This is a genomic window from Algoriphagus pacificus, from assembly GCF_017254845.1.
Classification (GTDB): Bacteria; Bacteroidota; Bacteroidia; order Cytophagales; family Cyclobacteriaceae; genus Algoriphagus; species Algoriphagus pacificus.
The window spans coordinates 345,195-402,865 of sequence record NZ_JAFKCU010000003.1; the positions used below are offsets into that span (position 1 = coordinate 345,195).

The 57,671-nt window shown below is 38.4% G+C and carries 53 protein-coding genes (2 of these 53 cut by a window edge); 25 read left to right on the forward strand and 28 right to left on the reverse strand.

The window, feature by feature from the left end; genetic code table 11:
- From J0A69_RS14020 to J0A69_RS14045, 6 genes are all read right to left on the reverse strand, one after another.
- Nucleotides 1-610, reverse strand: partial view of a M28 family peptidase gene (locus J0A69_RS14020; protein ID WP_206587237.1) — the 5' portion only. The gene continues 866 nt to the left of window position 1, outside the view; only the first 610 of its 1,476 coding nucleotides appear in the window; it begins with the start codon at nucleotides 608-610; its stop codon lies off the left edge, out of view.
- 49 nt (nucleotides 611-659) lie between these two features.
- On the reverse strand, nucleotides 660-1,373 hold the full coding sequence (locus tag J0A69_RS14025) for a pseudouridine synthase (RefSeq protein ID WP_206587238.1): 714 nt from the start codon (nucleotides 1,371-1,373) through the stop codon (nucleotides 660-662).
- Between the two features lie 46 nt (nucleotides 1,374-1,419).
- Nucleotides 1,420-2,631 (reverse strand): tRNA 2-thiouridine(34) synthase MnmA, encoded by a 1,212-nt coding sequence (gene mnmA / locus J0A69_RS14030; RefSeq protein ID WP_206587239.1) that lies wholly within the window; start codon nucleotides 2,629-2,631, stop codon nucleotides 1,420-1,422.
- Nucleotides 2,632-2,808: 177 nt separating this feature from the next.
- Nucleotides 2,809-4,524 carry a gamma-glutamyltransferase gene (gene ggt, locus J0A69_RS14035; RefSeq protein WP_206587240.1) on the reverse strand — a complete coding sequence of 572 codons (1,716 nt, stop codon included), beginning with the start codon at nucleotides 4,522-4,524 and terminating at the stop codon, nucleotides 2,809-2,811.
- Nucleotides 4,524-6,902 carry a S9 family peptidase gene (locus J0A69_RS14040; protein WP_206587677.1) on the reverse strand — a complete coding sequence of 793 codons (2,379 nt, stop codon included), beginning with the start codon at nucleotides 6,900-6,902 and terminating at the stop codon, nucleotides 4,524-4,526. The genes ggt and J0A69_RS14040 overlap by 1 nt, the downstream gene beginning before the upstream one ends.
- Before the next feature lie 26 nt (nucleotides 6,903-6,928).
- Nucleotides 6,929-7,264, reverse strand: a complete 336-nt coding sequence (locus J0A69_RS14045; protein ID WP_206587241.1) for an Hpt domain-containing protein — start codon at nucleotides 7,262-7,264, stop codon at nucleotides 6,929-6,931.
- Nucleotides 7,265-7,661: 397 nt separating this feature from the next.
- On the opposite strand from J0A69_RS14045, the gene J0A69_RS14050 reads away from it, so the two are divergent.
- Nucleotides 7,662-8,120: a DUF2452 domain-containing protein gene (locus J0A69_RS14050; protein WP_206587242.1), complete on the forward strand. Its 459-nt coding sequence runs from the start codon at nucleotides 7,662-7,664 to the stop codon at nucleotides 8,118-8,120.
- Nucleotides 8,121-8,124: 4 nt separating this feature from the next.
- On the forward strand, nucleotides 8,125-8,769 hold the full coding sequence (locus J0A69_RS14055) for a DUF7255 family protein (protein WP_206587243.1): 645 nt from the start codon (nucleotides 8,125-8,127) through the stop codon (nucleotides 8,767-8,769).
- Between the two features lie 3 nt (nucleotides 8,770-8,772).
- Here J0A69_RS14055 and J0A69_RS14060 read toward each other — a convergent pair whose 3' ends face one another.
- Nucleotides 8,773-9,390: a deoxynucleoside kinase gene (locus J0A69_RS14060; RefSeq protein ID WP_206587244.1), complete on the reverse strand. Its 618-nt coding sequence runs from the start codon at nucleotides 9,388-9,390 to the stop codon at nucleotides 8,773-8,775.
- Between the two features lie 13 nt (nucleotides 9,391-9,403).
- On the reverse strand, nucleotides 9,404-10,294 hold the full coding sequence (locus J0A69_RS14065; protein ID WP_206587245.1) for a 3-hydroxybutyryl-CoA dehydrogenase: 891 nt from the start codon (nucleotides 10,292-10,294) through the stop codon (nucleotides 9,404-9,406).
- Nucleotides 10,295-10,470: 176 nt separating this feature from the next.
- Between J0A69_RS14065 and J0A69_RS14070 the strand changes: the two genes are divergently transcribed.
- A complete protein-coding gene (locus tag J0A69_RS14070) occupies nucleotides 10,471-11,307 on the forward strand; it encodes a CvfB family protein (RefSeq protein WP_206587246.1) in 837 nt (278 codons plus the stop codon).
- On the opposite strand, the gene J0A69_RS14075 is transcribed toward J0A69_RS14070, so the two are convergent.
- Nucleotides 11,300-11,659, reverse strand: coding sequence for an arsenate reductase family protein (locus tag J0A69_RS14075; protein ID WP_206587247.1), 360 nt, complete (start codon nucleotides 11,657-11,659; stop codon nucleotides 11,300-11,302). The genes J0A69_RS14070 and J0A69_RS14075 overlap by 8 nt on opposite strands.
- Nucleotides 11,660-11,756: 97 nt before the next feature.
- Here J0A69_RS14075 and J0A69_RS14080 point away from each other — a divergent pair, with 97 nt between their 5' ends.
- Complete coding sequence (locus J0A69_RS14080) at nucleotides 11,757-12,251, forward strand: YkgJ family cysteine cluster protein (protein WP_206587248.1); 495 nt, start codon at nucleotides 11,757-11,759, stop codon at nucleotides 12,249-12,251.
- A gap of 45 nt (nucleotides 12,252-12,296) precedes the next feature.
- Nucleotides 12,297-13,229 carry an ROK family protein gene (locus tag J0A69_RS14085; RefSeq protein ID WP_206587249.1) on the forward strand — a complete coding sequence of 311 codons (933 nt, stop codon included), beginning with the start codon at nucleotides 12,297-12,299 and terminating at the stop codon, nucleotides 13,227-13,229.
- Here J0A69_RS14085 and J0A69_RS14090 read toward each other — a convergent pair.
- Complete coding sequence (locus J0A69_RS14090; protein WP_206587250.1) at nucleotides 13,210-13,596, reverse strand: hypothetical protein; 387 nt, start codon at nucleotides 13,594-13,596, stop codon at nucleotides 13,210-13,212. The genes J0A69_RS14085 and J0A69_RS14090 overlap by 20 nt on opposite strands.
- A 2-nt stretch (nucleotides 13,597-13,598) precedes the next feature.
- On the reverse strand, nucleotides 13,599-14,831 hold the full coding sequence (locus J0A69_RS14095; protein ID WP_206587251.1) for a sterol desaturase family protein: 1,233 nt from the start codon (nucleotides 14,829-14,831) through the stop codon (nucleotides 13,599-13,601).
- Nucleotides 14,832-14,946: 115 nt separating this feature from the next.
- Between J0A69_RS14095 and J0A69_RS14100 the strand changes: the two genes are divergently transcribed.
- The 4 genes from J0A69_RS14100 to J0A69_RS14115 all read left to right on the forward strand — a co-directional run bounded on the left by J0A69_RS14100 (nucleotide 14,947) and on the right by J0A69_RS14115 (nucleotide 20,752).
- Complete coding sequence (locus tag J0A69_RS14100; protein ID WP_206587252.1) at nucleotides 14,947-15,441, forward strand: DNA topoisomerase IV; 495 nt, start codon at nucleotides 14,947-14,949, stop codon at nucleotides 15,439-15,441.
- 23 nt (nucleotides 15,442-15,464) lie between these two features.
- The gene (locus J0A69_RS14105; RefSeq protein ID WP_206587253.1) at nucleotides 15,465-17,357 is read left to right on the forward strand and encodes a DNA topoisomerase IV subunit B; all 1,893 of its coding nucleotides are present in this window, start codon (nucleotides 15,465-15,467) and stop codon (nucleotides 17,355-17,357) included.
- Between the two features lie 75 nt (nucleotides 17,358-17,432).
- Nucleotides 17,433-20,051 (forward strand): DNA gyrase/topoisomerase IV subunit A, encoded by a 2,619-nt coding sequence (locus J0A69_RS14110; RefSeq protein WP_206587254.1) that lies wholly within the window; start codon nucleotides 17,433-17,435, stop codon nucleotides 20,049-20,051.
- Nucleotides 20,051-20,752: a TrmH family RNA methyltransferase gene (locus tag J0A69_RS14115; RefSeq protein WP_206587255.1), complete on the forward strand. Its 702-nt coding sequence runs from the start codon at nucleotides 20,051-20,053 to the stop codon at nucleotides 20,750-20,752. Before J0A69_RS14110 ends, J0A69_RS14115 begins: the two co-directional genes overlap by 1 nt.
- Before the next feature lie 6 nt (nucleotides 20,753-20,758).
- On the opposite strand, the gene J0A69_RS14120 is transcribed toward J0A69_RS14115, so the two are convergent.
- From J0A69_RS14120 to pckA, 3 genes are all read right to left on the reverse strand, one after another.
- Nucleotides 20,759-21,358: a hypothetical protein gene (locus J0A69_RS14120; RefSeq protein ID WP_206587256.1), complete on the reverse strand. Its 600-nt coding sequence runs from the start codon at nucleotides 21,356-21,358 to the stop codon at nucleotides 20,759-20,761.
- A 112-nt stretch (nucleotides 21,359-21,470) separates the two neighbouring features.
- On the reverse strand, nucleotides 21,471-21,905 hold the full coding sequence (locus J0A69_RS14125) for a peptidylprolyl isomerase (protein WP_206587257.1): 435 nt from the start codon (nucleotides 21,903-21,905) through the stop codon (nucleotides 21,471-21,473).
- A 122-nt stretch (nucleotides 21,906-22,027) separates the two neighbouring features.
- The gene (pckA, locus tag J0A69_RS14130) at nucleotides 22,028-23,602 is read right to left on the reverse strand and encodes a phosphoenolpyruvate carboxykinase (ATP) (protein ID WP_236032943.1); all 1,575 of its coding nucleotides are present in this window, start codon (nucleotides 23,600-23,602) and stop codon (nucleotides 22,028-22,030) included.
- 375 nt (nucleotides 23,603-23,977) lie between these two features.
- Here pckA and J0A69_RS14135 point away from each other — a divergent pair, with 375 nt between their 5' ends.
- The gene (locus tag J0A69_RS14135; RefSeq protein ID WP_236032944.1) at nucleotides 23,978-25,477 is read left to right on the forward strand and encodes a peptide MFS transporter; all 1,500 of its coding nucleotides are present in this window, start codon (nucleotides 23,978-23,980) and stop codon (nucleotides 25,475-25,477) included.
- A gap of 31 nt (nucleotides 25,478-25,508) precedes the next feature.
- Here the strand turns inward: J0A69_RS14135 and J0A69_RS14140 are convergent, their stop codons facing one another.
- The 3 genes from J0A69_RS14140 to tyrS all read right to left on the reverse strand — a co-directional run bounded on the left by J0A69_RS14140 (nucleotide 25,509) and on the right by tyrS (nucleotide 29,079).
- Complete coding sequence (locus tag J0A69_RS14140) at nucleotides 25,509-26,933, reverse strand: amidohydrolase family protein (protein ID WP_206587260.1); 1,425 nt, start codon at nucleotides 26,931-26,933, stop codon at nucleotides 25,509-25,511.
- Between the two features lie 4 nt (nucleotides 26,934-26,937).
- Nucleotides 26,938-27,636 carry a TetR/AcrR family transcriptional regulator gene (locus tag J0A69_RS14145; protein WP_206587261.1) on the reverse strand — a complete coding sequence of 233 codons (699 nt, stop codon included), beginning with the start codon at nucleotides 27,634-27,636 and terminating at the stop codon, nucleotides 26,938-26,940.
- A 150-nt stretch (nucleotides 27,637-27,786) separates the two neighbouring features.
- Nucleotides 27,787-29,079 (reverse strand): tyrosine--tRNA ligase, encoded by a 1,293-nt coding sequence (gene tyrS, locus J0A69_RS14150; RefSeq protein ID WP_206587262.1) that lies wholly within the window; start codon nucleotides 29,077-29,079, stop codon nucleotides 27,787-27,789.
- Nucleotides 29,080-29,271: 192 nt separating this feature from the next.
- On the opposite strand from tyrS, the gene J0A69_RS14155 reads away from it, so the two are divergent.
- Nucleotides 29,272-32,511: a S41 family peptidase gene (locus J0A69_RS14155; RefSeq protein WP_206587263.1), complete on the forward strand. Its 3,240-nt coding sequence runs from the start codon at nucleotides 29,272-29,274 to the stop codon at nucleotides 32,509-32,511.
- A 68-nt stretch (nucleotides 32,512-32,579) separates the two neighbouring features.
- Here the strand turns inward: J0A69_RS14155 and J0A69_RS14160 are convergent, their stop codons facing one another.
- Complete coding sequence (locus tag J0A69_RS14160) at nucleotides 32,580-32,909, reverse strand: BlaI/MecI/CopY family transcriptional regulator (RefSeq protein WP_206587264.1); 330 nt, start codon at nucleotides 32,907-32,909, stop codon at nucleotides 32,580-32,582.
- Between the two features lie 173 nt (nucleotides 32,910-33,082).
- Entirely contained in the window at nucleotides 33,083-33,832 is a 750-nt protein-coding gene (locus tag J0A69_RS14165) for an acyl-CoA desaturase (RefSeq protein ID WP_206587265.1), read from the reverse strand.
- 142 nt (nucleotides 33,833-33,974) lie between these two features.
- Here J0A69_RS14165 and J0A69_RS14170 point away from each other — a divergent pair, with 142 nt between their 5' ends.
- On the forward strand, nucleotides 33,975-34,340 hold the full coding sequence (locus tag J0A69_RS14170; protein WP_206587266.1) for a phage holin family protein: 366 nt from the start codon (nucleotides 33,975-33,977) through the stop codon (nucleotides 34,338-34,340).
- Here the strand turns inward: J0A69_RS14170 and J0A69_RS14175 are convergent.
- Nucleotides 34,323-34,760, reverse strand: a complete 438-nt coding sequence (locus tag J0A69_RS14175; RefSeq protein ID WP_206587267.1) for an AlbA family DNA-binding domain-containing protein — start codon at nucleotides 34,758-34,760, stop codon at nucleotides 34,323-34,325. The genes J0A69_RS14170 and J0A69_RS14175 overlap by 18 nt on opposite strands.
- Before the next feature lie 95 nt (nucleotides 34,761-34,855).
- On the opposite strand from J0A69_RS14175, the gene J0A69_RS14180 reads away from it, so the two are divergent.
- From J0A69_RS14180 to J0A69_RS14200, 5 genes are all read left to right on the forward strand, one after another.
- Nucleotides 34,856-35,422: a hypothetical protein gene (locus tag J0A69_RS14180; protein ID WP_206587268.1), complete on the forward strand. Its 567-nt coding sequence runs from the start codon at nucleotides 34,856-34,858 to the stop codon at nucleotides 35,420-35,422.
- A gap of 55 nt (nucleotides 35,423-35,477) precedes the next feature.
- On the forward strand, nucleotides 35,478-36,380 hold the full coding sequence (locus J0A69_RS14185; protein WP_206587269.1) for a histone deacetylase family protein: 903 nt from the start codon (nucleotides 35,478-35,480) through the stop codon (nucleotides 36,378-36,380).
- 98 nt (nucleotides 36,381-36,478) lie between these two features.
- The gene (locus J0A69_RS14190) at nucleotides 36,479-37,078 is read left to right on the forward strand and encodes an OmpH family outer membrane protein (protein WP_317194871.1); all 600 of its coding nucleotides are present in this window, start codon (nucleotides 36,479-36,481) and stop codon (nucleotides 37,076-37,078) included.
- Nucleotides 37,079-37,178: 100 nt separating this feature from the next.
- A complete protein-coding gene (locus J0A69_RS14195) occupies nucleotides 37,179-38,150 on the forward strand; it encodes a deoxyhypusine synthase family protein (RefSeq protein ID WP_206587270.1) in 972 nt (323 codons plus the stop codon).
- A gap of 17 nt (nucleotides 38,151-38,167) precedes the next feature.
- Nucleotides 38,168-39,817, forward strand: coding sequence for an OmpA family protein (locus J0A69_RS14200; RefSeq protein ID WP_206587271.1), 1,650 nt, complete (start codon nucleotides 38,168-38,170; stop codon nucleotides 39,815-39,817).
- 37 nt (nucleotides 39,818-39,854) lie between these two features.
- Here J0A69_RS14200 and J0A69_RS14205 read toward each other — a convergent pair whose 3' ends face one another.
- Nucleotides 39,855-41,312, reverse strand: coding sequence for a Gfo/Idh/MocA family protein (locus J0A69_RS14205; RefSeq protein ID WP_206587272.1), 1,458 nt, complete (start codon nucleotides 41,310-41,312; stop codon nucleotides 39,855-39,857).
- 210 nt (nucleotides 41,313-41,522) lie between these two features.
- Here J0A69_RS14205 and J0A69_RS14210 point away from each other — a divergent pair, with 210 nt between their 5' ends.
- The 3 genes from J0A69_RS14210 (at nucleotide 41,523) to J0A69_RS14220 (ending at nucleotide 45,761) form a co-directional block, all read left to right on the forward strand.
- The gene (locus J0A69_RS14210; protein ID WP_206587273.1) at nucleotides 41,523-43,118 is read left to right on the forward strand and encodes a beta-N-acetylhexosaminidase; all 1,596 of its coding nucleotides are present in this window, start codon (nucleotides 41,523-41,525) and stop codon (nucleotides 43,116-43,118) included.
- Between the two features lie 162 nt (nucleotides 43,119-43,280).
- Nucleotides 43,281-44,669: an alanine/glycine:cation symporter family protein gene (locus tag J0A69_RS14215; protein ID WP_206587274.1), complete on the forward strand. Its 1,389-nt coding sequence runs from the start codon at nucleotides 43,281-43,283 to the stop codon at nucleotides 44,667-44,669.
- Nucleotides 44,670-44,672: 3 nt separating this feature from the next.
- Nucleotides 44,673-45,761, forward strand: coding sequence for a glycerate kinase family protein (locus J0A69_RS14220; protein ID WP_206587275.1), 1,089 nt, complete (start codon nucleotides 44,673-44,675; stop codon nucleotides 45,759-45,761).
- Between the two features lie 274 nt (nucleotides 45,762-46,035).
- Here J0A69_RS14220 and J0A69_RS14225 read toward each other — a convergent pair whose 3' ends face one another.
- The 4 genes from J0A69_RS14225 to J0A69_RS14240 all read right to left on the reverse strand — a co-directional run bounded on the left by J0A69_RS14225 (nucleotide 46,036) and on the right by J0A69_RS14240 (nucleotide 47,955).
- Nucleotides 46,036-46,224 (reverse strand): hypothetical protein, encoded by a 189-nt coding sequence (locus tag J0A69_RS14225; protein WP_206587276.1) that lies wholly within the window; start codon nucleotides 46,222-46,224, stop codon nucleotides 46,036-46,038.
- A gap of 46 nt (nucleotides 46,225-46,270) precedes the next feature.
- Nucleotides 46,271-46,756 carry a hypothetical protein gene (locus J0A69_RS14230; RefSeq protein ID WP_206587277.1) on the reverse strand — a complete coding sequence of 162 codons (486 nt, stop codon included), beginning with the start codon at nucleotides 46,754-46,756 and terminating at the stop codon, nucleotides 46,271-46,273.
- Between the two features lie 81 nt (nucleotides 46,757-46,837).
- The gene (locus tag J0A69_RS14235) at nucleotides 46,838-47,194 is read right to left on the reverse strand and encodes a response regulator (protein WP_206587278.1); all 357 of its coding nucleotides are present in this window, start codon (nucleotides 47,192-47,194) and stop codon (nucleotides 46,838-46,840) included.
- A gap of 182 nt (nucleotides 47,195-47,376) precedes the next feature.
- On the reverse strand, nucleotides 47,377-47,955 hold the full coding sequence (locus J0A69_RS14240) for a DUF4136 domain-containing protein (protein WP_236032877.1): 579 nt from the start codon (nucleotides 47,953-47,955) through the stop codon (nucleotides 47,377-47,379).
- A gap of 146 nt (nucleotides 47,956-48,101) precedes the next feature.
- Here J0A69_RS14240 and J0A69_RS14245 point away from each other — a divergent pair, with 146 nt between their 5' ends.
- Entirely contained in the window at nucleotides 48,102-48,584 is a 483-nt protein-coding gene (locus J0A69_RS14245) for a deoxycytidylate deaminase (protein ID WP_206587279.1), read from the forward strand.
- On the opposite strand, the gene murB is transcribed toward J0A69_RS14245, so the two are convergent.
- Nucleotides 48,581-49,594: a UDP-N-acetylmuramate dehydrogenase gene (murB, locus tag J0A69_RS14250; protein ID WP_206587280.1), complete on the reverse strand. Its 1,014-nt coding sequence runs from the start codon at nucleotides 49,592-49,594 to the stop codon at nucleotides 48,581-48,583. The genes J0A69_RS14245 and murB overlap by 4 nt on opposite strands.
- 77 nt (nucleotides 49,595-49,671) lie before the next feature.
- Here murB and J0A69_RS14255 point away from each other — a divergent pair, with 77 nt between their 5' ends.
- Genes J0A69_RS14255 through J0A69_RS14265 form a run of 3 tightly spaced genes read left to right on the forward strand, consistent with a single transcriptional unit; the run spans nucleotide 49,672 to nucleotide 52,754 of the window.
- Nucleotides 49,672-50,616 carry a succinylglutamate desuccinylase/aspartoacylase family protein gene (locus J0A69_RS14255; RefSeq protein ID WP_206587281.1) on the forward strand — a complete coding sequence of 315 codons (945 nt, stop codon included), beginning with the start codon at nucleotides 49,672-49,674 and terminating at the stop codon, nucleotides 50,614-50,616.
- 23 nt (nucleotides 50,617-50,639) lie between these two features.
- Complete coding sequence (gene egtB / locus J0A69_RS14260) at nucleotides 50,640-51,785, forward strand: ergothioneine biosynthesis protein EgtB (protein WP_206587282.1); 1,146 nt, start codon at nucleotides 50,640-50,642, stop codon at nucleotides 51,783-51,785.
- Nucleotides 51,786-51,788: 3 nt separating this feature from the next.
- Nucleotides 51,789-52,754, forward strand: coding sequence for an L-histidine N(alpha)-methyltransferase (locus J0A69_RS14265; protein WP_206587283.1), 966 nt, complete (start codon nucleotides 51,789-51,791; stop codon nucleotides 52,752-52,754).
- A 48-nt stretch (nucleotides 52,755-52,802) separates the two neighbouring features.
- Here J0A69_RS14265 and J0A69_RS14270 read toward each other — a convergent pair whose 3' ends face one another.
- Complete coding sequence (locus J0A69_RS14270; protein WP_206587284.1) at nucleotides 52,803-54,533, reverse strand: phospho-sugar mutase; 1,731 nt, start codon at nucleotides 54,531-54,533, stop codon at nucleotides 52,803-52,805.
- 199 nt (nucleotides 54,534-54,732) lie between these two features.
- On the opposite strand from J0A69_RS14270, the gene J0A69_RS14275 reads away from it, so the two are divergent.
- Nucleotides 54,733-57,519: a glycoside hydrolase family 2 protein gene (locus J0A69_RS14275; protein WP_206587285.1), complete on the forward strand. Its 2,787-nt coding sequence runs from the start codon at nucleotides 54,733-54,735 to the stop codon at nucleotides 57,517-57,519.
- Here J0A69_RS14275 and J0A69_RS14280 read toward each other — a convergent pair.
- A protein-coding gene (locus J0A69_RS14280; RefSeq protein ID WP_206587286.1) for a YihY/virulence factor BrkB family protein crosses the window boundary here: on the reverse strand, nucleotides 57,499-57,671 show its end. The gene runs 808 nt beyond the window's last position; the window shows 173 of its 981 coding nt (coding positions 809-981); the start codon falls outside the window, past its right edge — the gene reads right to left on this strand; the stop codon is at nucleotides 57,499-57,501. The genes J0A69_RS14275 and J0A69_RS14280 overlap by 21 nt on opposite strands.

Below are 57,671 nucleotides of genomic sequence, written 5' to 3' on the forward strand. Positions count from 1 at the left end.
TCAATTGGGTTCTGTTTAAGAAACGGGAAACCAATTGCCAAGGAACGGATGGGATATTGAACATTTCAACAAGACCTACTGCACCGTTTTCTTTGGCAAGTTTGATTTTCTCAGCGCCTAATGAAAACAAGGCTGCTGGACTCATTTGATCCGGTGCACCTACATTAGATACTGCTATTTTTCCTTTTAAATCTTTGCCTTCATAATCCGCTTCCAGACCAAAACCTACATCTACGAGCTCATAGGATCCCTCGAGGTCTGGACCACTTAGTACCAAAAGGGTTTCTCCTTGCTCATAAGTTTGACCGTCTATGACTATCTCTCCGGTTTTAGGAGGGGTAGACATCATAAATGGAATTAATTGATAATATCCGGTTGCTCCTGGTACTTGCTTCGCTCCATATTTCTCAAATTCTGAAGCAATGTAACTTGCAGCCATTTCGATTTCGGGACGGATAGGGTCTCTTCCTTTTAGTTCATCAGATGCCAAATAGCTAAAATGAGAAATGGCCTCTTCTCTGTTAAACTTGTTTTCTATATCTGTCGATTGGGCGATAGCGAGTTTGCCTATTGCTAAAAGCATACTCAAGCTGAGGGTAATTTTTTTCATAGGGTTATTGATTTCCTTTCTAAAGTAAATGAATTTCCCTAAATGAGTTCTATTCAACAGCTATTTGGGATGAATCTAATTGGATATCCCGTAGCGTTTTAGTGAAATGGGGAGGGAGAGCGCAATTAAGGCTGATTCTTGAATCGATTAATGGATGTTTGAAAACCAAGCGATGTGCATGAAGTAGCAAGTTCGTTAGGCCAAATTGCTTTTCAAAAAAAATGTTTTGCTTGTTATCCCCGTGCTTTTTATCTCCTATGATGTAATGCCGGATATGTGCCAAATGTCTTCTTATCTGATGAGTTCTCCCAGTTTCTGGTTTTAGTTCAAGAAGACTGTACCTGCTGGTGGGATATCTGCCTGTTGTGTCAAAAGGAATTTCCGTTTCACCAATGACCTGATAACTAGTTTGGGCCTCCTGCATCCTTCCCGATCGCTCGCTTTTCAGCGGATAATCAATCATCGCTTGCTTTACTGTAGGAATACCTCTTACTAAAGCTAAATAAGTTTTCTCTACCTCTCTCTCAGAAAATAAAGCCTTTAATTGGGGAAGAATGGCTTCTTGTTTTGCAAAAAGTAAAATTCCGCTGGTTGGCCTGTCAAGTCTATGAACAGGATGAACATGTTGTCCAATCTGGTCTCTTAGTAATTGCAAGGCAAAAACTGTTTCATCGGCGGCAATAGAAGTACGATGTACCAAAAGACCAGAAGGTTTATTGATAGCAATCAGGTATTCGTCTTCGAAAAGGATTTCTAATAACATAGGGATATAAAAAGAAAGTCAATGGAGACACTGACTTTCTGAATTTTTAGAAGATGGTTCCTGATCCGATTGATTCCTCTTCATCATACCAAGCCACAAACTGACCAGAAGCAACACCTTTTTGGGGCTCGTCAAAAATGACATAAAGCCCGTTTTCTTTTCTGATTAAAGTTGCCCAAGTTAAGGGCTGACGATATCGGATTCTTGCTTTGTATCGAGCGCTTTCTCCAACTGCCAAAGTTAAATCCTCTCTGATCCAATGAATCTGATCGTTTTTCACAAAGAGACCATTTCTAAGCAGTCCAGGATGTGTTTCTCCCAAACCTGTATAAATGATGTTTTCACGAGTGTCTGTGGCTATCACAAACAATGGTTTGCCAGTGCCACCTACATGAAGTCCTTTTCTCTGTCCAACAGTGAAATAATGGGCACCATTATGTTCTCCTAGCACTTTGCCTTGATCAGCTGAATAATGCAAGGGTAGGGAAATAGCATCCAAAGTCTCAGTATCCCAGTCTTCTGCAGGGATATCTGCAGGAATTCTTTGGGATTGATACACTTCCAATTCTTCAGGGATTTGAATGATCTTTCCTTTTTTAGGCTTTAACTGCTGCTGTAGGAAATCAGGAAGTCTGACTTTGCCGATAAAGCAAAGTCCCTGAGAATCCTTTTTATCTGCGGTGATAAAATCTTGCTCTTTGGCAATTTTTCTTACTTCTGGCTTTTGTAAGTGACCAATGGGAAAAAGAGCCTTACTTAATTGTTGCTGGTTAAGTTGGCAAAGGAAATAGCTTTGATCCTTATTTGGGTCTGCTCCGGCAAGAAGTTGGTAAACCGGTTTTCCATCCACTTCTATTTCACCTTTCTGGCAGTAGTGACCTGTCGCTACAAAATCTGCTTTTAGCTTTTCTGCGGCTTTTAGGAAAATATCGAATTTGATTTCTCTGTTACAAAGAATATCCGGGTTGGGAGTTCTACCAGCCTTGTATTCATCAAACATATAATCCACGATTCGCTCGCGGTATTCTTCACTGAGGTCTATAGCTTGGAAAGGGATTCCCAATTTCTCCGCAACTAGCATTGCATCCGTGGAGTCTTCCATCCAAGGACATTCATTGGAAATTGTAACTGATTCATCGTGCCAGTTTTTCATGAACATCCCGATGACTTCATAGCCTTGCTCGATCAATAAATGAGCGGCTACTGAGCTGTCTACTCCTCCAGAAAGGCCGACAACTACTCTAGGTTTTGTTTTCATAGCTTGTAATAATTAATGGATTCAAGGTCCATTAGGTTACAGATAGAGCGAGAACATCAAGCGACTAGCTTTTGGTTCTCTGGAAGCAAAATTAAGTATTCCAAAACTAAAAAAGGGAAAAAGCAAGGCTTCCTTGTGAAGATTGCTTTTTCCCTTTGTCAGGAAGCATTTTCAGGTTTAAAACCCTACTGCTTTATCATCACCTCTTGGATCAGCTCCTCCTTCAAGTTTACCATTGGGTAAAACCAGAATAGCATCGACTTTTCCTATGATAGGATTGTTGTTTTCCAAAATGATATAACCCTTCGCTTTCAACTTGTTAATCAGTGTGCTGTCAAAAGAATTTGGCTCGAAACTGACAAGATCAGGTAACCATTGATGATGGAATCTAGGTGCTTCGACTGCCTCTTGCATGCCCATTCCAAATTCATACACATTAAGAATGGTCTGAAGAACCGAAGTGATAATTGTTGATCCACCTGGTGTTCCTACTACCATCCATAATTTACCGTCTTTTTCCACAAGGGTAGGAGTCATGCTGCTCAACATTCTTTTGCCCGGTTGAATGCTATTCGCTTCTGCGCCGATCAATCCAAACATGTTTGGCACTCCTGGTTTGGAGCTGAAATCGTCCATTTCATTATTCATGAAAAAGCCAAGTTCATCTATATATACCTTCGATCCATAAGCTCCATTCAGGGTTGTAGTGACTGAGATTGCATTTCCCTCTGTATCAATAATTGAGTAATGCGTTGTTTCCATGCTCTCAGCAAAAGCGATTTTTCCTTCAGAAATCTCTTCTGATTTGGTTGCTTTCTCAAAGCTGAATGAGCTCATTCTTTCCTTTAAATATGCAGGATCCTTAAGTTCATCCACTGGAATAGTCACAAAATCAGGATCACCTAAGTAATAGTTCCTATCCGCATAGGCTCTTCTTTCCGCTTCTACTAGGATCTGAATATGTTCTGGGCTGTGGTGGCCAAAGCCTTTTAGATCAAAAGGTTTAATCATTTCAAAAATCTGGGCCAATGTCATTCCTCCAGAACTTGGAGGAGGCATAGAAATTATTTTTAGATCCTTATAATTAAAGACTACTGGTTCACGCCAAACTGCCTCATAAGAAGCCAAATCTTCTTCTGTAATGATTCCGCCCATCGATTGAATATGTGCAGTTAAGGTTTTTGCAGTTTCACCACGGTAAAATTCATCTCTACCATTTGAAGCAATTCTTTGTAAGGTCTCTGCCAAAACAGGTACTTTCAAAGTATCGCCAGTTGCAAAATTTTTGGCAAAGAAGGTTTCGGGACCATTTACTTCCACAACTACATCTCTTACTCTAGCCAGTCGTTCTGCTTGTTTCTCAGTCACAACATATCCTTTCATCGCTAATTCGATGACTGGTTGAATGATTTCTGCTGGGCTCAGTTTTCCAAATTTTCGCTGTGCTTCAAAAATACCTGCAATTGTCCCTGGAACTCCAGATGCCAAAGCTCCTTGAGTACTTAAACCAGGTATAACATTTCCTTCTTCATCTAAATACATGTCGGAAAATGCTGCTGAAGGGGCTTTTTCACGATAATCCAATGAGCCAATAGATCCATCAGCCATTCTATAAACCATGAATCCTCCGCCTCCTAGGTTCCCTGCAAAAGGATAAGTAACCGCCAGCGCCATCTCAGTTGCCATCATGGCGTCAAAGGCATTTCCGCCATTCTTTATAATCTGTAAACCAATGGCTGAAGCTTCCTCTCTAGCTGAAACGACCATTGCATTTTCAGCAATAGTTCCGGTGATCCCTGTGGAAACCTCTTTTTTCTCTTGACATGAGAAAGTTGAAATAAAAAAAGTGGCACCTGCTAAAAAAGCGGATGCCACTCGAAATGATTTTACCATTAATCTTGAAGTAGGGTGGTGTTGAACAATTTAAGAATTCGTTTGTATTCGTCAGTCCACGAACTTGGCTCTACAAATCCATGGTCTTCCACAGGGTAAATTGCCATTTCCCAATTGTCTTTGCCTAGCTCGATCAAGCGTTGTGAAAGTCTGACAACATCTTGAAAATGGACATTGACATCTACCATGCCATGAGCCATCAATAAATTGCCTTTCAATCCTTCAGCAAAATAGATTGGACCAGATCTTCTGTACGCGATAGGATCTTCTTCAGGTGTGTTCAGAATATTGGCGGTATAGCCGTGATTATAATGCGCCCAATCAGTTACAGAACGAAGCGCAGCTCCAGATTTAAATACATCTGGCTCAGTAAATAATGCCATCAGAGTAATAAAACCGCCATAACTTCCACCATAAATCCCGATTCGATCAGCATCAACGCCTTGCGATGCTACTAGATATTTGGCACCATCTACTTGATCAGAAAGGTCTTTTCCACCCATATGTCTATAGATGCCTGTTCTCCAATCTCTGCCATAACCAGAACTTGCTCTATAATCAATATCCAAAACGGTGTATCCAAGATCAGTTAACAGGTTATGGAACATGTATTCTCTGAAATAACTACTCCACCATTTATGGACATTTTGCAAGTAGCCAGCGCCGTGAACAAAAATTACTGCCGCACCATTCTTTTTGGCTGGATCTGGAGCATATAACCTAGCTGGTACTTTCGCTCCATCCTCTGCTGTAAAATGGATGATTTCTGGATCTCTCCAGTTATAAGACTTAAATTCTTCGCTTTGACCAAAAGTCAACTGAGTAGGAGTAGCCCCAACTTTATTGTCTTGGATATATAATTCTTCGGGTTTGTTACTGTAGGAATATATAATAGCAAGCTTTTTCTCGTCAGGGGATAAAGTCACATTATTGTTTCCAGTCATGGAAGTAAGCTTTTCCATTTTGCCACCCATTAAAGGCATTTTATAAAAGTGCCTTTCTCCTGGATCAACCTCAGAAGTAGTCAAATACCAAGACTTTTGATCTTTGGAAATAAATGGATCAAAAACTTCATATTTACCAGAAGTCAACGCTGTTTTCTTACCAGAAGTCACATCCAATAGATATAAATGAGAATACCCACTTTCTTCTGATTGGAAGTAGATGTGCTTGTTATCTGGCAACCAGCCCATCGTTCCTCCGGAGAATGACCAGCCTATACCTGGACCTGCTATCCATGCTTCGTCTCTTTGTCGATCCAGGTTTTTAAGAGCTCCAGTTTTCAGATCAACTTGAGCAATCCATCTGTCTTTGTTGTCTGTAGATCTGATATTGATCACAGCATTTTTTCCATCTGGAGAAAAATATAGTTGCGATAACACCAAATCTCTTTCTTTTTCTTCCCAGGTTTTTTCAGGATAATCTTTTACATAATCTGGAAGATCTTTGATTCCTGGTAGATCACTGGTCTCAATGAAGTAAACCGTGTCTCTGGTCAAATCATAAATCCCTACTTCTACTAACGTAGGTTCTGTACCCACTTTTGATCTAGCATTTAGATCTGTAGTATAGCCAGAGGCATCCACGTAATCAGGGACTTTTGTGGACTTATTGGAAGAAGGTCTTTCGTAGTAAGAGAAAGTGGCAAAATTACCATCTGGAGATAGTGTAAGATTGATAGGGTTTTTACCTTCGGTATAATAAGTGAATTCCTCTTCACCTGAGTCGGCAATGGACTCACGATAAGCTCTGCTTGCTTTTTGGGCTTCTTTTCTCTCATTAACTACCTTGAGCAAGTTAAGATTATCCTTTTCCAGAAATCCCAATTCTTCTGTTTTATCAGAAGATCGCTCTCTGGATTTTGGTTTGGATCCATTAGAGATACGGGTTACTTTATTAACATTTCCTGTGCTTCTATTGACGACAAAAATATTTCCATCTGAAGTAAAAGAAACCAGATTTTCATCTGCTAAAAAACTTGGGTTGGATAGATTTTGAAACCATTCCAAAACCACCGTTTCAGTTCCTTTTGCCAGATCCTCAATCTTTATGGTTTGATCTTCCAAAAACAATCGATGCGTTTTGGCAGCATTCAAGGAAGCAGAGTTTTTTCGAAGAGAGTTTTCTTCTGGCCAATGGACTTTAGTAATGGCCTTAGGGTTATCCAAATTTATTTTATACAGTGAATCCGCGGGATCATTTTCTACATTGTATCTGAAATAAATTTGTTTGCTTGCATCATCCCATCTCGCAGAAGAGGGGAAAGTTCCCATCCACTTGGGATCTCTCATGATGTATTCGACTGATAAGGTACTTTGTGCGTAGGCTTGCGTTAGGGCAATAAATAGCAAGGGCAGAAAAAAGAGTTTTCGCTGCATCATAACTTGTGGTATTTGTTTAATTCTTAATTAATTGTTGTCAAGAACTTATTTAGTTCTGAGATGATTACATCCAATTGAAGCTGGAGGGTCTGATTCAGTTCTTCAGAGTTTTCGAGGTTTGCTTCAATTTCTTCAAGCAGCTTGCGGGTTTTTAGCGCACCGATATAGCTCATAGATGGCTTTGCTTTGTGACATCTTTTTTTGATCGTCACATAATCATTTTCACCGTAGAACACTTCCAACTCTTTTAGATCTTTGATATTCGTATCCAAGATAATTTGGATCATTTCTCGAGTCATCTCAGGATCATCGTCACCAAAATACTGATAAATTGATTGCTCACTGATAAGTTGATACATGGTCGGGTTCAAAACAGTATAGATTGAAAAAAACTAGGATTGGTACACTTCCGATAAAATTAAAAACAATTTTCAATTTGTATAATTTTGGAAGGCTTGAATTCAGCTATTATTTAAATATTTTACGATAATCCTTGAATTTTTCCCATAATTCAAATTCTCTTCGGAACAGTTTTCTTTTTCGTGGGTTCTTTATTCTGATTCCTTAATTTTGCAGAGCAAGTCAAAAAGAACAGCAACTGATGCAGCGAAATAAAAAGATATTCCTTGTTCTCTTTGTGATATTCATGTTGATCATGTGTTGGATCGGCTATGATATTTCGACTAGGACTACTTTCCCTGGCTCAAAACCAAATCTTAAGGAAAGAATCACCACAGAGGAGAATTCCAACTGAAAATGACAGGCAAAAAAATTGATATTGATCGTCTAGATCTGGATGAAATGAAAAAGAAGACCACGGAAAACCCTGGGCTTCTCCCTTATGCTCATCATTCTGGAAGTGCGATTGTAAAACCCGAAGATCAGGGAAAAATTACAGGCAGGGCAGTGGCAGCTATGCAAAGCCAAACTGAAATGCAAATGGCTCAGATTTATGAGCAAATGCAATTATTGGCTGAACAGGCTAAATCCATTCAGGCTAGAGTGGAGTATTCTGAGAGAATTTATCAGGCCACGGTATCATTCGAGCCATTGATCAACCATACTTATTTTCTGTACCAAAAAAATGATGGAACCGATTTTTTGAGCATGATTTCTCCTGAGGAATGGGGAAGAAAGAAGGACTTTGCGATGTTTTTGGCAGAAGTAAAATTATTGGCAGATCATACCTGGCAGATCGTCCGGGAAAATAAATAAGCAAATGGATAACCTAATTACCAGACAGCTCAATCTGATACTTAAAGAAGGGGAAGTTGAGTTTGAAAGGGAATTTGAATTGGATGTAAATCCAAAGTTTCTAGACAAAAAAGGTGAAGATTGGCTCAAAGAAATTTATAAGGATTTAGGTGGTCAAGGGAATTTGCCTTTGTTGAACAAATTGAAATTTGATTTCAAAGTCAACAGGTGTCTATTCTTGTATGACGATGAACTTCACTTTAATCGATATCGCTTAATTACTTTTAGATCAGAGTTTTACTCGGAAATGAATCTGCCATTTTATGAAGCCCAGAAAAGACTTTGTAGGGCTTATGAAAAAGATTGTTTGAAGGAAGGCTTACAAATAAGAGTTTGGAATGGTGTGCCTTTGGCAAAGCATTGCTTTGGAGATGCAAATGAACCAGGAGATTTTTTCGGAAATGGAGCAACGGGTTGGAAGCTAACAGCTTATAATGATGCCCAAATAGACCTTCAGAGTAGAATCCATGGATATAAGCTAATCCGACTAAATCCATATGAAACACTAATGACAGGTGGTTCTTTGAAGCGCTTGGATCATTTGCTAGTCAATCCAAAAGAAGAGCAGCGAAAAATGCTGCTCAACTGGTTACTGCGTAAAATTCAATAAATCTTAGGAGAACAATCCGAAGATCTCACGATCAACTTTCTCCACCACATAGGAAAAATCTGCGGCTCGTTCTACGAAATCGAGATTGTTTACATCTACGATTAAAAGCTTTCCTTCTTTGTATCCAGAAATCCAATCTTCGTAATGCTGATTGAGGTTTTTCAGATAATCAATTCGCATAGTTGTTTCATAACTTCTGCCACGCTTTTCTATTTGCCCGACTAGCTTGGGGATATCAGCTTTCAGATAAATCAAAAGATCTGGAGCTTTGACATGTGCAATCATGCTGTCGAATAGGCTCCTGTAGTTTTCATAATCCCTTTCGGACATCAAACCACTTTTATACAAATTGGCAGCAAAAATATAGGCGTCCTCATAAATCGTCCGATCCTGAATGAAGTCGTATTCATTCTCCTGGATTTTTTTGATTTGGTTGAAACGGGAATTAAGGAAATAAACCTGCAGATGAAAAGCCCATCGCTTCATGTCTTCGTAGAAATCAGGCAAGTAGGGGTTGTTGTCAACCGCCTCAAACTCTGCTTTCCATCCGTAATGTTTTGCAAGTTTTTCTGTCAAAGTGGTTTTTCCACTTCCTATGTTTCCGGAAACAGCGATATGCATTTTACCCTATTTTTTACTTTGAAAACCTAGGAGAAAGCACAAGATCCTTGGACCCTTTGGTGTATTTATAAAAGCCTTCTCCGGATTTGACACCTTTGAAACCAGCTTCTACCATATTTGCCAATAAAGGACAAGGTGCATATTTCGGATTTCCAAAACCTTCGTGAAGTACTTTTAGGATAGAAAGACATACATCCAAGCCAATAAAATCAGCCAGTTGAAGTGGACCCATCGGATGAGCCATCCCTAATTTCATCACTGTATCAATTTCATTTATGCCCGCCACTCCTTCATAAAGGGTATAAATCGCCTCGTTAATCATAGGCATCAAAATCCTATTCGCGACAAAACCAGGATAATCATTTACTTCTACAGGTTCCTTGGATAGTTTTTTGGAAAGCTCCATGATTTGGTTTGTGACCGCATCAGAAGTGGCGTATCCTCTGATTACTTCAACAAGTTTCATCACAGGAACAGGATTCATGAAGTGCATTCCAATCACTTGCTCTGCACGATTGGTGACTGCAGCAATCTTTGTGATAGAAATAGAGGAAGTATTAGAAGCCAGAATTGCAGTAGGAGGTGTTAGACTATCTAATTGACGGAAAAGATCCAGTTTGATCCCCATGTTTTCAGTGGCAGCCTCAATCACTAGATCTGCATTTTTCACTCCTTCTGCAAGATCTGTATAAGTCACAATCTTGGATAAGGCAGCCTCTTTGTCTGACTCAGAGATTAATTCTTTGCTTACTTGTCTATCTAGATTTTTAGAGATGGTTGCTAAAGCTTTGTCAAGAAAATCCTGCTTTAAATCAATCAAAGAAACAGAATAGCCATTCTGAGCAAAGACATGAGCAATGCCATTTCCCATTGTTCCTGAGCCGATTACAGATATGTTTTTCATGGATTTTAGGGTCAATTTTAAAGTTATACTTTGGGTTCTTTATTTAAATGCGATATTTTAAAGTCTTCAAAGCTAGTTCGAAGCTTTTCGAATTCCAATTTTCAACTTCCCTTTCCCGACTTTGTTTGTCGGAAAAACTTCCCGCTTGAAAGAGGATTAATACCTACCTTTAGGGCATGAAAGAATTAGGTTTGATCAGTAACCTGCCAATAAATAGGTTCACTGATTTTGGAGCATATTTGGCACTCAGCTCAGGCGAAGAAGTTTTATTGCCAAAAGGTTACCTTTTAGGAGATGAAAAAGAAGGTGAAGAAATAGCTGTATTTGTTTACACGGATAGTGAGGATAGACCTGTTGCTGTGACAGAAAGCCCAAAAGCACTTTTGGATGAGTTTGCAGTTTTGGAAGTAAAAGAAGTGGCTTCTTTTGGTGCTTTTTTAGATTGGGGATTGCCAAAGGATCTTTTTGTTCCGAAAGCGGAAATGGGCCAAAATATGGTTGCCGGCAAGAAATACTTGGTAAAAGTCTGTGTGGATTTCCAAACTAATCGATTGATTGGTGTCAATAAGTATAGAGACTTTCTTTCTCCTGCTCCAGAGGATTTTGGCTTTGGGACCGAAGTTTCAGGATTAGTCTTCGATAAAACTGACTTGGGATATAAAGTCTTGATAGAAGATAAATACGAAGGTTTGGTCTTTTCCAATGAAGTTTTCCAGCCGATTGAAATCGGAGAATTACGAAAATTTTATGTCAAGAAAAGAAGAGATGATGGAAAAGTAGATTTGCAATTGCTACCTCCAGGAAGGGTGAAATATGATGAAGGCTCGGAGCTGATTCTCTCGATTTTAGAAGAAAAAGGCTTTATGCCACTTCATGATAAATCTGCTCCAGAGCTGATTCAAAAAGAGCTAGGGATGAGCAAAAAGCATTTCAAGCAATGTATTGGGCAACTATACAAAGCAGGTAAAATCAGAATTCAGGTAGACGGTATTGCCATTAACTCCACTAATTAAGCCGCAGAATATCGCTTGGAGTTCGGCAGAGAATTGCCTTATTTCTCAACACGGCAATCGGTGATTTAATCAAATGTGGATACCTAACCAAGATGTTCAGCCAGCTTTCATCATCCCAGTTTTTACCCGCGATCAAAGCTTGGTATTGAGGATGGGCCTTATTCAACAAGTCCTTGGCACGGAGATTAAGTTTCATCAACATGCTGTTCCATTGCGTGGTGGTAATCCTTTCTTTGACCACATCAATTTGATTGATAAACTTAGCCACCGAATGTGCATAGGCTAAAGTTTGCTTGTCTATCAACTGGTCTGGACTATGATAGAAATAGAGTTCTGAGGGATGTGTTTTCATAGGGATTTGGGTTTAATTCTATATAATATACTGAAAATCTATAGTTTATAAAAATAGTCTTGGTTTAAATTAAAAATACAAAATATGATTTGCTGTCATGAAAATTGACTTGGAGAGCTTTGGGAAGGAAAGTAAATCAGAATTTCCAGCAAATAAGAAACTGAAGGAAAGGCTAAGAAAGGTCAAGCCGAAAGAACTGGATCAAAAATTTGAGCAATTGCATGAGGAGACTTTTGCTGAACTTGATTGCCTAGAATGCGCAAATTGCTGCAAGACGACAAGTCCGATTTTTATTCAGACTGATATTGATCGTCTAGCTAAGGTGTTTCGAATGAAAAGCAGCGAATTTATTGACCAATACCTATATCGTGATGAGGAGGGAGATTTTGTTTTAAACTCTTCACCCTGTCCATTTTTAAATGAGGATAATAAATGTTTGGTCTATGATTCCAGACCAAAAGCGTGCAGGGAATATCCGCACACCAATCGAAAAAATATGCATGGAATTTTGGCATTAAGTCTGAAAAATACGCTTGTTTGCCCTGCAGTTTTCAAAATTTTCATGGAGATTGGCAAAGAATATAGGAAGTAAAATATTTCTTTTGCTTTTTTGAAGCACAAACCTATAACAATAAACATGCAAAATCAGGATACACACTTTTTAGGAGTGGACGTGGGAGGAACCCATCTAAAAATAGGTCTAGTAGACCGTGAAGGCCATATTGTTGATTTCCAGAAAGAAGACACTCGGCCTTTTCGGGATGCCCCTGAGGGATTTGGTCCTGCTTTTATCACAGTGGTGGGGAAGTATCTTGAAAAATACCCTGAAGTAAAAAAGGTTGGAATCGGACTTCCAGGTCTGATTTCAAAAGACAGAACTACAACACTGGAAATTCCTGCAATTCCTGCATTGAATGACTTTAATCTTAAAGGTGGCCTTGAAGCAAAATATCCCGATTACGAATTTTTCTTAGAGAACGATGCTGCTGCAGCTGGAATTGGTGAATTCTACTTTGGAAAGGATGATCCAAGTGCAAATTTTTTATTTGTCACAATGGGTACTGGAATTGGTAGTGCTCTGGTTTTAGATGGTGAAGTATTCAAAGGATCTCGTGGAAATGCCATGGAAATGGGCCACATGCTTTCAAGAGGAAATGCTCGATTGGAGACCTTGGTGGGAAGAAATGGAATTTTGACCATCATGGAACGAATGATCGCAGCTTATCCAGAAAAAGCTGGTGACCTAGTCAATAAAGAACTCGGAACTCATTTATTGGTAGACACAGCCAAAGCCGGAAATGAAGTTTCTCTTATGGTTTTCAAAGAGGTTGGCACCATTCTGGGCGAAGCAATTGTTTCAACCATTCGAGTGTTGGATGTCACTGAAGTTTATTTTGGAGGAGGAATTTCCGCAGGACTGGAATTTATGATGCCTGCGATGGATCATACAATAAGGCAATATTTGACCCATTATTATGTAAAGGATCTGAAGCTTAAAAAAGCAACTCTGGAAAACAATGCAGGAACGCTTGGCGCAGCTGCACTTTGCTTTATGGGTTCAGGGTTGTAATCGTTACTTCCGATACATTACTTACCGCATTCATTCGAAAAAGAACTCTCAGGGGTTCTTTTTCTGTTTCTACGCCATCGCAATCACCACTTGGTTCTAAAAAGTAGAAGAAAAAACTTTGACTTTTATCCACTAATTCCACTCGGTCCGGTCTACCAAAAGTCTTGATAATGGACTGGTTGTTTTCTCCCAGAAAAGTATTTTTGATGCGTTCTAATTCTTCCTTGTCTTGCATCCTTAATCCCTTGCATCCATAGCGATCCGCCTTCCAGTTTTCCAAATTGATGTTTCCTGCATCTAATTTCCCACCGCAGGAAAGAAGACAAATTAATACCAGAGGTAGAATAAATCTGAAATACTTAAACATGATTAGAGGGAAGCTGTAGAGATTTTTGAAGTCAACTTTTGGTTTTTCCAAAGCCAGAATAAGGATGCAAAAGTATAAAGACCTAAGCTGGAAAGCAGTAGGGGAAGTGAAATAATACTTTGCAGAAAGAAATAAACAGTCAGTGCAAAGACTAAGACTCTGATAATTTCCTGAGGAAAATACCAACTTCTTTTCTCAAAAACCCCTGAGAAGCTTATGGTTGTCCAAATGATCAAAAGACTGACACCTGTTTTCGTAAGCCAATCAAACTGATCAACTTTGAAAAGGAAAAATCCAGTTAAAATTAATACCAGGATGTACTGAAAGAGAATGTACCAATTCATGACAGAAGGTACTACGGTATCAAATTTCTGGAAATTGGCTTCTATTTCTTTTGGAGCTCTGTATCCACCCAAATAGGAAGGAAGCCAACCTGGCTTATGAAATAGATAATTGATTTTATCCTTGATTCCTTTGATTTGCTTCATCTCTTCCTTCATGGTGGCATAATGAGCAATATTGATCCAAAGAGGATTCCAACTTCTTACAGGAGTTGTGATGCCATAAGTTGGTTTTTCTTCCTCCTCCTGAAATGTACCAAACCATTTATCGAATAGAATGAATGTTCCCCCGTGATTTTTGTCAATGTATTTAGGATTCCGTCCATGATGAACTCGGTGATGGGAAGGGGTATTCATGAATTTTTCCAGAAAACCCATTTTGCCAATGACCTCTGTATGAATCCAAAATTGATATAATAGGTTAATTCCAGAAGCTAAAATAAGTTGTAATGGATCAAAGCCTAGAAGTGCTAAAGGAAAATAGAAAAAGAAAGTCCAGAATGTCTGGGTGCTACTTTGCCTCAAGGCTACTGATAGATTGTATTCTTCGCTGGAATGATGGACTACATGTCCTCCCCAGAATAAATTGATTTCATGACTCATTCGATGTGCCCAATAGTAACACAAGTCATACAAGAAGAAGAGTAGGAAGAAGGTCCAAACATTAGCAGGGATTTGAAAAAAAGCGAACTTCTCATAAATGACAGTGTAAATCCCAATTGAAAGGACTTTAAAAAAAACTCCGGTAACCTGGGACATGACCCCGCAATTAATATTGGTAATAGCATCGTTGATTCGATAGCCAGGGTGTTTTTGAAATCTAAGAGCAATCATTTCAATCGCCATTAAGATGAAATACATCGGAATGGCAATTACTACTGGACTGAGGTTCATTTATTTGGGTTTGATTTGACTGAATTTGTCAAATATAATCATTAAAGGAACATAATTTTAGCCACTTCTGTTTGCCCAAATCCTTTATATTAGCAGATTCAATCCCCAATAAATTATGTACTATCGGTTTGGCAAAGCCTTCTATTTCCTGAGCATTCTATTCTTTGTTTTTTACTTGCTGTATTTCTATTCAGCCTTGCCTGAGAAAATCAGTTTTAGTCAAAATGAAGAAGGAAACTTACTCACGGAATTAAGCAGAGGAACTTTCTTTTACGGAATGATTGCGGTTTTCGTCCTGTTTAATGCGATCAATTTACTTCCTCCCAAATTACTGGAAACAAAAAACCACAGAGGCTTAGTCCGACTCTTTCCTGTTGGAGATAAATTTAGGGATTATTATCTAGGATGGTTTTATTCTTTTGGTGGAATATTAAATGTCAGCTTGGCGCTTTTGATCTTTTACACACATGCTGTGAATAATCAAGATGATGATGCACCTCAGCAGTTTGATTTCTTGTTTTACATCATTCCGACATTATTTGTCATTTGGATCATTGGATTATTTGCTATTATGGTGGGTAAATTCAAACAAGTACAAAACAAATCCTGATCAGGTTTTACTAGAATTAGATTATGGCAGAACCAGTAAAATATACAGAAGACAGTATTAAATCTCTCGATTGGAGAGAGCATATTCGATTACGTCCTGGTATGTATATCGGGAAACTTGGAGACGGTAGTGCCCAGGATGATGGGATTTATGTTTTGGTAAAGGAGGTTTTGGACAACTCGATTGACGAACATATGATGGGATATGGAAGAACCATCGATGTGAAGATTACTGAACACAAAGTGGAAGTTAGGGATTATGGTAGAGGGATTCCTTTGGGCAAAGTGATCGATTGTGTTTCTAAAATCAATACAGGAGGTAAATATGACTCGGGAGCTTTTCAAAAATCTGTTGGTCTGAATGGAGTAGGTACCAAAGCTGTAAATGCGCTTTCCGATTTTTTTAAAGTACAGGCTTACCGAGATGGAGAGACCAAAGTAGCAGAATTTGAGAAAGGTATTTTGACCAATGATCCACCTATCGGAAAGACTTCAGATAGAAATGGTACGAAAGTTACCTTTTCTCCAGATGCAAGTATTTTCAAAAACTACCATTTCATTCCAGAATATCTTGAAAACCAGATTTGGAATTATGCCTATTTAAATGCTGGCTTGACCATCAATTACAATGGCAAGAAGTACTTTTCTGATAAAGGACTCTTTGACCTGCTTTCAAACAAAGTAGACGAAGAAAGTATCCGCTATCCGATCATTCATCTGAAAGGAAATGATATCGAAGTAGCGATTACGCATACTGGTCAATACGGAGAAGAATATTATTCCTTCGTGAATGGGCAATACACGACTCAAGGAGGAACTCACTTGGCTGCTTTTCGAGAGGCCATTGTGAAGACAATTCGAGAGTTTTATAAGAAAGATTACGATGCTTCTGATATCAGACAGAGCGTGGTGGCAGCCATTGCTGTTAGAGTTCAGGAGCCGGTTTTTGAATCTCAGACCAAGACCAAACTAGGTTCTCAATCTGTGGGACCAGATGGACCTACTCTCAGGACTTTTGTCAATGACTTTATCAAGACAGAACTGGATAATTATTTGCATAAAAACCCAGCTGTTGCTGATGCTTTATTGAAGAGAATCCTTCAATCTGAAAGAGAAAGAAAGGAAATCTCAGGAATCAAGAAACTTGCAAATGAGCGAGCCAAAAAGGCGAATCTTCATAATAAAAAACTAAGAGATTGCCGTGTTCACTACGATGATCCCAAAGCGAATGAAGACCTGAAAAACAACACCATGTTGTTTATCACCGAAGGTGACTCAGCTTCTGGTTCTATCACCAAATCAAGGGATGTGCAGACACAGGCAGTTTTTTCACTTCGCGGGAAACCATTGAATTGTTATGGGATGACCAAGAAAGTGGTTTATGAAAATGAAGAATTCAACCTACTTCAGCATGCACTTAATATTGAAGATGGAATTGAAAGCTTGCGTTATAGAAAAATCGTAATTGCGACAGATGCTGATGTGGATGGAATGCACATTCGCTTGCTGATTATGACGTATTTCTTACAGTTTTTCCCTGATTTGGTAAAAAATGGCCACCTCTTTATTCTAGATACCCCACTATTTAGGGTGCGAAATAAGAAGGAAACTATTTATTGCTATACCGATGAAGAAAGACAGAGAGCAATCCATAAACTGGGTTCAAAGCCCGAAATCACGCGATTTAAAGGTTTGGGAGAAATCTCTCCTGAGGAATTCGGAACATTCATCGGGGAAGACATTCGCTTGGAGCCAATAATTTTGAATAAGGAAACAAAAATTGCAGATCTTCTGAGTTTCTACATGGGCAAAAACACTCCTGATCGCCAGACTTTCATTATCGATAATCTGAAAATCGAGAAAGACCTTGCATTGGAAGACCCAAAAGCTGTAGCTGAAGAGGAAGAAGCTGCTTGATTTCAAAGCCTGATTTAAGAATTCGATAAAATGGGAAATGAGAATTCATTGACCGGAATAAATAGGAATTAATACATGAGTGAAGAAAACGATTTACACAAGGAAGGAGATGAAAGCTTACACGGTTCGGTGCCCGTTACCGGGATGTATAAGGACTGGTTTCTTGATTATGCTTCCTATGTTATCCTAGAACGTGCCGTTCCAGCCATCGAAGATGGATTGAAACCTGTCCAGAGAAGGATCCTTCACGCGATGAAGGAAATGGATGATGGGCGATTCAATAAAGTCGCAAACATCATTGGACAGTCTATGCAATACCATCCCCATGGAGATGCCTCTATTGGTGATGCGATTGTAAATATCGGACAGAAAGACTTGCTCATTGAAACTCAGGGTAACTGGGGTGATGTACGTACTGGTGACCGTGCTGCCGCTGCAAGATATATTGAAGCGAGACTTTCCAAGTTTGCGCTAGAAGTAGTATTTAATCCTCAAACTACCGAATGGCAGCTTTCCTATGATGGGAGAAAGCGTGAACCAGTCACACTTCCAGTAAAATTCCCATTGCTACTTGCCCAAGGAGTAGAAGGGATTGCGGTAGGTCTTTCAACCAAAATCCTTCCTCATAACTTCATTGAGTTGATCGAAGGATCCATAGAAGTACTAAAAGGCAATCCAACCAATGTGCTTCCTGATTTTATAACAGGAGGCTTAGCTGACTTTTCTGAATACAATGGAGGACAAAGAGGAGGAAAAGTAAAGGTTAGAGCAAAAATTGAAGAAGAGGATAGTAAGACAATATTAATCAAAGAGATACCATACGGTACAACTACTGATTCTTTGATTGATTCGATCTTGAAAGCTAATGATAAAGGCAAAATCAAGATCAAGAAAGTTGTTGATAATACTGCTAAGGATGTTGAAATAGCCATCCAGTTAGCTCCTGGTGTTTCCCCCGATGTGACCATTGATGCACTCTATGCATTCACGGATTGTGAGGTTTCAATATCTCCCAATGCCTGTGTAATCATTGAGGATAAGCCGGTTTTCTTGAATGTCAATGATATTCTGGCTTTTAATACCAAGCAAACCAAAGCTCTTCTCAAAAGAGAATTGGAAATCCGGAAAGCTGAGCTGATGGAAAAATTGCTTTTCTCTTCTTTGGAAAAGATTTTCATCGAAAACCGAATCTACCGAGACATCGAGGAATGTACGACTTGGGAAGGGGTTTTAGAAGCTATTGACAAAGGACTTGAACCTTTTAAACCGGATTTCTACAGGGAGATTGTTCAGGAAGATTTGATTCGATTAACTGAAATTAGAATCAAGAGAATTTCAAAATTCGATGCTTTCAAAGCAGATGAATTGATGAGAAAGCTTCAGGAAGAGTTGAAAGAAGTCAATTACAACTTGAAGCATCTGACAGATTACGCGATCAAATATTACCAAAACCTTTTGACCAAATACGGAAAGGGAAGGGAGCGTAAAACAGAAATCAGAGCATTTGATACGATTCAGGCCAATGTCGTGGCGGCAAATAATGCCAAACTTTATGTAAACAGAGCTGATGGCTTTGTTGGTACTGGTTTGAAAAAGGATGAATTTGTTTGCGACTGTTCTGACTTAGATGATATCATCGTCATTCGGAAAGACGGGAAATGCATGGTTTCCAAGATCCAGGAAAAGAATTTCATGGGTAAGGATATTCTCCATGTGGCTGTTTTCAGGAAAGGCGATGAGCGCATGGTTTATAACCTGATTTACCTGGATGGAGGTTCTGGCAGGGCAATGGTTAAACGTTTCCAAGTCCTTGCAGTCACCCGGGATAAGGAATATGATCTTACCAAAGGAAGCAAAGGCTCTAAGGCTATGTATCTGACCGCCAATCCAAATGGTGAGGCAGAAATAGTAACTGTTTATCTGACTCAAGGTGCCAAAGCAAGAGTAAAAGTATTTGATTTTGACTTTGCAACAATTGAAATCAAAGGGAGGGGAGCAGGAGGAAATATTCTGACTAGATACCCTGTCAGAAAAATCCAGCTAAAAATGGAAGGTGTTTCCACTTTAGGTGGTCTAGATATTTACTATGATCCTGTGGTAGGAAGGTTGAATACAGATCAGCGTGGTAACCTAATTGGTAATTTCCTTGGCGAAGATCGAGTTCTGGTTTGCTATAAGAGTGGAGACTATGAACTGACGACTTTTGAATTGACCAATCGATATGAGCCTTCAGAGGTTTTGTTGATTGAGAAATTTGTTCCTGAAAAGGTAGTTTCTGCAATCTATTACGATGGAAGCAGCAAAACCTATTATGTCAAGAGATTCCAGATTGAGACTACAACCCTGAACAAGAAATTCAACTTCATCACCGACCATAAGCAGTCTTATCTAAAATTGGTTTCCACTGAGAAACAACCTCAAGCATCTGTTACACTTGTAAAAGGAAAAGAAGAAGAGGTAATGGAGTACGATTTGGATATGCTGATTGATGTAAAAGGGTGGAAGGCTATCGGCAATAAGTTGAGCACTTACCAAATCAAAAATCTAAGCTTAATAGAATCCAAAAAAGCTGTTGAAGAAAGTGAGGAAGATGGAGAGGAGAGTGATGAGGATGACGATGAACAAATTGAAGTTGGGAAAACTATCGATCTATCAGTTAAGAAAGACGATGAAGAGCAATTAGGTTTGTTTTAATGGATCAGGATTTTTCCAATGATATTGAGCAGGGACTAATAAACTATTTGGGGCAATATGTGACCGCACATAAAAAGCGTGTGATGGAAAACGTATTGTCCCAAAGAACCCGATTTTTTACAGTGGTACTTGAGAATATTTTTAAACCTCATAATGCCAGTGCTGTACTGCGAACATGCGATTGTTTTGGTATTCAGGATGTGCATGTCATTGAGAAAACTCAGGTTTATAAAATCAATCCATTTGTAACTCGAGGAGCATCGCAATGGGTAGACCTTTACAAATACCACCAGCCAGAGAATTCAGGTGTTCAAGAATGCTTCGAAACACTTCGAAATAAAGGATATAAAATATTTGGAACTAGCCCTGAGGCCAACTCAATTCCTTTGGATCAATTAAACCCCAACGAAAAAATTGCTTTGGTTTTTGGGAATGAGCATGAAGGAATCAGCGAGGAAGTAAAGCAATTAGCTGATGGTTTGGTGCATATTCCGATGCATGGCTTTACCGAGAGTTTCAATATCTCTGTTGCGGCATCTTTATTTTTGCATGATTTAATCCAGCGAGCTGACAAATCGAAAATCCCTGATTTTTATTTATCTGATAAAGAAAAAAAAGAAATCAGGCTACAGTGGTATAGATCTGTTGTGAAAAATTCAGAGATCCACGAGAAAGTTTTTAGAGACTCAATCAGTAAATAAAGTTCTCTAGTTCTTTTGGAAAATGGATTTTACTTGTTCTCCAAAAGATGCTTTTTCAGGCTGCTTTTTAGCTCTTTTTCGCTGTCTTTGGCGCTTTTTCTGTTCCTTGCTTTTCACTAAGACTGTCCTGGCTGAGAACCCAACCTGTCCTCTGAAGAATTCTTCTCTTCCGGAAATGTTGAAGTTTGGCTTGTAATCCAGGGACAAAACGGTGTTTGCAATGGTGAATTCAATCCCTCCAATTGCCTCAATCCCAGTTGTATTGTTGCCATAAGTATGGACGATTTCCTTGCTTGCTTCATTTTTCATAAAGCTTTCTTCCTTTCCAAAGGAAATCCCAGCACCGAGGTAATAATTGAATCTTTTTGAGATTATAGGTCTGTGCTTTTCTAGCAAAAGACTTAGACTGGAGTTTCTTGCAAAATCAGTTTGTAAGATTCCTTCTATACTTGTTCGCTCTAAGATTCTTTGCTGGAAAGTGATCCCAACTTGTCTGCTCAAATTATTGTTGCCAAGTCGGATTCCTACTGCGTTTCCATATCGCTGAGAAAAAGAATTTTGGAATAAAAAAACACAGCACGTGAGTAGTAGTAATTTTTTTAGCATTTCAGAATTGTGATTGGAAATGCCAATTGACCAATAACTATTCCATTCTCTCAAAAAATCCGGAATACCTGAAAAAAATAAACCCTCCAATTAATTTGGAGGGCTCTGATTATTATTCGCTTACGACTATTTTCTCGATTTTGTCACCTGCTCGGATCGCGTCAATGACGTCCAATCCTTCCACTACTTTACCAAAGCAAGTATGGTTTCTGTCTAAATGAGCGGTATTATCTCTACTGTGGCAGATAAAGAACTGTGATCCACCTGTGTTTCTTCCTGCATGAGCCATGGAAAGCACACCTCTGTCGTGGTATTGATTGTCACCATCCAATTCACATTTGATTTTATAACCTGGTCCACCAGCTCCGTTTCCGATTGGGCATCCTCCTTGAATTACAAAATTTGGGATTACACGGTGAAAAGTCAGTCCGTCGTAAAAGCCTTTATTCGATAAATCAATAAAATTCTGAACTGCAATAGGAGCATCCTTCTCATAGAATTCCACCTTCATAGTTCCTTTTTCTGTTATAATTTCTGCTGTTCTCATTATTTAAAGTTTAATAAAATGTATTGGACTCAGTTTAATTAAAAATGGGAATGCAAAAATACAAGATTAATTGAATAATACCGTGATAAAATAAAAGGGAGATTATAATCTCCCTTTAAAAATTAACCTAGAATAGGAGCTCCTTCCATTATATCCGGAGTTGCATAATCTTTAAACTGCTCAAAATTTTTCACAAAAGATTCAGCAAGATCTTTTGCCTGAAGATCATAATCCTCAGGGTTTTTCCAGGTATTTCTTGGATTAAGGATTTCTGATGGCACTCCTTCACATGTTTTCGGCATTTGAAAACCAAATATCGGATGCTTTTCAAAAGATACTTGCTCCAATTTATCTTCTAGAGCTGCAGATATCATGGCACGGGTATAGGATAATTTCATTCTTGATCCGATCCCATAAGGTCCACCGGTCCAACCTGTATTGATCAACCAGACATTGACTTCTTGTTTTTCCATTTTTTCACCAAACAATGAAGCGTAAGTTGCAGGATGAAGTGGCAAAAATGCCGCACCAAAACAGGCTGAAAATGTCAATTTTGGCTCAGTCACACCCATTTCAGTACCAGCTACCTTTGCTGTGTAGCCTGAAATAAAATGGTACATGGCCTGGCTTTTATTCAATTTTGAAATAGGCGGAATCACTCCAAATGCATCAGCAGTTAGGAAAAAGATGTTTTTTGGAATACCTCCCAAAGAAGGAATCTTTGCATTTGAAATATGATGAATAGGGTAGGCTGTCCTTGTATTCTCTGTAACTGATTTATTTGCATAGTCGACTTCTCGGCTTCCGGGCATAAATCTGGTGTTTTCCACAATGGCTCCAAACCGAATAGCATCCCAGATTTCTGGCTCTTTTTCCCGACTAAGATCAATTACTTTGGCATAACAGCCACCTTCGAAATTAAAAATTCCTGAATCCGTCCAGCCATGCTCATCATCACCGATTAGATTTCTATTTGGATCTGCTGATAATGTGGTTTTTCCAGTTCCGGATAATCCAAAGAAAATAGCTGTGTCACCACTTTTGCCAATATTAGCGGAGCAGTGCATGGAAAGAATGCCTTTTTCATGAGGCAAGAGAAAATTTAATACTGAGAAAATCCCTTTTTTCATTTCACCTGCATAGGCTGTACCACCAATCAGGATCATTCTTTTACTCAAATTAAGGATGGCAAAATTGGAATTGCGCGTTCCATCTAACGCAGGATCAGCCTGAAATTCCGGAGCACAGATTATCGTAAAATCAGGTTCAAAAGACTTTAATTCATCTTTCTCAGGCCTAATAAACATATTATGACAAAAAAGATTATGCCATGCAAGCGTATTATATACCCTGATTTTTAAACGATGATTTGGATCCGCTCCAGCATAAACATCCCGAATAAAGAGATCTTTTTGGCTAAGGAAATACTTCATTTTCTCCGCAAGCTGATCAAACTTCTTAGAATCAAAAGGGATGTTAATGTCACCCCACCAGACAGATTTTTCTGTTTTTTCATCTAAAACAATAAATCTGTCTTTAGGTGATCTTCCGGTAAATTTTCCGGTGTCAGCCATTAAGGCTCCGGTAGATGTAAGCTTACCCTCATTTCTTTCCAGTGACTGTTCAATAAGTTCTGCTGGACTAAGGTTGAAATAAGTGGATCCAGTGGTTCTAATCTCTTTTAGAACTTTTGGCATTTTGGGTTTTTCCAGAACGCTGTTCTGCATATACAATTTGGGTTTACTAACTGAAATAAGTCTTCACAAAAGTAAGCAAAAGGGGAGAAAATAAAATCAAAAATGTGCGAAATTTGGCTTTTCAATCGATTACGAATAAAAATCAATAAAATATTTGGTTGAGTAAAAATAACATGATGGATATCAGTTATTAACCCAAAAAAAATGTGTAAGACAATCCGGTTTTGAGAAGCCACTTATCAAGATTCTTGGTAAAAAGTCCCAAAAACGATTATCATTGTAAATTAAATATTCACCCAAATAGATAACTCCTTGGAAAAACAACTTACTCCGGAATTTGAAGGACCTACGGTTTTTGGTCACCCAAAAGGTTTGATGACCTTGTTTTTTACCGAAATGTGGGAGCGCTTCAGCTATTATGGCATGCGTGCTTTGCTCATTTTATTTATGACAAAAACTATCGCCGATGGAGGCTTAGGTTTTGATGATACTACTTCTGGAGCCATCTATGGTTTGTATACAATGGGAGTTTACTTATTGGCTTTGCCAGGAGGTTGGTTAGCTGACCGACTTTTTGGATTGAAAAAATCAGTTTGGTATGGAGGGATCATTATTGCGATTGGGCACTTTATGATGGCAGTTCCGGGTGTTATGTCCCTAGTAGAAGGAAACCAAGGACCAAAAACATCTCTTACTTCTCTAGATACTTCCACTTTCTTCCTGGGATTGATCTTAATCGTACTAGGTACAGGATTGCTTAAACCAAATATCAGCTCGATAGTAGGTCAATTGTATCCGAAAGGAAGCACCAAACGAGATGCAGGATTCTCAATTTTCTATATGGGAATCAACTTAGGTGGTTTTATTGCACCTATTGCTTGTGGAACTTTGGCCACTTATGACATGCATTTAGGCTTTGGATTAGCAGGTTTTGGGATGGTTTTGGGATTGATCCAGTATAAATTGACTGCTAAAAACATTGAACAATATGGTGAGCCTCCTGTCGTAGAAACTCCAAGTGAAATTGAAAGTCAAAAGAAACTAAAATCATCTGTCGCTTGGATAGGAGTAGGCTTGGTAGCGATTTTGGCTGTACTTTTTATGGGAGTAATTCCAATTAATGTTTCAGCCATTGCAGGTGCTTCAGGTACTGTTATTGCCTTAGTTGCTTTTGGCTATTTAGGTTATGTGATCGCTTTTGGTGGATTGAGTAAATCAGATAAAAATAAAGTTGGTGTAATCGCAATCCTGTTTCTTTTCTCTGCCATGTTCTGGTCAGGTTTTGAGCAGGCTGGTTCCACTTTAAACTTGTTTGGCGAAAGATTTACAGATCGTACAGTTTTCGGATGGGAGATTCCTGCCAGTTATTTCCAATCCATTAATTCCCTATTCATTATCATTTTTGCTCCTTTCTTTGGTGCGCTTTGGGTATGGCTGGGTAGAAGAAACTTGGAACCAAGTTCTCCTTTGAAATTTACTTTTGGCCTATTGCTATTAGGTCTTGGATTCTTTGTGATGTATTTCGCAGCCAAGATCGCTGCCTCAGGTGATTTGGCAGCTCCTACTTGGCTAATTATGACTTACATGCTTCATACCTTTGGAGAACTGAGTTTGTCGCCTGTGGGCTTGAGTTTGGTTACCAAGCTTGCTCCCAATGGATATGGCGGTCAAATGATGGGTATTTGGTTCCTTTCTGTTGCTTTGGGTAATCTGATCGCTGGTTTGATTGCTGGAGAGGCTAGTGGGGGTTCAGAAGAGGCTTTGGCGCAAATGCCAGATCAATACATGCTAATCGTTTACACAGTTGTAGGTTCTGCAGTATTGCTCTTCCTGCTCAAACCAATTATTAAAAAGATGATGGGTGAAGTTCACTAATAAAGTAAAAGGATGCCATTGGCATCCTTTTTTATTTTCCTTCTTTTTCAGCAACCCAATTCTTAATTTCGAGAAGCATTTGATCTAATTTATTTCGATCTAAAAGTTGTCCGTCTTTGATGACGTCTTGAATGGTTAATGTAGCCTTAATGTCTTCTAGAGGGTTTGCATTTAATAGAATTAGGTTTGCCTTTTTACCTATTTCAACGCTTCCAAAACTTTTTTCTAACCCAAAATATTCTGGGCCATTAATTACCGAGGCTTCTAATGCTTCTCTCGGGGTCAAACCATATTTCACTAATTGCTGAAGCTCCAAATGGATTGCTAATCCCGGGAAATCATAAGTATTCAAGTAACCTGCATCAGTTCCTGCATAGATTTTCATCCCTGATTCTTTAACCAAGGGGATCAAACTTGCCGTTGCCTCAAAACTGTTTTTTCGGTTTTGCTTGTCCTCAGGTGTATCATTTGCCATCCGCTGAATTCTCCATTGATAGCTTTCTTTCAATTGTGGTCCTAAATAATTCAGGATTGTGTCTTCTCCGAAATTATTTTCATCCAAATAGGCAATGTTGGAACTGATCAATAGGGTAGGAACTACTCCTGTACCCTGAGAAGCCAACTTTTTAAATTTCACCAAAGTCAAGGAATCATCTCGGGTTTCAGCTTGAAGTTTGGAAGCCTCAGTCGCAGTCATGGTTCCATTTCCTCTACCTTCGCTTATTACAGCTTCCATAGGAGTGGTCATCCGCATGAGGTAGCTGAGATGCTCAACAGTTTTTTGCCCTGCCACAGAAACCTGATCAATGGTCAAAGCTGCTGGAATATGCCCTGATACACTCCAACCTCGTTTGCTAGCTCTTTTTACAGCCTCTAGAAATAGCTGAGGTTTTAAAGTATTATCTGTGATTTTAATAAAATCGACTTTCAGCTTTTCCAATGAATCCAGCGCTGCTTCCAACTCTTCCTCTGTTCCAATTTCCAGGTCACCCGGCCAGATTGATTCGATCCCTTCCAATTTGGGTCCAGAAGTCAGGATTTTTGGTCCTAATCTATCTCTAGCATTCATTTCATCTCTCCATTTCAATACATCTAAACTGATGTCACCTGCCGCATCTCTAACTGTTGTGACACCGAAAGCTAAATACAAGGGCAATAGCTGCTCATTTTCATCTACATATTCTGCACCTCCAAAATGAACATGATTATCCCAAAGACCTGGCATCAAAAACTTTCCTTGACCGTTGACTAGGTTTTCACTCTGATATTTTTCCAATATTGAATCGTCACCCAATTCAAAAATTGAATCTCCTTGGATCAGAACTGTCTGATTTGGAATAACCTTGCCTGAAGCAACATCAATTATTGATGTGTTTTGAATAATCAGATCCACCTCAGTTTTCTTCTGGCAGGAAAAAAAAAGGATAGAGATGAATAAAAGCCCTGTAAACCTCATCATTTTAAAATAAGGACCCTTGAACTGTTACTGGCTTAACTGCCTGGATTGTTCCTCTGAGCATGTCTTGCAAAAGCTTCTGAAAACCGGGCTGCCAGTTAGAAGGGTTGATTTTGATTTCTTTGCCTTCATATTCGATAGGCCCCATCATTTTCTCGTAGCCAATAATCATACTCCATACGGTATAAAATGTGATTTCTGGCTGCAATTCCGGACGGACACTTCCATCTTTAATTCCCTGACTCACCATCATCACACCGATTTTTGCTGGCTCATGATGGATTTCCAATAGTTTTTGGAAATGGACTGACTCCAAAATCAAAGGATTGATCTGATCTCGAGTTTCAGGATTATTATACTTTTTCATCAAGTCCAAAAAATTCAAGATAGAATCGTAATAGACTTGATTTTGTTTTGCGAAGGCTGGAATTCGAACCACCAAATCGCTCAGCATTTCCAGTCCATTCTTTCCTTTGGCTCGATAAGCCTCTCGGAATTCATCTTTAAATTGATCAAATGCCTTTTTGGTCAAAGCCATAAAAAGGTCCTCTTTGTTCTTATAATAAAAATAGGTTAGACCTTTACTGATTCCGGCTTTTCTTGCCACATCTTCCATGCGGGTTGCAGTGAAGCCTTTGGTGGTAAAAAGGGAAACAGCGGCATCTAAAATGAGTTTTTCTTTGTTGGTTTTTTCTCCAGCCATGATGATTTATTAGAGTTCTAAAAGCTTAGCCAAAGATATTAAACTTCGGTCAAAACTCCTCTTGAAATCAACTTTGCTTTCAAATTAAAAATAAAAAAAAGGCTTCTAGAATTATCTAAAAGCCTTTTTTATACTCTGACTCTTGGTCAATTATTTCACCTCTACAATGTAGTAGTTTTTCTTTCCCTTCTGAACCAAAAGGTATTTGTCCTGTAGTAATGAGCTGGTTAATACTGCGTTTGGATCACCAATTTTTTCTTTGTTTATACTAACTCCACCACCTTGAATCATTTTTCTTGCTTCTCCTTTTGATGCAAAAATGACACCTTGAGTAGCTTCTCCAAAAAGGTCTAGTATTGATCCAAAGGAGGAATATTCCTCTTTGCTTAATTGGACTTGAGGAACGCCATCGAATACTTGTAGGAAGGTTCTTTCATCCAATGAAGCAAGATCTTCTGTAGATGACTTTCCGAATAAGATCTCGGAGGCTTTTACCGCCATTTCGTAATCTTCCTGACTATGAACCATGATGGTTACATTTTTGGCGATTTCTTTCTGCAGAGTTCTCAAATGAGGAGCTTCAGCATGTTCAGCCTCCAAAGACTCAATGGTTTCTTTATCCAAAGTGGTAAAGATTCTGATATACTTAGAAGCATCTTGATCGGATACATTTAACCAAAACTGGTAGAAAGCATAAGGAGAAGTCTTTTCCGGATCCAGCCACACAGAACCACCTTCTGTTTTACCAAATTTGGTTCCATCAGCTTTAGTAATCAATGGAACAGTCAGTGCATAGGCACTGCCGCTTCCCATTCTTCTGATCAATTCTGTACCGGTAACAATATTTCCCCACTGGTCTGAACCGCCCAATTGGATAGAGCAATTTTCATTCTTCCACAAATGGTAGAAATCGTAGCCTTGAATCAATTGGTAACTGAATTCAGTAAAAGAAAGCCCATTTCCATCCTCTAATCTTCTTTTGACAGAATCTTTGGACATCATGTAGTTGACCGTAATATGCTTTCCTACATCTCTGATAAAGTCCAAAAAGCTGAATTGGGACATCCAATCATAATTGTTTACCAGCTCTGCTTTGTTTGTAGTGCTACCAGAAAAATCAAGAAATTTCGCCAATTGGGATTGGATGCATGAAACGTTATGATCCAAAGTCTCTTTATTCAAGAGGTTTCTTTCAGCCGATTTGAAAGAAGGGTCACCGATCATACCAGTGGCTCCTCCGACTAATGCAAAAGGCTTGTGCCCAGATCTTTGAAAGTGCAATAAAGTCATCACGCCAACCAAGTGGCCAATATGTAAAGAATCCGCAGTAGGATCGAAGCCCAAGTATGCAGAAGCCATTCCTTTTGACAAATGTTCTTCTAATTCAGGGGTCATATCCTGAAGCATGCCTCTCCAGCGTAATTCTTCTATAAATGAGTTCATCTAAATCTTCTAATTTTTTCGAGTGGCAAATATAGCTTTCCAGATTGAAGCAAGGAAGAAAAGAAGAATGGAATCCAGATATTTTAAAGAATAAGAAAGTCAACTGTCGAAGAAAACTGTTTCCATTCAAAATATCCTTCTGAATTTGGAGCAAAATTTTTATTTACTTTATAGGCAACCAATTCATTATTTATGAAATCAATAGTTTATTCTTTAACAGCTTTCATTTGCTTGGCCTTTGGTAGTCTTGCCAATGCCCAGGAAACTCCCAAGTGGATGAGGTATCCAGCTATTTCACCCGATGGATCCCAAATAGCTTTTACATTCAAAGGGGATCTGTATTTAGTCTCAAGTACTGGCGGAAATGCAAAACAGATTACTTTCCACGAGGCTCATGATTACAAACCGGTTTGGAGTAAGGATGGGAGACAGATTGCTTTTGCCTCTGATCGATACGGCAATTTTGATGTATTCATTATGGATGCAGCTGGAGGTCCGGCAACTAGGTTAACTTACCATTCCAATGACGAGCAACCATTTGATTTTTCTGCTGATGATCAGCAGGTGATTTTTGGTGCTACACGGATGGATATCGCGGAGCACAGACAATATCCTACAGGTTCTCAACCGGAATTGTATCAAGTCCCTAGGAAAGCAGGGGGAGTAGATCAGATCTGGACTATTCCAGCTGAATATGTCCAGACAAATGGTGATGGTTCAAAACTTATCTACCATGATAAAAAAGGTGGGGAAAATGAATGGAGAAAGCACCATGAATCTGGGATCGCTAGAGACATCTGGATATATGATGCCAAGGCAAATTCTCATACCATGTTGACCAAATTTTATGGTGAAGACAGAAACCCGGTTTTTTCACCTGATGAGTTAGAAATCTATTATTTAAGCGAGCAAAATGGCAGTTTTAATGTTTTTGCAATGCCGGTATCCGACCCAAGTAAAGCAACTGCTTTGACTTCTTTCGAAGGATTCCCTGTTCGATTTTTGACCATCTCTAAAAATGGCTTGATGAGCTTTGGGTATGATGGAGAATTATACACAATGAAAAAAGGGGAGACTCCAAAGAAACTAGAGGTATCCATTCAGACTCAGGCTATCAGCAATCCAGATTCATTTATTGCCATCAATGGTGGCGTTAGGGAAATGGCTATATCACCAAATGGAAAAGAAATCGCATTTATTGCCAGAGGAGAGGTTTTTGTTACCTCAGTGGATGGTTCTTTGACCAAAAGAATCACTAATACTCCAGAACAAGAGAGTTTTGTGGAGTTTTCTCCTGATGGTAAATCAGTGACCTATTCCAGTGAAAGAAATGGAAAATGGAGTATTTATTCTTCTAAAATAGTTCGTGAGGAAGAACCTTTTTTCTTTGCGTCTACCTTGATCAAAGAAGAGCCGCTTATTTCCCAAGAAGTCGATTCTTATGTGGGAAAATATTCACCTGATGGAAAGAAAATCGCTTTTGTTTCGGATAGAAGATATTTGAAGGTGATGGATATAGCTTCCAAAGAGCTTGTGACGCTTTTGACTCCGGAGCAATTATTTCACATGAGAGATGGGGATCAATACTTTACTTGGTCGCCAGATAGTAAATGGCTCCTGGCCACTTACAGACCGACGATGGTAAATTCTGAAGTGGTTTTGTTGGATGCCACTGGAAAAGAACCAATGAAAAATTTAACCAAAAGTGGCTATGGTGATAACCAAGCAATTTGGGTGAATGAAGGAAAGCAGATGCTTTGGTTTTCCAACAGAGATGGTTTGAGAAGCTATGCAACAAGTGGTCAGAGTCAAGATGATGTTTATACCTTGTTTTTTGACAAAGAGGCTTGGGATAAATTCAGACTTTCGAAAGAGGATTTTGACTTGATGAAAGAAATTGAGAAGACTCAAAAGAAAGATTCTGATGACAAGTCCAAAACAGACAAAGACGCTAAAGAAGATAAAAAGGAAGTTAAAACTTTGAAGTTTGATTGGGATGGGATAGAAGAAAGAAAAGCCAGACTTACCATTCACTCCTCCAATCTAGGAGATGCAGTCTTATCTAAAGATGGAGAAAAGCTATACTATTTGACAAGTTTCGAAAAGGGAATGAATCTTTGGAGTACAAATCTTCGAACCAAAGAAACTAAACAGGAAATAGCATTAGGAGCTAATTACGGAAGTTTAGCATGGGATAAAGACCAAAAGAATCTGTTCCTACTGTCTAATGGTAGCATTTCGAAAATCAATCCTGAATCCATGAAAAAGGAGAATGTTCAGATTTCAGGAGAAATGACATACGATGCTAATGCTGAACGTGAATACATGTTTGAGCATATCTGGTTAAGGACAAAAGGAATTTTCTACACGCCTGACATGCATGGAGTGGATTGGGAGGCTGCTAAAGTTGATTATGAAAAATACCTTCCAAGTATAGGAAACAGCTATGAGTTTGCTGAGATGATCTCTGAGATGATCGGAGAACTCAATGTATCCCATGCTGGCGCCAGATATTCTAGAAGTATTCCAATGGCAGATGCTACGGCTGCTTTGGGTGTTTTCTGGGATTATGATTTTGATGGAGAAGGAATCAAGATTAAAGAGATTATTGCTGGTGGACCTTTGGATAAATCTGATTTGGAAATTGCTCCGGGTATGGTCATTCAAAAGATTGACGGGGTGACAATTGCAGCCGATCAGGATTATGCAAAATTCTTAAATAGAAAATCTGATAAGTTCACCTTGTTGGATATTCTGGATCCCGCAAAAGGCACTTCTAAACAAATAACTGTTAAGCCGATTTCCTTGGGAGCAGAAAATCAATTGCTTTACAAAAGATGGGTAAAGAAGAACCAAGAGGAAGTTACAAAACTAAGCGATGGCAAACTAGGCTATGTGCACATACCTGGAATGAGCGATGGGCCTTATAGAAATGTCTACGAAGAAATGATGGGTAAATATCATGATACTGAAGGAGTCATTGTAGACACGAGATTTAACGGTGGGGGAGATTTGGTAGCTGATTTGGCGATGTTCTTTACAGGTGAAAAGTTCTTGACTTATGCCACTGAAGCCAAAGAAGTAGGATATGAACCAACTGCACGATGGACGAAACCTACTTTGGCAATGTTTAATGAAGCAAATTATTCAGATGGGCATTGTTTTGCCTGCGGTTATACTGATTTAGGGATTGGAAAAACAGTTGGTATGCCGACTCCTGGAACCTGTTCTTTTGCCGGATGGGAAGGTTTACCTGATGGAGGAAGATGGGGAGCTGTTCCAATTTCTGCTAAGAATAAAGCTGGAGAATGGCTGGAGAACAATGAAACAAAACCTCAGTTTGAAGTAAAAAATATGCCGGGTAAAATCGATAAAGGAATTGATCAGCAATTAGAAAAGGCTGTCGAGGAACTTTTGAAAGATGTGAATTAATTAATCTGGTAGATATAGACATAAAAAAACCTGACTTGAATAAGTCAGGTTTTTTTTGAGTAATAATCTTATTGATATTCTTTAGTGTTTAATGTTTCATCATTCTTGAAGAATGAAGTCATTTTTCCAAAAGAATTCTCAAAGTATCCTTCAAGCATTTTCTTGATAATGAATGTTCTATACTCATCCTTAGAGACAATCGGGAAATACTCATGGCTCTTTCCATAAGACTTGTGACTTACAAATCCTTTTCTTTCCAAAATTCTAACAATAGTGGACACAGTATTGTAGGCTGGCTTGGGCTCAGTCATAGGTGTTAGGATATCCTTCACGAATCCGCGTTCAATATCCCAGAGGATTTGCATTATTTCCTCTTCTGCTCTAGTTAATGGTTTCATAAAATTTTAGGCGTTAAGTTTAAATCGGAAGAAAATTATTCGTTTAGTTTCACAAAAGCAAAAAATAGTTGAGTTAAATTCTAAAATATCTCCAAGATAAAGTCAATTAATCCAAGAAACCACCTCTGAATAATGCAAAAAAAAGCCGCTACTAGGCGGCTTTTTGTGTTTTTTTAGGATGTCCTTAATTTTATAATTTTCGTGGCATGTAATAGCTTCACTATTGGATAGGTGGGGTCAAACTCATACCATTTGACTGCGAAGTTGGGTCTATTTGGTAATTTGTGGTGGTTGTTTTGGAACAGTTCTCCTAGCATCAAAACGTCTAGCAACAAGCTATTTTTTGATTGATCGTTGTTGTCAAAATTTGCATAGCCATATTTATGACCACTCCAATTTACAATTGCACCATGAACTGGCCCCATCAAGAAATGGATGGGAAGTAAGAAGTACATCCACCAATGTGTTCCTTGCAATTCAAAAACTGAAATGCACAAAACATAAATCAATACATACAATAATCCCCAAGCAACTCGGATATACATGGTGTCTGCAAACTTGTCAAACTTATTCCAATCTGGGATGTCTTTTGAAAATCTATCCTCGGGAGTGAGTTTGAAGCTAAAATAATCATTGTAGATATTTTTGGTCTTCCACATCATAGTAAATAGGTTTTCGGTATGATGGGGGCTATGTGGATCCTTTGGTGTATCAGAATAGGCATGGTGCATTCTGTGTAGAATCGCATAAGCTCTTGGAGACAGGTAAGAACTCCCTTGCCAGATCCAAGTGAATAGATAAAAGAAACGTTCCCAGTATTTGTTCATCACAAACATTTGGTGGGCGGCGTATCGGTGAAGGAAGAAACTCTGGCAAAACAGGGAGAAATACCAGTGTAACAGAAAGAAGATAATTATAATCACTAGCTGTAGGTTTAAAATTGACTGCACAAATATAAGGCACTCAGAAGAAAAAAAGTTTATTTTTATTTAATTGGGAACAAGGAGAGGATATGATAAAAATCAGTTTTCATCCTTTTTTTGATTAAAAAACCTAAATTTTCTCATGGAAAACTCAAATGCAGCTAGTTCTTTCTTGGTTAAAATACTTTTAGGCGGTATTTCTGTCTTAATTGCTGAATTCCTGATTCCGGGGGTTCATGTGGATAATTTCATGACAGGATTCCTTCTTGCCGCAGTAATTATTCTGATTAATCTTACAATCAAACCTATTTTGATTGTATTGACCTTACCAATAACACTCATCACCTTGGGTCTCTTTCTTTTGGTAATCAATGCCGCCATGCTTCTTTTAGCTGCCAAGATTATTCCGGGTTTTGAGGTAGATGGTTTTTGGTGGGCTGTATTATTTGCCATTGTTTTGAGCATCATCAATTCACTCTTCGGCAACAAACTAGACTCCAGTAAATAATCTTGTTTGGTCATCCAACCGGATGTAGATTCTGTTGATTCCGGATTTGTCGGGACAAAATATTTTGGGTCCTTCTGATTTTTTTACTTCGACAATTAGAATCCATTTCTCTATTTTCAAAAGAGCAGTTTCTTCATCATCCCATTTAAAGTCATGCATTGCAAGAGAAACTTTGGGTGTGCAGTAATCCTGGTTTGCTTTATCAATCATAAAGCGTTCTTCATCTAAATCAATTCCTATCACTCTTTTTTGATCATTGACACCGATTATCAAAATTCCTCCATCTGTATTTGCCATAGCAGCCAATGTTCGAGCAATCTTAGAGGAGGAGGTAATTTTAAGCTTGAAATCCAGGCTTTTATTTTCTTTGGACTGCAAAATGTTTTTTACAAATTCTTCGCTAAAGATTGTGGATTTCATTTTTTCGTTTAGATTTAGAATGTATATTAATCATCTATTTAGTACTATTGAGTCAAATTATAAAACCAACTAATAGTCTATAAAATTTTTGAACGATGTCAATTGCAAATCCTGGGTTTGATCCTAAAAATATAGAAGAGCTCAAGTCAGAGTTAAAAAAATCAGGTAAATCCTTCAAAATCATCCCTGACGAAGAAAATTCAGACGAATTTGTGAATTTTTATTTTGTAGGTATGTATGAGGGAAAGGAAGTGATCTATGATGCTGCTTTATATACTTTGAGGTTGCATCATGCAAGTGAGGTATATGAAATTGCCGAACATGAAGCAGCGAAGAAATTCCCAAATTTTAATGGCATTTCTTATGAAGAAGATGAGAATGGAAACATGCTACCATTGACAAGTGAGCAAGAAGAAGTTGGCTGGTTTATCACTGAAATGATCATGGAAATGGAGGAAGAGGAGACAGTTAAAGTTCAGGAATTTGTTGACATTGATACGCACCACGACTATGGAATCGGAGTTGATGCTGCATTAAACGTAGAATACGTCGATGATTCAGTGATCCAGAAATTCATCAAGGAATTCAATGATGATACTTTAAAATTAGACGATACTATGTACGCCTTCCAGTCTGAGGAGGAAGACGTAGAAGGGGATTGATAAAGCTTTAGAAAACAATACCAGAATACGCTTGTTTAATTTCAAGCGTTTTTTTATGCTTAAAATTGCCTGGTCACCCATATTCGCTCACCCACTTCCGGAAGGACATCGATTCCCAATGGAAAAATACCTGTTGCTTCCCGAGCAGTTGAAGTATGAGGGAACCGCGACTGAAGACAATTTTTTCGTCCCAGAGGACATGGATGAGAAATGGATTCTGAATACCCATGATTCCGGATATTGGGAGAAACTTAAAAATCTTACTTTATCCAAAAGTGAAATAAGAAAGACCGGATTTCCTTTAAGTGAAGGTCTAGTTAAAAGGGAAGTTCATATCATGTCAGGTTCCATACAAGCTGCTTTATATGCAAAGGAATTTGGTGTGGGAATGAATATAGCTGGCGGGACCCACCATGCTTATGCAGATAGAGGAGAGGGTTTTTGCTTGTTAAATGATTTGGCGATAACTGCTAATTACTTGATAGATCACCAAATCGCTAAGAAGGTATTGATTATAGATTTGGATGTGCATCAGGGAAATGGTACTGCAAGTATCTTTCAAGATAAGCCGGAAGTTTTCACATTCAGTATGCATGGAAAATCCAATTATCCTATGCATAAAGAAAAGTCTGATTTAGACGTAGGCTTACCCGATAAGATTGAGGATGAAGCTTATTTAAAAAAATTAAATGAAAGTCTAGATTTGATTCTAGGCTCATTTACGCCCGACTTTATTTTGTATCAATCGGGAGTAGATATTTTAAAATCCGATAAACTAGGGAGACTTTCTGTTAGTTTGGAAGGTGTGAAAACTAGGGATAAAACGGTTTTGGAACTTGCAAAATCACTTGAAGTACCAATAATGTGCTGCATGGGTGGTGGATATTCTCCAATGATTCGAGATATTATTGAAGCTCATGCTCAGGTATATAGATTGGCTCAGGAAATATATTTTTGAAGAGATTAACTGAAATTAACCCTAGGAAATACAAGTTGCCCTTGCAAAATCAATACTTTCTTTATATTTGCGCCCTTGTCAACAATAATGAATAAAAAGTGAAAAAAGGATTTAAACTGTTCGGAGCGCTAACACTGGCAACTGTGCTTTTCTATAGCTGTAACAAACCAGCTACCCAAACCACTGAAGGAGAAGGATCTACTGCCGCTGCTGCAAGTGGAGATTTGAAAGTGGCTTTTGTTTATACTGATTCTGTAATTAACAAGTATGATTACTTCGTTAAGAAATCTGAAGAGATTACCGAAAAGGGTAAAAAATTCGAAGGTGAATTGCAGAGCAGAGCGCAGGGATTCGAAAGAGAAGTGGCAAACTTCCAGCAGTCTGCAAATAGCATGACTCAAAATCAGGCTTTGGCTAAGCAAGATGAGCTTGGTAAGAAGCAGCAGAACTTAATCACTTACAGAGATAACTTGATGCAAGAGCTTTCTGTAGACGAAGCGAATCTTTACAATGAAGTTTATACTAAGGTTCAGGATTATTTGAAGCAATATGCTGCTGATAACTCTATCGATATCATTCTTTCTTACACTAGAGGTGGAGCTGTATGGTATGCATCTGATGCGATGGATTTGACTGAATCTGTTATCACAGGATTGAACAAGAAATACAACGAATCAGCTACTGATACTGTGAAATAAGTTCTAATTCATTGGAACAAACATAACCCAGCAATTGCTGGGTTTTTTTGTGGTAAAAATTTGGGTAATTTTGGAAGCTTAATATTGAAACAAAAGAAGAATGAAGATCACGGAATTTTTAAAACATAACTACCGTCATTTTAATGCCGCTGCACTTATTGATGCTGCAGAAGGATATAAAACCCATTTAGACAATGGAGGCAAGATGATGGTCACCCTAGCTGGTGCCATGTCTACTGCCGAATTGGGAATTTCACTTGCCGAAATGATCCGACAAGACAAAGTTCAGATCATTACCTGTACAGGTGCTAATCTTGAAGAAGACGTGTTTAATTTGGTAGCGCATGATTATTATGAGCGTATTCCAAATTACAGAGAATTAACCCCGGCTCAAGAGCAGGATTTGGTTGAGCGTCATATGAACAGGGTTACGGATACCTGTATTCCTGAAATGGAAGCAATGAGAAGGATCGAAAATGTGATTTTGGAAGAGTGGGAAAAAGCTGATCAAGCTGGTGAAGCATATTTCCCTCATGAATTCTTCTACAAAATTTTACTTTCAGGAAAGCTAGAAGAGTTTTATCAGATCGATCCAAAAGACAGCTGGTTACTTGAAGCTGCCAAAAAGAACCTTCCTATCATCGTACCAGGATGGGAAGATTCCACCTTGGGTAATATGTACGCAGGACACGTGATTTCTGGTGATATCAAAAATGTGCATACCGTAAAAAGTGGCATTCAATACATGATTTTCTTGGCTGATTGGTACACAAATACTGCAACTGACGAAAGTACAATCGGATTTTTCCAGATTGGCGGGGGAATTGCAGGAGATTTCCCAATCTGCGTGGTTCCAATGCTGCATCAGGATTTGCAAAGAGATAATGTTCCACTTTGGGGGTATTTCTGTCAGATTTCAGATTCCACTACTTCCTATGGTTCCTATTCTGGAGCTGTTCCAAATGAAAAGATCACTTGGGGTAAATTAGGAATCGATACACCGAAGTACATTATTGAATCTGATGCAACAATTGTGGCCCCGCTGGTTTTTGCCATCGTATTGGGTCAATAAAAATGAATAAAAAGAGAATGACATACCTAAAAGCAAGTGGCATGATGCTGCTTGCTTTTTGCTTTTATAGCTTCACTGAAGCTCAGCAATTAAAATCCCTTTCTGGAGCAAATAGCCCTCAGGACGATCAAAATCCTGTTTGGATTGGAGATAATACCCTGCTTTTCAGCCGTGCTTTTCATCCAATGAACTTAGGAGGAGAGACCGATCCCGGGGATATTTGGATGACTCGGAAAAATGATGCAGGTGTCTGGGAGGAAGCCATCCATCGTGCTGATTTGAGTACCGATGGTTATGATTTTGCTTTAGGGTTAGAAGACGTGTTAACCTTGTTGGTCTATCACAAAGGTTCTGGAAGGAATGGATTGTATCAATATTCCAAATTCGGAAAAGACTGGAATTTCTTGAGGCAAGTGAATTTTGAGGGCTTGGAAGAGCTGCAAGGCCAACTTCTTGGAAGAGTTGCAAAAGGAGGTAAACTGATTTTTATCTCTGGAAAAGGAGCTGATACCTATGGTAATGAGGATATTTATGTCAGTGAAAAAATCGGAATAATCGATTGGTCCAAGCCTGTTAATATTGGGTCTGCTATTAATACCAAAGGGCAGGAGATGAGCCCTTACTTTAATCCTAGCACCCAAATGTTGTATTTTGCTTCTAATATGCATCAAGGAGCGTCTGGAAAAGATATTTTTATCTCCAAAAAGACAGGTGAGGGTTGGAAGGAATGGAGCAAACCTGAAAAATGGGAGCAAATCAGTTCCAATGGATCTGAAGTTTCTGTGACTTTCATAAGTGATGAGGAAGTCGTTTGGTCCAGCACTATGAACAGTGATGGTTTTGCTGATTTGATGACCTTTGAAACTCCAATACCATTGGAAATTCCAACAGAATTCTCACCGGCACCACCAGCGATTTCTCCCCCAAAAAAGGCAGTTGCTCCAGTACCAGCCCAAACTCCTCAAACTGAAGTAAAAATTACTTCCTTATATCCTAACACATCGATAGGTAAGCCTGAAATTCAATTAAGCCAATTGGAAAATTTGGCTAATTCAAGTGAATCTCCTAGTAAAGAGATGCCAATTTCTTGGCTTGTCATCGATGCAAAGAATAAAAAGCAATTGGATTTTAACCTTAGCTTTTTCACAGGTTCAGATGAGATAAAGCTTTCTAATTCTGATTCAATTTTGATTTCAACACTTGAAGAAGAGAACGTGGATGAGATTAAAGTGATATCAGAAGGTTTCTTTCCTAAGAAATTGAAATTAAGTGAGTTAAATAGAAATGATAAAACAGTGGTTTTGCTTACAAAGTTGGAAGCTGGAAGCGTAGTTTTACTTGAAAATGTGAACTTTAAGAGAGGAACGGCAGAGCTTGAGGGTGGGCAAACAGAAGAATCTCTTTCTGAACTGGCAGCTTTTCTTTTACAAAACCCCAATGTAAAACTTCGGATCAATGGGCATACGGATGCAGTCGGTGATCCTGGCTTGAACAAAGGTCTTTCTTTGGAACGCGCAAAAAGTGTCAGAGATTATTTGGTAGAAAAGGGAGTTGAATTCGAGAATTTAAGAATATCTGGCTGGGGTGGAACCCGACCTTTGGCTTCTAATGCTACCGAAGCGGGAAGATCAAAAAACAGAAGAGTAGAACTGGAAGTAATCCAATAAAAAAAGGCTTTGAGATAATTCTCAAAGCCTTCATTTTTTAAAGAGAATAACCTTCTCTATAGGTTCGTTTCACAAATTGATTGGCTGGTTCAAAATTAGTGATCTTCATATTTTCACCATCCCAAACAAGTTTAATGCCTCTTCCTGGGTAATCAAACTGGTTAGAATCTCCATCTCTAGCTAATCTGTAATCATAACTTCTGATAGCTAAATTCCCCATCAAAACTGACTCTGTCAAAGGTCCAGCTACTGAGAAAGGAGAACTCAATAAATCATATTCCTTTGAACCATAACCTCCGATACAAGCTTCCACCCAGTTGGCATAGTGACCACCATCACCACCAGGAACCCTATATAATGTTTCTGGAACATTGATGTCCTTGGTTCTTGAAGTAGGAAGTAATTGTGGGTTGATGCCATAAGTGGAGCACATCATTTTACCCTCAGTTCCTTCTATAATTACTCCATTGCCACCATCGCCCATTTGCTCATTTGGCTCTAATTCTTCAGGTCTTGTAGGTTGAATACCACCGTCCATCCAGTGGAATTCCAAGTCTTCTTTTCCTGGTCTATCAAATCTTAAAGTGATATGGGAAGAAGGTGGACAGCTTTCCGGGAAATATCCGCGCTGGAATTCTCCAACATAAACAGAACCTACAGAAGCTTCTGCTGATTTAGGATATCCTAAGCCTAAAACTCTGAATGGAGGCTCCATAATATGACAAGCCATATCTCCTAAAGCTCCTGTGCCATAATCCCACCAGCCTCTCCAGTTAAACGGAACAAGGTTTCCAACATAATCCTTGTATGGGGCAGTGCCCAACCATTTATCCCAATCCAAATCAGCAGGAGGGGTTACTGGTTGATCAGGCCATTTAATTCCTTGTGGCCAAACTGGTCTATTTGTCCAGGTATAAACTTTGGTAGCTTCTCCAATTAAACCGGCGTTGTACCATTCTACCATTTTCCTTACTCCATCTCCAGAAGAACCCTGATTTCCCATTTGGGTAACTACTTTGTATTTTTCTGCAGCTTCTGTAAGCATTCTAGCTTCATAAATATCATGGGATAATGGCTTTTGAACATAGACATGTTTTCCCATTTTCATTGCCATCATGGCAATCACAGCATGCATGTGATCTGGTGTCGAAACAGAAACAGCATCAATATTTGAAGCTTCTTTTTCCAACATTACTCTGTAATCTTTGTAATAAGCTGCTTTAGGATGGGCATCTCTACTTGCCTTTGCTCGGGTATCATCCACATCGCAAAGAGCAACCATGTCTACTTTTCCTGTACTGAAAATTCCTCTCACGTCTCCGCCTCCCATTCCTCCTACACCTACACTGGCAACTCTTAATTTATCGCTAGGAGCTATAAACCCTGGCCCTCCCAATACATGTCTTGGTACTATATAAAATCCAGCTAAGGCAGTAGCTGAAGTTTTCATAAAATCTCTGCGTGAACTAGCAGAGCTCTTTTCTTTTTTGCTCATTGTGTTTTAGGTTATTGAAATCGAAGGATCAAATTAAAAAAAAGGTTACAATTACAATGTTCACCCATCACAAAATGATACTCCCTTTGAAAATTTAATACCAATTTAACAGTAGACTAGTATAATATCAAAGAAGCTTTCCTTATAAATTTGATTTGATGCTCTAAGATTTTTAAAAAAATAGAGTAAGTTTATCCAAAATAATAACCCATGAAAAAATCTATCTTAGGCTTGCTGATTTCCTTGTCAATTTTTGTGATAAGCTGTCAAGCACCTATTTCAAACTTGGATCAGGCAGCAATCATACCATTGCCAAGTTCTATTCAAGCAACATCCGGAGCATTTGAACTCAACTCTTCTTCAAAGATTCAGTTGGTTGGTTCTTCAGAGAACCTTGCAAGCTTAGGAGAAGTCCTTTCATCTAGACTGAAGCCAGCTACAGGTTTTGATTTACCAGTATCAGAAGAGGAAGGTGACATCCAGTTGGTTTTGGAAGGAAATAATGATTCCGAAGATTATGAGATTGAAATAACTGAAGAGAAAGTTACAGTGAAAGCTGATTCCGAAGCTGGAATATTTTATGGGATTCAAACTTTACTCCAGCTCTTTCCTGTGGAAATTGAAAAAGATTCCAAGGTAGAGATGGCTTGGGTAATTCCAGCAGGCATTATCAAAGATTCTCCAGAGTATGATTATAGAGGATCTATGCTGGATGTTGCCAGACATTTTATTGGAGTGGCTGATGTCAAGCATTACATCGATCAAATGGCCAGGTTGAAATTGAACTACTTGCACCTTCATTTGACAGATGATCAAGGCTGGAGAATCGAAATAAAATCTTGGCCTAACCTAACCGCAATTGGCGCACAAACTGAAGTTGGAGGTGGCGAAGGAGGATTTTATACTCAGGAGCAGTATAAAGAAATTGTAGCTTATGCAGCTTCAAATTACATTACTATTGTGCCTGAAGTAGATATGCCTGGACATACCAATGCTGCTTTGGCTTCCTATGGAGAACTTAACCCAGGTGTGAATTTGCCAGATGGAGATTTTAGTACCATGGTTGAAGGCGAAATTGATTTTGATATTTTGGACAAAAATCCACAACCTTCAGAACTTTATACTGGAATTGAAGTAGGATTTTCTACCCTTGCAACCGATAAAGAGATCACTTATCAATTCATAGATGATGTGATTCGAGAAATTTCTGAAATTACCCCAGGACCTTATTTTCATATTGGTGGAGACGAATCTCATGTTACTGAAAAAGATGATTACATCTACTTCGTGGAGAAGGTTCAGGAAATTACAGCAAAATACGGGAAGACAAGTATTGGTTGGGATGAAATCGCCACTACCAAATTGCTTCCTGGAAATGTAGCTCAGTTTTGGGCTTTAGCAGAAAATGCAAAACTAGCCAAGGAACAAGGAAATCAAGTTTTGATGTCACCAGCAAAGAAAGCTTATTTGGATATGCAATACGATTCCACTTCGAGATTGGGTTTACATTGGGCAGCATACATTGAATTAGATTCTGCGTACCTATGGGATCCTGCGAATTATGCTGATGGGATCAGCAAAGAAGATGTTTTTGGCGTAGAAGCTCCTCTATGGACTGAAACGATTACTAATAGAGCAGATATTGAATATATGGTTTTCCCTCGCTTAGCAGCAATTGCAGAGGTAGCTTGGACTCCTGCAGCAAAAAGGGAATGGGCTGGATTTGAAAGAAGGATTGCAGTTCAAGGTAAAAGATGGGACATCAATGGAATCCAGTTTTATAAGTCTCCTAAAGTGGCTTGGTAAAAATGTAATTTATTTCTAGACCCGAGTCCAATTTTCTGACTCGGGTTTTTACTTACCTTTCGCAGTATTTATTTTTGATTTTGACCAAAATGAACCTATTATGGTCATTAATTCAATTTCAAGTTTTTCATAAAAACAAAACCACTACTTATTTCTATTTCTATGGGCGATCTTATTATTTCCTTCAGCAATTGGATTTGGGGAACACCAATGTTGATCCTTTTGATGGGAGGAGGATTGATCCTTTTATTTCATTCTGGTTTTGTTCCATTTAGAAGAATGGGGCATGCTGTTAAATTATTAAGCGGTAAATACGATGACTCTTTAGCCCCTGGACAGATCACTTCTTTTCAGGCACTTTCATCAGCAATTGCAGCAACTGTTGGACTAGGAAATATCAGTGGAGTAGCTATTGCAATTAATATGGGTGGGCCAGGTGCTATTTTCTGGATGTGGGTTTCTGCATTTGTGGGAATGGCAACAAAATATTATACCTGTAGTCTTGCCATCATGTTTAGAGGAAAAGACAGCTCTGGTGAAGTGCAAGGTGGACCAATGTATGTTATCGAGGAAGGAATGGGTAAGAAATGGAAATTCCTTTCAATTATTTTCTGTACTGCCGGGGTTCTGGGATTATTAGCAATCTTTCAAGCGAATCAATTGACTGCTGTCTTAAGAGCTGTATTGCTCATGCCTGCCGGTTTAGATGCAGGTGAGACCTCGCGTTTTATGATTGCTGGGATTGATTTGGGACAGAGTACCCGATGGATATTAGGGGTTAGTATGATGTTGTTGGTGGCGATAGTAATATTAGGAGGGATCAAGAGAATTGCCTCTGTAGCATCTAGGATGGTACCTTTTATGGTTATTCTATACTTCGTATCTGTATTGATTATTGTTTTCAAATACGTTGGAGAAGTTCCTGAAATGTTATGGCTGATAGTTGAAGATGCCTTTACAGGAAAGGCAATCGCTGGAGGTGCAGTAGGAGCAGTGATTATCACAGGAGCAAGAAGAGCAGCTTTTTCTAATGAAGCAGGGATCGGAACGGCACCGATGGTACATGGAGCCTCCAAAAACAATGAGCCGGTGAGAGAGGGTTTAATAGCGATGCTGGGGCCATTTATCGATACGATAGTGGTTTGTACCCTAACGGCGCTTGTAATCATGTTGACAGGTGTTTGGCAGACTACGGAATCCGATGGTGTGAGACTAACACTGAATGCCTTTGAAATGGCACTTCCTGGTGTGGGAAAATACCTTTTGATGATAGCAGTACTGGTTTTTGCCTTATCTACCATGTTCACTTATTCCTATTATGGGCACAAGTGTTTCAATTACTTATTTGGAGCTGATAAGGCTGACTATTACAATTATTTTTATTTAGCTACGATTGTAATGGGTGCTGTGGCTTCTTTAGATGTGGTGATAAGTCTAGTAGATGGAATGTATGCTATTATGGCTATTCCAACCATGATTTCCACTTTATATCTGGCACCTAAAGTCAAGGCAGCTTCAAAGGATTATTTCAATAGAATGAAAGAGATATAGCAAGTGAAAGTGCTAATTGCTCCAAATGCCTTTAAGGGAACAATAACAGCTTTTGAAGCAGGGGAGATTATTGCAGATGAACTTGCTAAAAATTATCCTGATGACATTTTTGACTTGGTTCCTATTGCAGATGGGGGAGATGGAACATGCACTTTGCTATCTAAATCACTTGGAATTCCTCCCACCAAAGTTTGGAGTTTAGATCCCTTTGGAAAACCTGTTTTAGGGGAATATTTTCTTGATAAAGAAAAGGCATACCTGGATGTTTCCTCTGTATCTGGTTTAGGTTTGATTGCTGCTGGAGAACTAGATGCCAGAACTGCTTCTACGTGTGGAACAGGTCTTTTGATCAACCACGCTATTTCTTCTGGCGCTAAGGAAATAATTCTCGGTCTAGGTGGCAGTGCTACGGTAGATTTGGGAATTGGAATACTTCAAGCATTAGGGCTCCATTTTTTAGATGAAAAGGGAAGAGAAATCCCTCCATTTAGTCCAGATCTTCTTTTTAGAATCAAGCACATTCAGAGGAGTCCTTCTATTCCATCAGTAAAATTTAATTTTCTATGTGACGTAAGAAATTATTTTTTTGGTGAAGAGGGGGCAATCCCAATATTTGGTCCTCAAAAAGGACTAAAAAGTCAAGATTTTGAAGAATTCGAAAACCAATCAAAGTTCTTGTTAGATCAGCTTTACTCTAAGAAAAAGAGAGTCTTTGAAGATCAGGAAGGATTTGGTGCAGCAGGAGGAATAGCTGCTGGGCTTTCCTCTGTTTTTGAAAGTACCATAAACATGGGAGCTTTATTCTTTTTCAAAGAAATCGGTATGGAGGAAAAAGTAAAGCGAGCTGATCTGATAATCACAGGGGAAGGAAAGTACGATCAGCAATCTAAATCTGGAAAGGCTTGCTATGAGTTGATGAATCTTGCCAAGTCCTTTCAAAAATCTGTAATGATCGTTACTTCTGGAAATGAGGCAGCAGGAGAAGGCTTTTCAAGAGTATTGCAATTGCCAGATTTGGATTTTGAATCAGCTGATTTTAAGAATCAGGCTAGAAAAAATTTAAGGTCGCTGATTTCTAAACTTGAGTTATAAAAAAAGGAGGTTAAAAACCTCCTTTTAATTTTGAATATGTATTAAGATTACTTCTTCTTAGAAAAAGTACTTCTTACGTCAATTGCTGAAATTCCTGCACCCAAGCCAATTAATACGCATACAATTGTCAAAAAAGTCTGCGCGCCAAAAGCTATTGGAGAACTGAAAACATCAAGTAGTATCATAATTTCTGTGTCATTGGGATTAACAATGCCCGAAGATAATTTCAAAGGTTGAAATTACCAAAGCTGAACGGATTTAAAGTAAATATTCTTTAATCCAGATCGTCTTCCATATCGTCGAAATCTTCTTCGAAATCATCTTCTTCGTCGAAGTCTACGATATTATCATCTAGGAATTCATTGTCTTCGTCTAGATCGTATCCGTCTTCGAAATCATTTTCGAATTCGTCCTCATCTTCAAAATCATCGAATTCTTCGAAATCGTCTTCAAAATCCTCCATAGCAGTTTATTAAATGGTTTGTTATGAATTAATGGTGCGAATTAAATTAAAAATTCAATTCTGGCAATAGAGCAACATTTAATTTTTTTGAAGTTTTATTCAACTCCTGCATGTTTAATTCATTTTCAAGAATTAACGCCCAGGTATTCAAATAAAGTATGACATCCTCTCTCACATTTCTATTCATTTTTTCTCTTCTTTCAAAAGGTATATGAGCCAAGATATTTTTATTCGATAAATTCTCTAATTCCGCCAGATCATCCAAGCTTAATCCAAAATTTAACATTTTGGAAATCATCAGGTCCATAGGGTAGCCACTGCTAGGGCAATAATCAATAATCTGTTCATTCCAATCACCATGTCTTTCCATCGCATATTTATGGATCTCTGCTTTGGTGAATGAGGTAAGTTCTTGCGCTAAATTTCCACAATTGCATGCTCCCATATGGCCCCATTGGTAATTGGCTCCATTTTTAAGTTTCAAAGCTGTGGATTTTAATGCTTGGATAAGTTTAGAATTCGGAATAGCCATAGTTTTGATATTTCTTATCTTAACTAATATCGGAAATCTTTGGTTAAAAAATAAGCATAAAAAAACCTCCGAAATGGGAGGTTAGTTGAATATCGACTTGATATATTTTTTTATTAGGGGTTTGGATAAATAATCTTTGACCACCTGGTATTTGCTTGCCTTGTTAATGTCGCGTTCATCTACAGAACTACTCAAAATGTAGATCTGAGCATCATTTTGAGCAGTGTCAAATGTGTCAAGAAAATCCCATCCAGTCATCTCTGGCATATTGAGATCCAAGAACAGATAATTGGGCTTGATTTTATAAATTTCATTTAAAGCTGCTTTTGCGCTCTGGTATTTATAAAACTGACAAGGCTCTTTCACGTTCTTAGAAATCAACTTTTCAGTAACAAATGTACTGATCGGATCATCGTCTATGAGAACTATGGTTAACATCAAAATGCAAAAATGTGCAACTGAACAACAATTATTATATTACAAAAGTAACATCATCCCCCTAAAACACAAATATTTTGCCAAATAAAATAGAATTGCACAATGATTTTATTAGAAAGGCAAATACCATAGATGAAGTGCAATCATCAGACCATTCTAAAAAGGCTCAAATAAAGAGTTTATTACTCTGAAGCAATGGAAAGATCTTCCATAAAATCAACAATGATTTTATCAACAGTTTTTAAAACCTTATTGTCCTTCGTTTTAAAATTGCTGACCTCAGTAACTCCTGTCAAAGTCATTAAAAATTTATCTTTTTCTGGATCGATAAAATCCACGATAACCTGAACCAACTCGTAACTGGTTGTTTTTTGTCCATTGTTCAGACTGTTCATATAATTGGAATATGCCCAAGGATCCCAAACTCTATATCCCCAGTAAGGATAGGTAGGAGCATAATTGGTGCTGGTTCTTTTTCTTGGGTCTTCATTCGAAGTATACCGAATGACTAAATCTGGATGCTCTCTATCGTAAACCAAACCATTTGCCTCGAGTGCTTCCTGTAAGTGGATTTGAACTTGTTGATCAATAAACTGGGAAGAAAATCCTCTCATCCCTACTTCTTGATTTATGATTACAAAGGATTTATAGGGCTTGGCTATAGGTATTTCAGTATTTTCTTTAAATATCTCGATCGAACTGCAAGCACTTAATAGCATGCAGCAAAGCCCAGATAAAATTATGTTTTTGAATGAGTTCATATTTGGGTGATTATCAATTCAACTTTATTTACGGTTCTCTATTCTTAATGTTAAGATTTAAATCTAAAACGAAATTATCAGAAGTAATATTCACTAAACTTGGTCAAGCCTCATAATACTTACTATTTTTGGCCAAAATAATAAAAATGGAAAAACCTGATTTCGACGATATTTTTATGGAATTGGCCGTCAACTTGGCCAAAAGATCACATTGTATCAAGAAACATGTTGGAGCTGTTCTGACAAAGGAAACAAGGATTATCTCTATTGGATATAATGGACCTCCTGCAGGAACTCATAACTGTGATGTGGAATTTCCAGATCATGGCTGTGCGAGAGATAGCAAGGGGAGTTGTTCTCTAGCCTTGCATGCAGAACAGAATGCAATTCTTTATGCCGTCAAAAACAATACTGCTGTAGAAGGTTCTACTTTGTATGTGACCTTGGCACCTTGTTTGGCATGCGCCAGAATTATTTTTTCGATGGGTATTTCTAAAGTTGTTTACCTTTTTTCTTATGCAGAATATAAAGGTATTGGAACTGACGAAGGTGTTGATTTTCTTCGAAAATTTGGAGTAAAAGTAGACCGATATACCAAAGAATTAGTAGTGCTTGATGAACTGATCTAGATAAAATTAACTTCAGGACTCAAAGCGATTCCAAACTTCTCACTAACAGAAGTTTGAATTCTTTCAGCCAGTTTTTTGATTTCATTTCCATCTCCGTTTCCAAAGTTGACTAATACGAGTGGTTGGTTTTTATGGACCCCGATTTCACCGAATCGTTGACCTTTCCATCCACATTGTTCTATCAACCATGCCGCTGGGATTTTTATTCCAGCTTCTACTTCATAACCTGGAATAGTGGGGTAATCTTTCTTTAATGCCATCCAATCTTCAGTTGGGACAGTAGGGTTTTTAAAAAATGAACCTGCATTCCCAATTTCTTTTGGGTCAGGCAGCTTGGATTGTCTAATTTGAATTACAGCATCGCTAACAGATTTCAAGCTTGGCTCCTGAATTTGATTTTGGGCAAGAGTTTCTTTAATAGCTCCATACTCCAAGTTAAAAACAGGTTTTTTTCTCAGTTTGAAAGTAACTGAGGTGATAATAAACTGGCCTTTGAGATAATTTTTAAAGACGCTTTCTCGATAGCCAAATTGACAAGCAGCAGCATCAAATTCATGCAATTCCAAAGTAGCTCTATTTAGAGCTATTAGGCTTTCAAAGACATCTTTGATTTCAATGCCATATGCACCTATATTTTGCATGGGAGAGGCTCCAACTGTACCTGGTATCAAAGAAAGGTTTTCTACTCCAGCCCAATTATTTTCGATGCAATTCATCACGAAATCGTGCCATATAACTCCGGCTCCTGCCTTAATCCATACAAATTCAGAATCCTCCTTTACTTTCTCTATTCCGTCAATCTCTATCTTTATTACAAGGGAATTTAAATCTTGGGTGAGTAGGATATTGCTTCCACCTCCGAGAATGAATACTTCCAAACCTTTGTTTTTTGCCCAGATCAAGGCTTCGATCAAATCCTTTTCGCTATGAACCGAAGTAAAAAATCTGGCATTTTTAGCGAGACCGAATGTGTTGAAAGGTTTTAGGGAAATGTTTTCTTGTATATTCATGGAGGAATTCTTCTCCTGCGAAATAAACAAGTTTTGCCCGAATAAGAAATGGAATTCACATTCCCTGCACAGATTTCATGAAAGAATTAGTAATTAACGGAATCAGAATCCGACCAGGCCAAACCCTAAATATTGAGTTGGCAATCGCAAAACTTCCAACCCATACCTTAATTGATTTGCCGATTTTTATTCGATCATCAAAAGAACCAGGACCGGTTGTTTTGATTTCGGGAGGTGTTCATGGTGACGAAATCAATGGGATAGCAACTGCAAAGAAATTTCTAGAGGAAATTGATGAAAACCTTGAGCTCTTAAAAGGGACATTGATCATCATTCCTTTGGTAAATATTTATGGTTTCCTCTCAAATAGCAGAACTTTTCCCGATGGAAGAGATCTCAACAGAAGTTTTCCTGGAAGTAAAAAAGGCTCTCTCGCATCGAGAATTGCATACATTTTAAGCAATGAAATTATCCCTCAGATTGATTATGGGATAGATTTTCACACCGGTGGAAGAATGCTGACTAATTACCCTCAAATCCGGGTTGATTATAAAGATAAAGTTGCTTTACAGCTGGCAAAATCATTTGGGACTCATTTTGTTGTCAATTCAAGCTACATAGAAAAATCATTCCGAAAGACTGCATTTAAAGCAGGTAAGAGAATTCTTGTCTATGAAGGAGGGGAATCCATGAGATTAGATGATTTTGCAATAGATGAAGGGGTTTTGGGAACTAAACGCTTATTGTCAAGCTTAGGAATGATAGCATCTGCTCCAGAAAAGCAAAAGACGATTTTTCTGAAAGAAAGTGATTGGGTGAGAGCCAAAGCCTCAGGAATTTTCAATTCGAATATCAAACTCGGTGAGGAAGTGAAAAGAGGCCAAGTTCTAGCCAAAATTTCAGATCCCTATGGTCAGGTTAAAATTCCGGTAAAAGCCAACGCAAATGGTTTTGTCATTGGAATCAACAACATGCCCGTTATCAATGTAGGAGATGCTTTGATCCATATTGGAAAAGAGTAAGAAATACAAAACAGTGGATTTTTATGACAATACTAGAACAGTTTCAGCATATAAGAAACCATTCTTTGTTTCTATGCAGAAACCTGATAACAGAAGATTTTAGCCTTCAAGCCTCGGAAGAAGTTAGTCCTCCAAAATGGCATTTGGCACATACAACCTGGTTTTTTGAGCAATTTATTTTGGTCCCAAATGTTTCTGATTATCATATAAAACATCCCCAATTCAATTTCCTTTTCAATTCTTATTACAATGCTTTGGGCAACAGAACTGCCAGGCATCAAAGGGGATTGATGACAAGGCCATCCGTAGAGGAGGTTTTGGAATACAGGAACTATGTAGATGAATGCATGATATCTCTTATTCAAGAAGGAAACCAAGAGATAATAAAATTGGTGGTCTTGGGATTAAATCATGAACAACAACATCAAGAATTATTAGTCACTGACCTGAAGTTTAGTCTTTGGCATAATCCTTTGGATCCAACGATCATGGACATAGGAGAGTATGTTCACCCAAAGGCTGGTTCTTCTGTAGAAATCTCTGAAGGAGTTTATGAGATTGGTTATGAAGGAGATGGGTTTTGCTTTGATAATGAATTAAATAGGCACAAGGTTTATTTATTGCCTAGTAGGATTTCTGGAAACTTGGTCACTAATGGGGAATATTTGGAATTCATGGAAGCTGGTGGCTATGAAACCCCCAAATATTGGCATGATGAAGGTTGGGCCTGGGCAAAATCACAAGTTGTGAAAGCTCCACTCTATTGGGAAAACGACTCTGGAAATTGGACCTATTATACTTTGGCGGGAAGAAAAGCAATTGATGCTGATGCTCCAGTAGCACATGTTAATTTCTACGAGGCTTCAGCTTATGCCAATTGGAAGGGAAAAAGATTACCAACTGAATTCGAATGGGAAGTTGCACAAAAAGAATTTCATTGGGGAAGCAGATGGGAGTGGACCAACTCGGCTTATTTACCTTATCCAGGCTTCAAAGTTGCCCCAGGAGCTTTGGGAGAATACAATGGGAAATTTATGGTGAATCAAATGGTTTTGAGAGGTAGTTCTGTAGCAACTCCCGAAAATCATTCTAGACCTACCTATAGAAACTTTTTTCATCCTCAATTTAGATGGCAATTCATGAGCATACGCCTTGCCGAATCTCTTTAAGATATGACTTCAAAAAATCTGGACTTTGGGACTTTTGCCCAAGATGTCATGATTGGTTTAAGTGCCAATCCCAAAACATTACCTTCTAAATATTTTTATGATGCCAAAGGTGATAAGCTTTTCCAAAAGATCATGGCTTTGCCGGAATATTACCTTACGAGAAAGGAATTTGAAATATTTGAGAACCAATACGAAGCGATCCTAGAGCCTATCTTGAACCTAGGTCAATCATTTAATTTAGTGGAATTAGGTGCTGGTGATGGGCTAAAAACCAAGATTTTGCTGAAATACTTAAACCAACAGGATGCTGATTTTGAATATTTTCCTGTGGATTTTTCAGGCTCTGTCCTTCAAGAATTAAAGGAAAGCTTAGCTACCGGATTTCCTAAATTAAAAGTTACTTCAGTCGAAGACACCTATCGTGGGGCATTGAAGAAAAGAGCATGGGAAAATGGCAAACCCAATTTGATACTCTTTCTGGGATCCAATTTGGGGAATTTCAGTAGGGAAGAGGCTTACGATATATTAGACCATTTGAGGATTGGGGCAAATCACAATGATTTCGTGTTGATAGGGATTGATTTAAAGAAAAATCCTCAGATCATATTAGATGCTTATCATGATCCTGCAGGAGTTACCAGAGATTTTAATCTCAATTTGTTGGATAGAATAAACAGGGAATTGAATGGAGATATTGATCTCGACTCATTTATCCATTGGCCGAGTTATGATCCTGTATCTGGAGAATGCAGAAGTCATTTGGTTTCTCTAAAAGATCAAACAATCAATCTGAAGGCTTTAGACCAGTCATTTTATTTTGAGGCATTTGAACCGATTTTTACAGAAATCAGTAAAAAGTATAGCTTGAGTGAAATAGAAATATTTGCTGAAAGAGGTGGGTTCGTAACTATCGAGAACTTCACTGACTCGGAGCAATATTTTGCCGATGTTTTGTGGCAAAGGAAATAAAAAAAGCATCAACGAATTCGTTGATGCTTTTTTTGAAGATTCAGTTGATTAACTGAAGTATTGTTTTAAACCTTCTAATCTGCTTACCAACTCAGATTCTACTTTTCTGTAATCAGATGCTTGAGGAAGGGTTTTATTTACTGAGAAATAATATTTGATTTTTGGCTCAGTGCCTGATGGTCTAGCAGAAATCTTACTTCCATCTGCTAGGTAGAACTGCATCACATTGGATTTATCCATATCCAGTTTCTCCACTTTGCCTGATTCCACATGAGTTACGGTGCTGGCTTTTACATCTACGATCCTTTCAACAGCTTGACCATTCATCTCTTTTGGCGGATGATGTCTAAAATCCGTCATCAAGGCCTGAATTTGCTCAGCTCCATCTTTCCCTTTTTTAGTTACTGAGATCAAGGTTTCCTTGTAGAAACCAAATCGCTCGTAAATCTCTGCAAGTACATCAAAGACAGTTTTTCCTTTGGTTTTGTAATAGGCAACTACCTCAGCAACCATTGCGCAGGCACTTACACCATCTTTATCTCTGACAAAATCTCCTACCAAGTAGCCATATGATTCCTCACCGCCACCGATGAAAGTTTCCTTGCCTTCAAGATCGCGAATAATCGCAGCGATATTTTTAAATCCAGTCAAAACAGAAAAACATTTGACTCCAAAGCCCTCACAAATTCTATCTATCAATTCTGTAGTAACAATGGTATTAACCATGAATTGCTTGCCATTTAACTTACCAGCTTCTTTCCATCTGCTCAAAAGGTAATAAGTTAAAAGTGAGCCTGTTTGATTTCCATTGAGCAATTCAAACTCTCCTTGAGCATTTGGTACAGCTGCAGCATATCTGTCACCATCAGGATCACAAGCCAAAATCAATTCAGCTCCGACTTCTTTACCTAGCTTCAAAGAAAGGGTCAAGGCTTCCGCTTCCTCTGGGTTAGGATAAACTACAGTTGGGAAAGTCCCATCTGGCTCAGCTTGCTCTTTCACAATGTGTATATTCTCGAATCCAAAAACTCTGATCGCTGCTGGAACCATTTTTCCAGAAGCTCCATGAATAGGAGAGAATACAATCGGAAGATCTTTTTGCTGCTGGATTTCATTAGGAGCAAGACTCAATCTTTTTACCTTTTCTAGATAGATCGCATCAAAGTCTTCCTCGATGTAAGAAAATAAATTGTCTTGCTTGTTCCAGTTTACTTGGTCAAAAGAAGTAATCTTTTGTACCTCTTTGATGATGTTGGTGTCGTGAGGCGCCACAACTTGTGCCCCATCTTCCCAATAAGCTTTGTATCCGTTGTATTCTTTTGGATTATGGGAAGCGGTGATCATTACCCCACTTTTACATCCAAAGTGTCTCACTGCAAAGGAAAGCATCGGTGTTGGACGCATTTCTTTGAAATACAATACTTTGATGCCATTTGCAGTTAATACATTCGCTGTAGTCGTTGCAAAAAGCGTATTGTTTATTCTACTATCATGGGTGATCGCTACTTTGATATCCTCTCCAGGAAAGTATTTCAATAAATAATTGGCAAGTCCTTGGGTAGCCATTCCAATGGTGTAAACATTCATCCTATTGGTACCTACGCCCATCAGGCCTCTTAACCCGCCTGTACCGAATTCCAAATCTTGGTAAAAAGAATCAACCAATTCAGTTTGATTGTCCTTAATCAATTGTCTGATAGAGTTTTTTGTCTCTTCATCAATGTTGCCATTCAGCCAACTATTGGCTTTTGCAAGTATTGCAGGGTCTATGGTGCTCATACGTTAAAAATTACTTTGAATTCCAAGTTATAGAAAATGTGAATTAATGCCATTCTTCCCTGATAATTCATGGAAAGAATTTTGCGAATATTTTATGATTTACTAGTCTACATTTTTTATGCCTTGTAAAAATGACTGTTGGATTTTTTTAGCCTGAGAATAAAACTATTTTTATGAAATTGTATAACACCCTCTTTTCATGAACTTTCTGTTTCGTGTCGGACTGCTTTGGTTCTTCTTTAATTTTACGCTTTTAGTTTCTGGAAATGCCCAAAACCCCTATTCCTATAATAGAATTTATCTGAGTGGAAAAGATGCTGCTACAGCTGTGAATTGGAAATTTAGAGTAAGTGAAGGGAGAAATGCTGGAACATGGTCTCAGATCCCGGTTCCATCTAACTGGGAAATGCATGGATTTGGAACCTTTAATTACGGACATGACCATCGGGATAAGAGCAAAACTTTAGGAAAAGAAATAGGAGAGTATAAAACCTCATTTTTTGCTCCAAGAGAATGGAAAGGTAAAGTTATCCGGTTGGTTTTTGATGGAGTCATGACCGATACTGAGGTGAGAGTGAATGGCAAAATAGTCGGAGTTGTTCATCAAGGCGGCTTTTATCGATTCGGTTATGAAATCGATTCTTATTTAAATTTAGGAAAGGAAAATACACTTGAAGTCAAGGTGTCTAAAAGATCTGCTAATGAATCTGTTAACAAAGCAGAAAGGGAAGCGGATTTCTGGATTTTTGGGGGAATATTCAGACCTGTTTTTCTAGAGGTTTTTCCTGAAAATCATTTTACTAGAATTGCATTGGATCCAAAAGGCACGGGAGATTTTAAAGCGCTATTGACCTTAAACGATGTACCAAAAGATTCCAAAATCGAGTTGGATTTAATTGATCCAAAGACTGGTAAAAGTATTGATAAAATCAGTCAAGAGGTAGACAGTGATTCAATTTGGATGACTCATCACTTCTTAAACATCAAAACCTGGAATCCAGAATCACCGAATTTATACGATGCAATTTTTCGATTAATAGAAGAAGGAGAAATAACTTATGAAAAAACAGAACGCTTCGGTTTTCGTACAGTTGAACTTCGACCCAAAGACGGCATTTACATAAATGATAACAAGGTGGTTTTTAAAGGTGTCAATCGGCATTCCTTTTATCCAAACACAGGAAGAGCTTTAAGTGAGCAAAATCATCTAGAAGATATTGCCTTGATGAAAGCGATGAACATGAATGCTGTAAGAATGTCCCATTATCCTCCAGATGAAAGATTTCTGGAATTGACAGATTCTCTGGGCTTATTTGTTCTGGATGAGGTCACTGGCTGGCAAGATGCTTATGATACCGAGGTTGGACCTAAGTTGGTCCTAGAAACTATTTTAAAGGATGCCAATCATCCTTCTGTTGTCATTTGGGATCATGGGAATGAAGGAGGATGGAATTTTGAAAACGAAAAAGGTTTTCATGAATATGATATCCAAGATCGTCCGGTCATCTACCCATGGTTGTTAAGAAATAACATTGATACGTTTCATTATCCCACTTACAATACAAAAGAGGGGAGATTCGATAAAAGTGGGGAGATATTTATGCCAACAGAATTTCTCCACGGGCTTTATGATGGAGGACTTGGAGCTGGCCTGAATGATTTTTGGAATAAATACAGTAAAAGTCCATTGCATGCAGGAGGCTTTCTATGGGTTTTTTCTGATGAAGCGGTTCTTAGAGATGATTTAGAAGGAAAGTTAGATACTGATGGAAATCATGCCCCAGACGGAATTCTAGGACCTTTTCGTGAAAAAGAAGGAAGTTTCTATACCATTCGATCCGTTTGGTCTCCCATTCAACTCGCAGACTTTGATCCAAAGGAAGCTTTTGATGGAAAAGTCCTGCTAAGTAACCATTATCTCTTTTCAGACCTTGAAACAGCCTATTTGGAGGTGGAAGTTTTGAAAATCAAAGGCTGGGAAGGAACAAATGTCCTAAGCTCCAAAAAGATTTCTTTGCCTTCTTTAATGCCTGGCCAGAGTGAAATGATTGATTTGGAACTTCCTGATAACTGGAAATCCGGAGATATTTTAAAAATCAAAGCATTTGGAATTCATGGAAAGGAAGTGAATGAGTGGGCTTTGTCTATTCATAAGCCATTGGAAGGTAATAAAAGTTATTTCGACCAAAGTGGCATTGAGGTTTATCCAATTAAAGTAAGGGAATCAGTTTCCGATCTTCAGATTGAGGTAGACGGAAGAATCTATTTTTTCGGAAAATCCAACGGGACTCTGGAGATGGTCAAAGTGAATAGGAAGTTCTTTTATCTATCCCAAAACCCAACAATCGAGGGAGTTGAATCAAAGGTGAAAAATGTAAGTTGGAAAAAGTTAAAAGATGGTTCCATCCAAGTAAAGGCAATTTATGAAGCTTATCCGACTGAAGTTACCTGGACTGTTTTACCAACCTCAGAATTGAAATTTGAAGCGATGGCGCCTACAAGTCCTGTAGACTCTCCGCTTCTAGGCTTAGGTTTTTCTTATCCTGAATCAAAAATCAAGTCTGCCAATTTTATTGGAAATGGACCTTATAGAGTTTGGGGAAATAGGATGGAGGGTGTTGGTTTTGGACTTTGGCAAAAGGAATTCAACAATACTCAAACCGGATACAGTTTTGATAGCTTGGTTTATCCGGAATTCAAAGGCTTTTATTCCGATTTTCACGCTCTCCAGATTTTCACAGAAGATGGGGAAATCGATATTCGTTCCAATACGCCAAACCTGTTTTTGAGTTTATTCAAACCTCAATATCCTGATGATTCTACCCCTGGAATCAAGCCAGTTCAAACAGTCTCAGATATTGCATTCTTGTATAAAATTCCAGCCATAGGCACTAAGTTTCATACTGCTGAAGAAATGACTCCAGCTGTAACTTTAGGTCCAAAAACTGTATATGAAAAGCTGGAATTATGGTTCAGATTCAGGTAATGGAGCCTTTTCAACCTTTTTGTCGATTATTACTTCTTTTTTTTTAACTCTTGAAAAGCTTTCATAAGGGATGATTCCATAGCCATATTTTATGGAAAAGACTTTTGTGAATTCTGCTCCAAAGAAGAAAATCAAGCAGGAATAAGATACCC

Bases quoted from the DNA above. Each gene is read 5' to 3' on its own strand.
- J0A69_RS14025 (WP_206587238.1), bottom strand. From the start codon at position 1,373: ATGTTATTAGAAATCCTTTTCGAAGACGAATACCTGATTGCTATCAAT.
- mnmA (WP_206587239.1), bottom strand. From the start codon at position 2,631: ATGAAAACAAAACCTAGAGTAGTTGTCGGCCTTTCTGGAGGAGTAGAC.
- ggt (WP_206587240.1), bottom strand. From the start codon at position 4,524: ATGGTAAAATCATTTCGAGTGGCATCCGCTTTTTTAGCAGGTGCCACT.
- J0A69_RS14040 (WP_206587677.1), bottom strand. From the start codon at position 6,902: ATGCAGCGAAAACTCTTTTTTCTGCCCTTGCTATTTATTGCCCTAACG.
- J0A69_RS14045 (WP_206587241.1), bottom strand. From the start codon at position 7,264: ATGTATCAACTTATCAGTGAGCAATCAATTTATCAGTATTTTGGTGAC.
- J0A69_RS14050 (WP_206587242.1), top strand. From the start codon at position 7,662: ATGACAGGCAAAAAAATTGATATTGATCGTCTAGATCTGGATGAAATG.
- J0A69_RS14055 (WP_206587243.1), top strand. From the start codon at position 8,125: ATGGATAACCTAATTACCAGACAGCTCAATCTGATACTTAAAGAAGGG.
- J0A69_RS14060 (WP_206587244.1), bottom strand. From the start codon at position 9,390: ATGCATATCGCTGTTTCCGGAAACATAGGAAGTGGAAAAACCACTTTG.
- J0A69_RS14065 (WP_206587245.1), bottom strand. From the start codon at position 10,294: ATGAAAAACATATCTGTAATCGGCTCAGGAACAATGGGAAATGGCATT.
- J0A69_RS14070 (WP_206587246.1), top strand. From the start codon at position 10,471: ATGAAAGAATTAGGTTTGATCAGTAACCTGCCAATAAATAGGTTCACT.
- J0A69_RS14075 (WP_206587247.1), bottom strand. From the start codon at position 11,659: ATGAAAACACATCCCTCAGAACTCTATTTCTATCATAGTCCAGACCAG.
- J0A69_RS14080 (WP_206587248.1), top strand. From the start codon at position 11,757: ATGAAAATTGACTTGGAGAGCTTTGGGAAGGAAAGTAAATCAGAATTT.
- J0A69_RS14085 (WP_206587249.1), top strand. From the start codon at position 12,297: ATGCAAAATCAGGATACACACTTTTTAGGAGTGGACGTGGGAGGAACC.
- J0A69_RS14090 (WP_206587250.1), bottom strand. From the start codon at position 13,596: ATGTTTAAGTATTTCAGATTTATTCTACCTCTGGTATTAATTTGTCTT.
- J0A69_RS14095 (WP_206587251.1), bottom strand. From the start codon at position 14,831: ATGAACCTCAGTCCAGTAGTAATTGCCATTCCGATGTATTTCATCTTA.
- J0A69_RS14100 (WP_206587252.1), top strand. From the start codon at position 14,947: ATGTACTATCGGTTTGGCAAAGCCTTCTATTTCCTGAGCATTCTATTC.
- J0A69_RS14105 (WP_206587253.1), top strand. From the start codon at position 15,465: ATGGCAGAACCAGTAAAATATACAGAAGACAGTATTAAATCTCTCGAT.
- J0A69_RS14110 (WP_206587254.1), top strand. From the start codon at position 17,433: ATGAGTGAAGAAAACGATTTACACAAGGAAGGAGATGAAAGCTTACAC.
- J0A69_RS14115 (WP_206587255.1), top strand. From the start codon at position 20,051: ATGGATCAGGATTTTTCCAATGATATTGAGCAGGGACTAATAAACTAT.
- J0A69_RS14120 (WP_206587256.1), bottom strand. From the start codon at position 21,358: ATGCTAAAAAAATTACTACTACTCACGTGCTGTGTTTTTTTATTCCAA.
- J0A69_RS14125 (WP_206587257.1), bottom strand. From the start codon at position 21,905: ATGAGAACAGCAGAAATTATAACAGAAAAAGGAACTATGAAGGTGGAA.
- pckA (WP_236032943.1), bottom strand. From the start codon at position 23,602: ATGCCAAAAGTTCTAAAAGAGATTAGAACCACTGGATCCACTTATTTC.
- J0A69_RS14135 (WP_236032944.1), top strand. From the start codon at position 23,978: ATGACCTTGTTTTTTACCGAAATGTGGGAGCGCTTCAGCTATTATGGC.
- J0A69_RS14140 (WP_206587260.1), bottom strand. From the start codon at position 26,933: ATGAGGTTTACAGGGCTTTTATTCATCTCTATCCTTTTTTTTTCCTGC.
- J0A69_RS14145 (WP_206587261.1), bottom strand. From the start codon at position 27,636: ATGGCTGGAGAAAAAACCAACAAAGAAAAACTCATTTTAGATGCCGCT.
- tyrS (WP_206587262.1), bottom strand. From the start codon at position 29,079: ATGAACTCATTTATAGAAGAATTACGCTGGAGAGGCATGCTTCAGGAT.
- J0A69_RS14155 (WP_206587263.1), top strand. From the start codon at position 29,272: ATGAAATCAATAGTTTATTCTTTAACAGCTTTCATTTGCTTGGCCTTT.
- J0A69_RS14160 (WP_206587264.1), bottom strand. From the start codon at position 32,909: ATGAAACCATTAACTAGAGCAGAAGAGGAAATAATGCAAATCCTCTGG.
- J0A69_RS14170 (WP_206587266.1), top strand. From the start codon at position 33,975: ATGGAAAACTCAAATGCAGCTAGTTCTTTCTTGGTTAAAATACTTTTA.
- J0A69_RS14175 (WP_206587267.1), bottom strand. From the start codon at position 34,760: ATGAAATCCACAATCTTTAGCGAAGAATTTGTAAAAAACATTTTGCAG.
- J0A69_RS14180 (WP_206587268.1), top strand. From the start codon at position 34,856: ATGTCAATTGCAAATCCTGGGTTTGATCCTAAAAATATAGAAGAGCTC.
- J0A69_RS14185 (WP_206587269.1), top strand. From the start codon at position 35,478: ATGCTTAAAATTGCCTGGTCACCCATATTCGCTCACCCACTTCCGGAA.
- J0A69_RS14195 (WP_206587270.1), top strand. From the start codon at position 37,179: ATGAAGATCACGGAATTTTTAAAACATAACTACCGTCATTTTAATGCC.
- J0A69_RS14200 (WP_206587271.1), top strand. From the start codon at position 38,168: ATGACATACCTAAAAGCAAGTGGCATGATGCTGCTTGCTTTTTGCTTT.
- J0A69_RS14205 (WP_206587272.1), bottom strand. From the start codon at position 41,312: ATGAGCAAAAAAGAAAAGAGCTCTGCTAGTTCACGCAGAGATTTTATG.
- J0A69_RS14210 (WP_206587273.1), top strand. From the start codon at position 41,523: ATGAAAAAATCTATCTTAGGCTTGCTGATTTCCTTGTCAATTTTTGTG.
- J0A69_RS14215 (WP_206587274.1), top strand. From the start codon at position 43,281: ATGGGCGATCTTATTATTTCCTTCAGCAATTGGATTTGGGGAACACCA.
- J0A69_RS14225 (WP_206587276.1), bottom strand. From the start codon at position 46,224: ATGGAGGATTTTGAAGACGATTTCGAAGAATTCGATGATTTTGAAGAT.
- J0A69_RS14230 (WP_206587277.1), bottom strand. From the start codon at position 46,756: ATGGCTATTCCGAATTCTAAACTTATCCAAGCATTAAAATCCACAGCT.
- J0A69_RS14235 (WP_206587278.1), bottom strand. From the start codon at position 47,194: ATGTTAACCATAGTTCTCATAGACGATGATCCGATCAGTACATTTGTT.
- J0A69_RS14240 (WP_236032877.1), bottom strand. From the start codon at position 47,955: ATGAACTCATTCAAAAACATAATTTTATCTGGGCTTTGCTGCATGCTA.
- J0A69_RS14245 (WP_206587279.1), top strand. From the start codon at position 48,102: ATGGAAAAACCTGATTTCGACGATATTTTTATGGAATTGGCCGTCAAC.
- murB (WP_206587280.1), bottom strand. From the start codon at position 49,594: ATGAATATACAAGAAAACATTTCCCTAAAACCTTTCAACACATTCGGT.
- J0A69_RS14255 (WP_206587281.1), top strand. From the start codon at position 49,672: ATGAAAGAATTAGTAATTAACGGAATCAGAATCCGACCAGGCCAAACC.
- egtB (WP_206587282.1), top strand. From the start codon at position 50,640: ATGACAATACTAGAACAGTTTCAGCATATAAGAAACCATTCTTTGTTT.
- J0A69_RS14265 (WP_206587283.1), top strand. From the start codon at position 51,789: ATGACTTCAAAAAATCTGGACTTTGGGACTTTTGCCCAAGATGTCATG.
- J0A69_RS14270 (WP_206587284.1), bottom strand. From the start codon at position 54,533: ATGAGCACCATAGACCCTGCAATACTTGCAAAAGCCAATAGTTGGCTG.
- J0A69_RS14275 (WP_206587285.1), top strand. From the start codon at position 54,733: ATGAACTTTCTGTTTCGTGTCGGACTGCTTTGGTTCTTCTTTAATTTT.